The organism is Pseudomonas sp. 8BK, assembly GCF_902506475.1.
GTDB lineage: Bacteria > Pseudomonadota > Gammaproteobacteria > Pseudomonadales > Pseudomonadaceae > Aquipseudomonas > Aquipseudomonas anguilliseptica.
Genome location: NZ_LR733252.1, coordinates 3,695,699 through 3,749,952, shown reverse-complemented (window position 1 = coordinate 3,749,952; position 54,254 = coordinate 3,695,699). Strand labels below are relative to the sequence as shown.

53 protein-coding genes, 1 tRNA gene and 1 pseudogene (2 of these 55 running past the window's edge) are annotated in these 54,254 nt (G+C 59.7%); 28 read left to right on the top strand and 27 right to left on the bottom strand.

What is annotated here, in order from left to right; genetic code table 11:
- From ACIN8IBEIGE_RS17510 to ACIN8IBEIGE_RS17495, 4 genes are all read left to right on the top strand, one after another.
- Positions 1-782, top strand: the 3' portion of a protein-coding gene (locus ACIN8IBEIGE_RS17510) for an HDOD domain-containing protein (protein ID WP_160015772.1). The gene continues 343 nt to the left of window position 1, outside the view; 782 of the gene's 1,125 nt are visible here — the last part of the coding sequence; its start codon lies beyond the left edge, outside the window; its stop codon occupies positions 780-782.
- A 60-nt stretch (positions 783-842) separates the two neighbouring features.
- The gene (locus tag ACIN8IBEIGE_RS17505; protein WP_306109731.1) at positions 843-2,576 is read left to right on the top strand and encodes a bifunctional diguanylate cyclase/phosphodiesterase; all 1,734 of its coding nucleotides are present in this window, start codon (positions 843-845) and stop codon (positions 2,574-2,576) included.
- Positions 2,577-2,702: 126 nt separating this feature from the next.
- On the top strand, positions 2,703-7,211 hold the full coding sequence (locus ACIN8IBEIGE_RS17500; RefSeq protein WP_160015771.1) for a CHASE domain-containing protein: 4,509 nt from the start codon (positions 2,703-2,705) through the stop codon (positions 7,209-7,211).
- 10 nt (positions 7,212-7,221) lie between these two features.
- Positions 7,222-8,160, top strand: coding sequence for a diguanylate cyclase (locus tag ACIN8IBEIGE_RS17495; protein WP_160015770.1), 939 nt, complete (start codon positions 7,222-7,224; stop codon positions 8,158-8,160).
- Positions 8,161-8,263: 103 nt separating this feature from the next.
- Here ACIN8IBEIGE_RS17495 and ACIN8IBEIGE_RS17490 read toward each other — a convergent pair whose 3' ends face one another.
- The gene (locus tag ACIN8IBEIGE_RS17490) at positions 8,264-8,479 is read right to left on the bottom strand and encodes a hypothetical protein (RefSeq protein ID WP_160015769.1); all 216 of its coding nucleotides are present in this window, start codon (positions 8,477-8,479) and stop codon (positions 8,264-8,266) included.
- Positions 8,480-8,499: 20 nt separating this feature from the next.
- Positions 8,500-10,983 carry a glycerol-3-phosphate 1-O-acyltransferase PlsB gene (gene plsB / locus ACIN8IBEIGE_RS17485; protein WP_160015768.1) on the bottom strand — a complete coding sequence of 828 codons (2,484 nt, stop codon included), beginning with the start codon at positions 10,981-10,983 and terminating at the stop codon, positions 8,500-8,502.
- 249 nt (positions 10,984-11,232) lie between these two features.
- Between plsB and ACIN8IBEIGE_RS17480 the strand changes: the two genes are divergently transcribed.
- The 8 genes from ACIN8IBEIGE_RS17480 (at position 11,233) to ACIN8IBEIGE_RS17445 (ending at position 18,324) form a co-directional block, all read left to right on the top strand.
- Positions 11,233-11,529, top strand: coding sequence for a hypothetical protein (locus tag ACIN8IBEIGE_RS17480; RefSeq protein WP_090375470.1), 297 nt, complete (start codon positions 11,233-11,235; stop codon positions 11,527-11,529).
- A gap of 20 nt (positions 11,530-11,549) precedes the next feature.
- Positions 11,550-12,392 (top strand): DUF692 domain-containing protein, encoded by an 843-nt coding sequence (locus ACIN8IBEIGE_RS17475; RefSeq protein ID WP_160015767.1) that lies wholly within the window; start codon positions 11,550-11,552, stop codon positions 12,390-12,392.
- Entirely contained in the window at positions 12,389-13,096 is a 708-nt protein-coding gene (locus tag ACIN8IBEIGE_RS17470; protein ID WP_160015766.1) for a DUF2063 domain-containing protein, read from the top strand. The genes ACIN8IBEIGE_RS17475 and ACIN8IBEIGE_RS17470 overlap by 4 nt, the downstream gene beginning before the upstream one ends.
- A 45-nt stretch (positions 13,097-13,141) precedes the next feature.
- Positions 13,142-13,741 (top strand): DoxX family protein, encoded by a 600-nt coding sequence (locus tag ACIN8IBEIGE_RS17465; RefSeq protein ID WP_160015765.1) that lies wholly within the window; start codon positions 13,142-13,144, stop codon positions 13,739-13,741.
- Positions 13,742-13,969: 228 nt separating this feature from the next.
- Positions 13,970-15,304: an OprO/OprP family phosphate-selective porin gene (locus ACIN8IBEIGE_RS17460; RefSeq protein WP_160015764.1), complete on the top strand. Its 1,335-nt coding sequence runs from the start codon at positions 13,970-13,972 to the stop codon at positions 15,302-15,304.
- A gap of 85 nt (positions 15,305-15,389) precedes the next feature.
- Positions 15,390-16,307 (top strand): ParB/Srx family N-terminal domain-containing protein, encoded by a 918-nt coding sequence (locus tag ACIN8IBEIGE_RS17455; protein ID WP_160015763.1) that lies wholly within the window; start codon positions 15,390-15,392, stop codon positions 16,305-16,307.
- A gap of 82 nt (positions 16,308-16,389) precedes the next feature.
- Positions 16,390-17,511: a GNAT family N-acetyltransferase gene (locus ACIN8IBEIGE_RS17450; protein WP_160015762.1), complete on the top strand. Its 1,122-nt coding sequence runs from the start codon at positions 16,390-16,392 to the stop codon at positions 17,509-17,511.
- A gap of 72 nt (positions 17,512-17,583) precedes the next feature.
- Positions 17,584-18,324, top strand: coding sequence for an MgtC/SapB family protein (locus tag ACIN8IBEIGE_RS17445; RefSeq protein ID WP_218579710.1), 741 nt, complete (start codon positions 17,584-17,586; stop codon positions 18,322-18,324).
- A 158-nt stretch (positions 18,325-18,482) separates the two neighbouring features.
- Here the strand turns inward: ACIN8IBEIGE_RS17445 and ACIN8IBEIGE_RS17440 are convergent, their stop codons facing one another.
- From ACIN8IBEIGE_RS17440 to ACIN8IBEIGE_RS17425, 4 genes are all read right to left on the bottom strand, one after another.
- The gene (locus tag ACIN8IBEIGE_RS17440) at positions 18,483-20,315 is read right to left on the bottom strand and encodes an ABC transporter ATP-binding protein (protein ID WP_160015761.1); all 1,833 of its coding nucleotides are present in this window, start codon (positions 20,313-20,315) and stop codon (positions 18,483-18,485) included.
- A 123-nt stretch (positions 20,316-20,438) separates the two neighbouring features.
- On the bottom strand, positions 20,439-20,993 hold the full coding sequence (locus tag ACIN8IBEIGE_RS17435; protein ID WP_160015760.1) for a peptidylprolyl isomerase: 555 nt from the start codon (positions 20,991-20,993) through the stop codon (positions 20,439-20,441).
- An 11-nt stretch (positions 20,994-21,004) separates the two neighbouring features.
- A complete protein-coding gene (locus tag ACIN8IBEIGE_RS17430; protein ID WP_160015759.1) occupies positions 21,005-21,817 on the bottom strand; it encodes an alpha/beta fold hydrolase in 813 nt (270 codons plus the stop codon).
- Positions 21,818-21,847: 30 nt separating this feature from the next.
- A complete protein-coding gene (locus ACIN8IBEIGE_RS17425; RefSeq protein WP_160015758.1) occupies positions 21,848-22,774 on the bottom strand; it encodes a LysR family transcriptional regulator in 927 nt (308 codons plus the stop codon).
- A 77-nt stretch (positions 22,775-22,851) separates the two neighbouring features.
- Here ACIN8IBEIGE_RS17425 and ACIN8IBEIGE_RS17420 point away from each other — a divergent pair, with 77 nt between their 5' ends.
- The 3 genes from ACIN8IBEIGE_RS17420 to rarD all read left to right on the top strand — a co-directional run bounded on the left by ACIN8IBEIGE_RS17420 (position 22,852) and on the right by rarD (position 25,246).
- On the top strand, positions 22,852-23,166 hold the full coding sequence (locus ACIN8IBEIGE_RS17420) for a 3-phosphoglycerate kinase (protein WP_160015757.1): 315 nt from the start codon (positions 22,852-22,854) through the stop codon (positions 23,164-23,166).
- Between the two features lie 383 nt (positions 23,167-23,549).
- A complete protein-coding gene (locus ACIN8IBEIGE_RS17415; protein ID WP_160015756.1) occupies positions 23,550-24,149 on the top strand; it encodes an FMN-dependent NADH-azoreductase in 600 nt (199 codons plus the stop codon).
- 200 nt (positions 24,150-24,349) lie between these two features.
- Positions 24,350-25,246, top strand: a complete 897-nt coding sequence (gene rarD / locus ACIN8IBEIGE_RS17410) for an EamA family transporter RarD (protein WP_160016421.1) — start codon at positions 24,350-24,352, stop codon at positions 25,244-25,246.
- 159 nt (positions 25,247-25,405) lie between these two features.
- On the opposite strand, the gene ACIN8IBEIGE_RS17405 is transcribed toward rarD, so the two are convergent.
- Together ACIN8IBEIGE_RS17405 and ACIN8IBEIGE_RS17400 are read right to left on the bottom strand one after the other, a co-directional pair.
- Positions 25,406-25,810 (bottom strand): anti-virulence regulator CigR family protein, encoded by a 405-nt coding sequence (locus ACIN8IBEIGE_RS17405; RefSeq protein WP_160015755.1) that lies wholly within the window; start codon positions 25,808-25,810, stop codon positions 25,406-25,408.
- Between the two features lie 59 nt (positions 25,811-25,869).
- Positions 25,870-26,553, bottom strand: coding sequence for a 7-cyano-7-deazaguanine/7-aminomethyl-7-deazaguanine transporter (locus tag ACIN8IBEIGE_RS17400; protein ID WP_160015754.1), 684 nt, complete (start codon positions 26,551-26,553; stop codon positions 25,870-25,872).
- Positions 26,554-26,805: 252 nt separating this feature from the next.
- Between ACIN8IBEIGE_RS17400 and ACIN8IBEIGE_RS17395 the strand changes: the two genes are divergently transcribed.
- A complete protein-coding gene (locus ACIN8IBEIGE_RS17395) occupies positions 26,806-28,155 on the top strand; it encodes a DEAD/DEAH box helicase (RefSeq protein WP_160015753.1) in 1,350 nt (449 codons plus the stop codon).
- A gap of 256 nt (positions 28,156-28,411) precedes the next feature.
- Positions 28,412-28,681, top strand: a pseudogene (locus ACIN8IBEIGE_RS17390) (DUF1294 domain-containing protein); the annotation flags it as partial.
- A 35-nt stretch (positions 28,682-28,716) separates the two neighbouring features.
- Here ACIN8IBEIGE_RS17390 and ACIN8IBEIGE_RS17385 read toward each other — a convergent pair.
- Positions 28,717-29,697 (bottom strand): zinc-dependent alcohol dehydrogenase family protein, encoded by a 981-nt coding sequence (locus ACIN8IBEIGE_RS17385; RefSeq protein ID WP_160015752.1) that lies wholly within the window; start codon positions 29,695-29,697, stop codon positions 28,717-28,719.
- 586 nt (positions 29,698-30,283) lie between these two features.
- Here ACIN8IBEIGE_RS17385 and ACIN8IBEIGE_RS17380 point away from each other — a divergent pair.
- Positions 30,284-31,063, top strand: coding sequence for an ABC transporter substrate-binding protein (locus ACIN8IBEIGE_RS17380; protein WP_256665217.1), 780 nt, complete (start codon positions 30,284-30,286; stop codon positions 31,061-31,063).
- Between the two features lie 26 nt (positions 31,064-31,089).
- Here the strand turns inward: ACIN8IBEIGE_RS17380 and ACIN8IBEIGE_RS17375 are convergent, their stop codons facing one another.
- The gene (locus ACIN8IBEIGE_RS17375) at positions 31,090-33,315 is read right to left on the bottom strand and encodes an LTA synthase family protein (protein WP_256665216.1); all 2,226 of its coding nucleotides are present in this window, start codon (positions 33,313-33,315) and stop codon (positions 31,090-31,092) included.
- Between the two features lie 228 nt (positions 33,316-33,543).
- Positions 33,544-33,732 carry a hypothetical protein gene (locus ACIN8IBEIGE_RS17370; RefSeq protein WP_169852821.1) on the bottom strand — a complete coding sequence of 63 codons (189 nt, stop codon included), beginning with the start codon at positions 33,730-33,732 and terminating at the stop codon, positions 33,544-33,546.
- Between the two features lie 313 nt (positions 33,733-34,045).
- Between ACIN8IBEIGE_RS17370 and ACIN8IBEIGE_RS17365 the strand changes: the two genes are divergently transcribed.
- Positions 34,046-34,888, top strand: coding sequence for a S1 RNA-binding domain-containing protein (locus tag ACIN8IBEIGE_RS17365; protein WP_160015750.1), 843 nt, complete (start codon positions 34,046-34,048; stop codon positions 34,886-34,888).
- 133 nt (positions 34,889-35,021) lie between these two features.
- Positions 35,022-35,097: transfer RNA gene (locus tag ACIN8IBEIGE_RS17360), tRNA-Thr, on the top strand.
- Positions 35,098-35,111: 14 nt separating this feature from the next.
- On the opposite strand, the gene ACIN8IBEIGE_RS17355 is transcribed toward ACIN8IBEIGE_RS17360, so the two are convergent.
- Positions 35,112-35,570 carry a thermonuclease family protein gene (locus ACIN8IBEIGE_RS17355; RefSeq protein ID WP_256665215.1) on the bottom strand — a complete coding sequence of 153 codons (459 nt, stop codon included), beginning with the start codon at positions 35,568-35,570 and terminating at the stop codon, positions 35,112-35,114.
- A gap of 364 nt (positions 35,571-35,934) precedes the next feature.
- Between ACIN8IBEIGE_RS17355 and ACIN8IBEIGE_RS17350 the strand changes: the two genes are divergently transcribed.
- Complete coding sequence (locus tag ACIN8IBEIGE_RS17350; RefSeq protein WP_256665214.1) at positions 35,935-36,270, top strand: hypothetical protein; 336 nt, start codon at positions 35,935-35,937, stop codon at positions 36,268-36,270.
- A gap of 1 nt (position 36,271) precedes the next feature.
- Here ACIN8IBEIGE_RS17350 and ACIN8IBEIGE_RS17345 read toward each other — a convergent pair whose 3' ends face one another.
- The 5 genes from ACIN8IBEIGE_RS17345 to ACIN8IBEIGE_RS17325 all read right to left on the bottom strand — a co-directional run bounded on the left by ACIN8IBEIGE_RS17345 (position 36,272) and on the right by ACIN8IBEIGE_RS17325 (position 39,714).
- Entirely contained in the window at positions 36,272-36,709 is a 438-nt protein-coding gene (locus ACIN8IBEIGE_RS17345; RefSeq protein WP_160015749.1) for an ABA4-like family protein, read from the bottom strand.
- Between the two features lie 101 nt (positions 36,710-36,810).
- Complete coding sequence (gene msrA, locus ACIN8IBEIGE_RS17340; protein WP_090387952.1) at positions 36,811-37,473, bottom strand: peptide-methionine (S)-S-oxide reductase MsrA; 663 nt, start codon at positions 37,471-37,473, stop codon at positions 36,811-36,813.
- A 2-nt stretch (positions 37,474-37,475) separates the two neighbouring features.
- On the bottom strand, positions 37,476-37,991 hold the full coding sequence (msrB, locus tag ACIN8IBEIGE_RS17335; RefSeq protein ID WP_160015748.1) for a peptide-methionine (R)-S-oxide reductase MsrB: 516 nt from the start codon (positions 37,989-37,991) through the stop codon (positions 37,476-37,478).
- A 120-nt stretch (positions 37,992-38,111) separates the two neighbouring features.
- Positions 38,112-39,149, bottom strand: a complete 1,038-nt coding sequence (locus ACIN8IBEIGE_RS17330) for a GGDEF domain-containing protein (protein WP_160015747.1) — start codon at positions 39,147-39,149, stop codon at positions 38,112-38,114.
- Positions 39,150-39,279: 130 nt separating this feature from the next.
- Positions 39,280-39,714 (bottom strand): GNAT family N-acetyltransferase, encoded by a 435-nt coding sequence (locus tag ACIN8IBEIGE_RS17325; protein ID WP_160015746.1) that lies wholly within the window; start codon positions 39,712-39,714, stop codon positions 39,280-39,282.
- 219 nt (positions 39,715-39,933) lie between these two features.
- On the opposite strand from ACIN8IBEIGE_RS17325, the gene ACIN8IBEIGE_RS17320 reads away from it, so the two are divergent.
- The 4 genes from ACIN8IBEIGE_RS17320 to ACIN8IBEIGE_RS17305 all read left to right on the top strand — a co-directional run bounded on the left by ACIN8IBEIGE_RS17320 (position 39,934) and on the right by ACIN8IBEIGE_RS17305 (position 44,667).
- Complete coding sequence (locus ACIN8IBEIGE_RS17320) at positions 39,934-40,707, top strand: PP2C family serine/threonine-protein phosphatase (protein ID WP_160015745.1); 774 nt, start codon at positions 39,934-39,936, stop codon at positions 40,705-40,707.
- A 23-nt stretch (positions 40,708-40,730) separates the two neighbouring features.
- A complete protein-coding gene (locus tag ACIN8IBEIGE_RS17315) occupies positions 40,731-42,221 on the top strand; it encodes a serine/threonine-protein kinase (RefSeq protein ID WP_160015744.1) in 1,491 nt (496 codons plus the stop codon).
- A 134-nt stretch (positions 42,222-42,355) separates the two neighbouring features.
- Positions 42,356-43,216 carry an FHA domain-containing protein gene (locus ACIN8IBEIGE_RS17310; RefSeq protein WP_160015743.1) on the top strand — a complete coding sequence of 287 codons (861 nt, stop codon included), beginning with the start codon at positions 42,356-42,358 and terminating at the stop codon, positions 43,214-43,216.
- 128 nt (positions 43,217-43,344) lie between these two features.
- Positions 43,345-44,667: a phospholipase gene (locus ACIN8IBEIGE_RS17305; protein ID WP_160015742.1), complete on the top strand. Its 1,323-nt coding sequence runs from the start codon at positions 43,345-43,347 to the stop codon at positions 44,665-44,667.
- Here ACIN8IBEIGE_RS17305 and ACIN8IBEIGE_RS17300 read toward each other — a convergent pair.
- The 5 genes from ACIN8IBEIGE_RS17300 to ACIN8IBEIGE_RS17280 all read right to left on the bottom strand — a co-directional run bounded on the left by ACIN8IBEIGE_RS17300 (position 44,645) and on the right by ACIN8IBEIGE_RS17280 (position 49,552).
- Entirely contained in the window at positions 44,645-45,532 is an 888-nt protein-coding gene (locus tag ACIN8IBEIGE_RS17300; RefSeq protein ID WP_218579709.1) for a transporter substrate-binding domain-containing protein, read from the bottom strand. The two genes, ACIN8IBEIGE_RS17305 and ACIN8IBEIGE_RS17300, sit on opposite strands and share 23 nt — an antisense overlap.
- Positions 45,533-45,648: 116 nt before the next feature.
- Complete coding sequence (locus ACIN8IBEIGE_RS17295) at positions 45,649-47,391, bottom strand: amidohydrolase family protein (protein WP_160015741.1); 1,743 nt, start codon at positions 47,389-47,391, stop codon at positions 45,649-45,651.
- Between the two features lie 124 nt (positions 47,392-47,515).
- Positions 47,516-47,842, bottom strand: coding sequence for a DUF2025 family protein (locus ACIN8IBEIGE_RS17290; protein WP_090387988.1), 327 nt, complete (start codon positions 47,840-47,842; stop codon positions 47,516-47,518).
- A 203-nt stretch (positions 47,843-48,045) separates the two neighbouring features.
- Positions 48,046-48,660 (bottom strand): hypothetical protein, encoded by a 615-nt coding sequence (locus ACIN8IBEIGE_RS17285; RefSeq protein ID WP_244161307.1) that lies wholly within the window; start codon positions 48,658-48,660, stop codon positions 48,046-48,048.
- A gap of 190 nt (positions 48,661-48,850) precedes the next feature.
- A complete protein-coding gene (locus tag ACIN8IBEIGE_RS17280) occupies positions 48,851-49,552 on the bottom strand; it encodes a YebC/PmpR family DNA-binding transcriptional regulator (protein WP_160015740.1) in 702 nt (233 codons plus the stop codon).
- 272 nt (positions 49,553-49,824) lie between these two features.
- Here ACIN8IBEIGE_RS17280 and ACIN8IBEIGE_RS17275 point away from each other — a divergent pair, with 272 nt between their 5' ends.
- On the top strand, positions 49,825-50,709 hold the full coding sequence (locus ACIN8IBEIGE_RS17275) for an EamA family transporter (RefSeq protein WP_160015739.1): 885 nt from the start codon (positions 49,825-49,827) through the stop codon (positions 50,707-50,709).
- Here ACIN8IBEIGE_RS17275 and ACIN8IBEIGE_RS17270 read toward each other — a convergent pair.
- Complete coding sequence (locus ACIN8IBEIGE_RS17270) at positions 50,706-50,957, bottom strand: hypothetical protein (protein WP_160015738.1); 252 nt, start codon at positions 50,955-50,957, stop codon at positions 50,706-50,708. The two genes, ACIN8IBEIGE_RS17275 and ACIN8IBEIGE_RS17270, sit on opposite strands and share 4 nt — an antisense overlap.
- 153 nt (positions 50,958-51,110) lie before the next feature.
- Complete coding sequence (locus ACIN8IBEIGE_RS17265; RefSeq protein ID WP_090248458.1) at positions 51,111-51,392, bottom strand: peptidylprolyl isomerase; 282 nt, start codon at positions 51,390-51,392, stop codon at positions 51,111-51,113.
- On the opposite strand from ACIN8IBEIGE_RS17265, the gene ACIN8IBEIGE_RS17260 reads away from it, so the two are divergent.
- Positions 51,391-51,594 carry a hypothetical protein gene (locus ACIN8IBEIGE_RS17260; RefSeq protein ID WP_160015737.1) on the top strand — a complete coding sequence of 68 codons (204 nt, stop codon included), beginning with the start codon at positions 51,391-51,393 and terminating at the stop codon, positions 51,592-51,594. The genes ACIN8IBEIGE_RS17265 and ACIN8IBEIGE_RS17260 overlap by 2 nt on opposite strands.
- Here the strand turns inward: ACIN8IBEIGE_RS17260 and sstT are convergent.
- The gene (gene sstT, locus ACIN8IBEIGE_RS17255; RefSeq protein ID WP_160015736.1) at positions 51,591-52,811 is read right to left on the bottom strand and encodes a serine/threonine transporter SstT; all 1,221 of its coding nucleotides are present in this window, start codon (positions 52,809-52,811) and stop codon (positions 51,591-51,593) included. The two genes, ACIN8IBEIGE_RS17260 and sstT, sit on opposite strands and share 4 nt — an antisense overlap.
- 273 nt (positions 52,812-53,084) lie before the next feature.
- Here sstT and ACIN8IBEIGE_RS17250 point away from each other — a divergent pair, with 273 nt between their 5' ends.
- Entirely contained in the window at positions 53,085-53,744 is a 660-nt protein-coding gene (locus ACIN8IBEIGE_RS17250; RefSeq protein ID WP_160015735.1) for a YceH family protein, read from the top strand.
- A 51-nt stretch (positions 53,745-53,795) separates the two neighbouring features.
- Here the strand turns inward: ACIN8IBEIGE_RS17250 and ACIN8IBEIGE_RS21265 are convergent, their stop codons facing one another.
- Both ACIN8IBEIGE_RS21265 and ACIN8IBEIGE_RS17245 read right to left on the bottom strand, forming a co-directional pair.
- Positions 53,796-53,981, bottom strand: coding sequence for a hypothetical protein (locus tag ACIN8IBEIGE_RS21265; RefSeq protein WP_372239997.1), 186 nt, complete (start codon positions 53,979-53,981; stop codon positions 53,796-53,798).
- Positions 53,960-54,254 carry the 3' portion of a hypothetical protein gene (locus ACIN8IBEIGE_RS17245; protein WP_372239996.1) on the bottom strand. It continues 14 nt past the right edge of the window, so only the last 295 of its 309 coding nucleotides appear in the window; the start codon falls outside the window, past its right edge; the stop codon is at positions 53,960-53,962. Before ACIN8IBEIGE_RS17245 ends, ACIN8IBEIGE_RS21265 begins: the two co-directional genes overlap by 22 nt.

Here is a 54,254-nt window from a genome sequence, read left to right as displayed (position 1 = left end):
AGGAACTCCTTCCACTGCAGGACTTTGTCCCTACTGCCCCCAGTATTCAGGAAGCATTTATTGCTTACTTAAGCGGCCTGGCCGCAGAGGACCTGGATTTGCCGATGCTTGAGAAGGTTAAAGAGCAGCTTCAGCTGGGTTATCGCGGGGAGTCGCTTGATCTGCGTGAGTTGGCGAGTAGCTGGCAAGGCGATCCGTCACTGTGTATGCACCTTATTGCTGCGTCCAACAGCGCTGCCTATATCGGCTTTGGTGCGCAGTGCACCAGCTTAAGCGATGCACTCAGGCGGCTTGGGCCCCGTACCAGTGTGAATCTGGCGATGGGCTTTGCCTTAAAGCAGATCAGCATGCAGGGCAACTTAGTCTTGTCAGTGCTGATGAAAGAATATTTGGACAGTGCCCTCTCTCTGGCTGAGCGCGTGGTAGCGCTGGCTAAGCAGTGCGGCGTGGAGCCAGCACCACTGCAGACTGCCGCCTTGTTACATCGTATTGGTGAACTGTGTGTGATCTACCAAGCCTACAAGTGGGAAGGCCAGGGCAATAGGTTGGATGAGAGCCTGCTTATGCAAGCAGTCAACGACTTTTCCGCACCGCTTGCCATCAAATTGAAAGCCCAGTGGAGCGTACCCATGGTCTTGCGTGAAATGATCGGGGCCGTTTATGCGTTGCCACAGGCGCAAATTCGACGTGAGCAGGTGTTGATGCGTCTGGCAGCGGCCATAAACAACAGTGAACCACCTGCCACCGTTGATCGGTTGATGAGGCTAGCGGGCTTGGCGTGACGTTTAGATATTCGTCCGGTGCGCTACCTGTCAGCTCAAAGCGAGCTAGGCTGAGCAAGTATGGAGTTGCAACGCAAGGATCTGGAGCTGCGGATGCGTACCAGTAAAGGAATTGATGTCGAGTCGGTCATTCTGATCGTCGAAGACCAGACCACGGATGCGCTCGCTTTGCGTGAAACGGTGCGCGACCTCGGGGACGTTCACGTGGCTAGTGATGGTCCTTCAGCCTTAGCGCTGGCCAGGCAGTGCAAGCCGGATCTTGTGCTCCTGGATATCGAAATGTCTGGCATGAGTGGTTTTGCCGTATGCAAGGCGTTCAAGGCCGATCCGAAACTCTGCGATGCCGCCATTATCTTTGTTACCTCCCATGTTCAGACGGAGAACGAACTGCGTGCGTTGGAATATGGCGGAATTGATTTTATCCACAAACCGCTGAACGCACCGGTGGCCAGGGCCCATATCAAAGCCCACCTGGCGTTGCGTAATGAGGCGAAGAAACTCGCCAACCATGATGCGCTGACCGGCTTACCAAACCGCACGTTATTGCAAGACCGTACCGAGCAAGCCTTGCAAAAGGCTCGTCGCAGTCAAGTGCGCGTGGCCATGTTGTTGCTGGATCTGGATAACTTCAAAGGCATTAATGACTCGCAGGGGCATTCCATTGGTGATGCCCTACTCAAGGAAGTCGCAGCCCGTTTATCGCTGGCATCCAGGGCTTTGGATACGGTCAGTCGACAGGGTGGGGACGAGTTCATCATTTTATTGCCAGAAGTCAGTGGCTTTGATGTAGTCGGCGATTTTGCCGAGCGACTACTAACCACCATCAGCACACCCTTCATGATTCAAGGTAGTCGCTATGACCTGAGCGCGAGTATCGGCATCAGCCTGTTTCCTGACGACAGCGAGGACACCGAGTCGCTCTACCGTCATGCGGATTCGGCTATGTATCAAGCCAAACTCGATGGGCGTAATCGATGTCGCTTCTTTTCCCTCGATATCGAGCGCAGCACCCGTGGTCGACATCTGTTGGAACAACATATGCGCACTGCGCTGGAAAATGGCGTATTTGAAGTTTTCTATCAGGCCAAGGTTTTGGTCGCCGGAAATGAAATGGTCGGGATGGAGGCACTCGTACGCTGGCGGAGTAAAGAGGGCACCCTTATTTCGCCAGCTGATTTCATTCCGTTGGCGGAAGAAACCGGGCTGATCATTCCGATTGGTAAGTTCGTGCTACAGCAGGCCTGTGAGGATGCTCAGGTGCTTGTCGCACAAGGCATGCACACTGTGGTTAGCGTGAATATTTCGGCAGTGCAGTTTCGTGAAGAGTCATTTCTCCAGATGGTGCAAGACACGTTGCTTACGTCGAAACTCGCGCCAGAGTTTCTTGAGTTGGAGATCACCGAAGGCGTATTGGCCAAGGATGTCGCTAACACGCAGCATGTACTGTCATCCTTGCGCAGCATGGGGGTACGGATTGCGCTTGATGATTTTGGTACGGGTTACTCAAGCCTTACCTACCTCAAACGCTTTCCGGTCGATGTGTTGAAAATTGACCAGAGCTTCGTGCGTGACATGCTGGTTGATAAGAGTGATGCCGCGATTATTGAGGCGATTGTCAAGTTGGCTCAGGCGCTTGGTCTTGAACTAGTGGCTGAAGGCGTGGAGTCTCAGGAGCAAGCCGCCGCCTTGCAAGCTATTGGCTGCCAAATCATGCAGGGTTACTTGTACTCTCGGCCGGTACCGTTCAACCAATTCTGTGCATTGCTGGACTCTGGCAATCTAAGAGTTCGATAACAAATAAGAACAGTCATCCGGTACGTTTTGTTGATTCACCAATCATCACCTCACGCGCGAGCTACCCCAGTTTTGCTGCGGGTAAGCATCACGCGATCAGCGCTCTGAAATTGTTGCTGGGATGCTATGTCGATAAAGAAGAATTACGCCATCGTTGCCGTCAATAAATGGACCATTCTCAGCCTGCTTGCCGGCTTGGCTATCAGCGTCGCTGCAGCTGTGGGAGTCGCCCGGTTTAATCAGCAGCAGGCTGGTGAGGCCGTTAATACTGCAGCGCAGCAGTCTGCCGATGCAGTGGTCAATCGAATCAAGCTTTATCAGTACGGTTTGCGAGGCGCTCGTGGCTCGATCCAAACAATGGGCGAGCACGCCATCACCCGTGAAGGTTTTGACCGCTACAGCAAGACGCGCAACGTTAAAGTGGAGTTCCCGGGCGCGCGTGGGTTTGGCTTTATTCGCCGCATTGCCCCGCAGAATGAAACAGCGTTTTTGGCCCAGGCGCGTGCTGATGGCTGGCCAGACTTTGCCATCCGCCAGCTTGCGCCCCATGACGCCGAGCGTTATGTCATCCAATACATCAACCCGGTCGAGCCCAATAGGGTGGCCATTGGCCTGGACATCGCCTCCGAGGCTAATCGACGGCAGGCTGCACATTCCGCCATGCTGAGTGGTGAAGTGCGCCTTTCAGGCCCCATTACGCTGGTGCAGGGCCTTGGTCAGCCGCAGCAATCTTTTCTGATTTTGATGCCTATTTATCGAAATGGGGTTGATCCAGGCACTGTTGAGGCGCGTGAAGCGCAAGCATTTGGCTGGAGCTATGCGCCGTTAAGTATGGGTGCCGTACTCAGCGGGGTGCGACCCCCGGAGCAGGCCTTTAGCCTTGAGTTACGTGACATTACCGAACCCACACAAAGTGTCGTTTTTTATAAGTCTGAGGATGAGTCTACTCAGGAAGTTGTGCTTTCAAAAACTGTCGAGCGTGATGTGTATGGCCGGCGCTGGCAGTTGCAGTTCGGCGTGCATCCATTGTTTATCAGCCAACTTCGTCAGCTTTCCCCGTTGTTGGTATTGAGTCTTGGGCTGATTGGTTCTGTGTTGTTTGCCGCCTTGATCGGTGTGTTAAGCGTTAGTCGTACACGTCAACTGCAGTTCATTGCAGAGCAGGCCAAATTGGCCGCTATTGTTGAAAGTTCGGCTGATGGCATCATTGGGAAAACTCTTGATGGCACGGTGACCAGCTGGAATAAAGGAGCCGAGAGGCTATTTGGGTTTAGTGCGCAGGAGGCGATAGGGCGACGCCTTACTGAACTGGTTGTCCCAGAGGCACTAAAAAATGAGGAGGAAGAGATTCTTGCCACGGTTAAAGCGGGTACGCACGTGCCCAGCTTTAACACCCTGCGCCAAGATAAATACGGCAAGTTGATTCCCGTTTCCGTTGCCGTTTCGCCTATTCGTAACTCCGCTGGCGTAGTTGTTGGAGCGTCGAAAACCGTCCGGGATAACACTGAGCAATTGGCCGCTGAGGCGAAGATTCATGAGCTCAACAGCAGCCTTGAAGCTCAGGTCGTTCAGCGTACAGCGGAGCTGCGTGAGAGCAACCTGTTGTTGAATAATGTGCTGCGCTCGGCCTCGGAAGTGGCAATTATTGCGACTGACCGGGAGGGCATCATTCGCTTATTCAATGCCGGTGCCGAGAGGATGTTGGGTTATACGGCGGCAGAGCTGATCGATAAGAGTACCCCGGCCAGCTTCCATCTGGAGCATGAGGTGGCGGCGCGCTCACTCGAATTGACTACGCAATACGGGCTGACGATAGAAGGGTTCCAGGTATTTGTGTACAAGGCTGAGCTGGAAGGGGCGGAGACACGTGAGTGGACCTACGTGCGTAAGGACGGCTCGCATTTACCGGTTTCTCTGGTTGTTACGGCCATACGGGATGAGGATGGCGAGATCAACGGCTATCTGGGTATGGCAGTGGATTTGACGGCTACCAAGGATTCTGAAGCGGCCGTTGCTGCAGCGCGTGATCAGTTGTTGATGGCAGCAGATGTGGCTGAGTTGGGTATCTGGTCCTGGACCCTGGCTGACAACGCGTTGAGTTGGAACGATCGTATGTTCGAGCTATATGGTCAGCCGCAGAGCTTGCGTGAGACAGGCTTGAACTACGAGCACTGGCATTCACGCGTACACCCGGACGATGTGGAAATGGCGGCGAGCAAGCTGAGTATGGCGGTCGAGGGACGAGGCCTGTACGACCCGATCTTCCGTGTTGTAAGGCCTGATGGTCAGGTTCGCATTGTTCAGGCAGGAGCCCAAGTTGAGAGGGATGTCAGGGGTGTTGCAGTCCGGGTTACGGGCATCAATCGCGACATAACGGAGCAACGTGAACTCGAATCACGTTTGCTGGATGCCAAGGAACAAGCGGATGCTGCCAGCGCTGCCAAGTCATCATTCCTGGCCAATATGAGTCACGAAATTCGCACGCCGATGAATGCGGTATTGGGCATGCTGCATTTGGTGCAGAACACCGAGTTGAATACGCGCCAGCTGGATTACATCAGCAAAGCTGAAACGGCCGCCAAGTCGTTGCTGGGGTTACTCAACGACATCCTCGACTATTCCAAGATTGAAGCGGGCAAGTTGCTGCTTGATGCACACTCTTTTGAGCTAGAGCCCTTGATGCGCGACTTGGCCACTGTTTTGTCTGGAAACCAGGGCGGCAAGGATGTTGAAGTCATGTTTGACCTCGACCCTGAACTACCCAGCATATTATTTGGCGATAGCCTGCGTTTGCAGCAGGTGTTGATCAACCTGGCAGGGAATGCGCTCAAGTTCACCCAGCAAGGACAGGTCGTTGTCAGGTTTGAGCAATTGCAGCGCCGGGGTGATGAGGTGCGTGTTCGCATCGAGGTCACTGACACCGGAATCGGCATAAATCCTGAGCAGTTGAAGCGCATCTTTGATGGTTTCACCCAGGCTGAAGCCTCCACCTCGAGGCGTTTTGGTGGAACAGGACTGGGTTTGGTGATCTCCAAACGCTTGATCAACCTCATGGGCGGTGAACTGCAGGTTAGCAGTGAGGTGGGGGCGGGCAGCCGCTTTTGGTTTGATGTCGATTTAGGGATATTTCAGGCCGTGCCGTTGCGCGAGTTTTGCCCTGGTGCTGACCAGCCAATACGCTTGTTGGTGGTCGACGATAATGAAGTGGCCGGCTATCTGCTGCTGCGTACAGCCGAGGCTCTGGGTTGGCAGGCTGATCTGGTGCACGATGGCTTCGAAGCCGTGGAGCGGGTGCAACAGATGCAGCACGCGGGCAATGGCTATGACGTGATTCTAATGGACTGGCGCATGCCTTCCATGGACGGTTTGAGCGCCGCGCGCCTGATTCGCCAGCAAAGCCAGGGGCAGCATACACCTGTGATCGTCATGCTCACGGCCTATGGTCGTGAGGTGTTGTCTGATGCGCAGCAGGGAGGGGATGCACCGTTTGCTGCGTTCCTCAGCAAGCCGGTAACCCCTCAACAGCTGGCCGATACGATCAAGCGTGTATTAACAGGCGTGGAAGCGCCTCAACCGACGGTCGCAGCGCTGCGTGCCGCACAGCCAAAGCGCTTGGCTGGACTGCGTTTGTTAGTCGTCGAAGACAATATGCTTAACCGCCAAGTGGCGTTCGAGTTGCTAAAAGGAGAGGGCGCTGAGGTGGCTCTTGCCGAGGGTGGCCTTGAGGGCGTGCAGATGATCATCGAGGGTGCGGAGGCCTTCGATGCCGTGTTGATGGATGTCCAGATGCCAGATATCGACGGCCTGGAGGCGACAAGGCGGGTCCGTGCCGATGCTCGGTGTGGCGCCGTAAAGATCATTGCCATGACGGCCAATGCGTCCTTATCCGATGAGCAAGAATGCCGAGCGGCGGGGATGAATGATCACCTCGGCAAGCCAATAGATCTGGAAAAAATGGTCGCCACGCTGTTGCTTCATACTGGCCGCGAAGGCGTTGCATCATCAGCCCAGGTGCAAGCAGATCCAAACGACTCTGTGGTGGAGTCTGCCACTTCGATCGGGCAACGCTTTGGCGGTAATCTGCAGTTGATTCGCACGGTGTTGAGCAGTTTCGCACCAGAGCAAACCAAGCAGCTCGTTCGGCTGCAGGAGCAGGTTGAGCAGCGTAATGCTGCCGGTGCTGCCGCTGTTCTACACGCCATTAAAGGCAGTAGCGGCACCATGGGGGCGTGGGCCCTGTCGCAACTGGCGGGTGAGCTGGAGCAGCAGTTACTGCATGCCGATGAAGCCACCAAGGCGCAGATGTTAGCCGATGGAAGCTTCGTTGAGACACTGCATGAGTTGTTACGCAGCAGTGATCAGGCGCTGAAGGTTATGTTTGAGCTGCCCACTGAGTTGCCCCCTGCAGCTATCGAGTCTGTTGGTTTACCGCTGGAGCAGTGGCGTGAGGCCTTGCAGGATATTCTGCAGTTGTTAGAGGCGGGCAATATGCAGGCAATTGCCCAAAGTGAGGCATTGTTGGCGCAGACCCCGCACGAATTGCGGCCAAAATTTGGCAAGCTTTTAGATTTGGTGCAATCCTTAGACTTTGCCGCATCTTTATTGGCTGGGCATGAACTGCTGAATTCGGTCTGAGGATTTACTGATGCAAACGTGGCACAAGGCCTCACTGCAGAAGCCTAAGCTGCTTCTGGTTGATGATCAGCGTGTCAATATCCTGGTGCTGCATGAGCTGTTTCGTGATGAGTGCGAAATTTTTATGGCCATGGACGGTGAGCAGGCTTTGCAGAGTTGCCGCACGATATTGCCGGATTTAGTACTGCTTGATGTGCATATGGATGGGCTGGATGGCCACGAGGTATGCCGTCGTCTTAAAGGTGATCCGGAAACGCGCGACATCCCGATTATCTTTGTTACCGCTCAGGGCGCAGAGCAGGATGAGGTGCGCGGTTTTGAGCTTGGCGCAGTGGATTTCATCGTTAAGCCAATCAACCCTGTGATTGTAAAAGCGCGGGTGAAAACCCACCTGACGCTTAAGCATCAAAGCGACATCTTGCGCTCCATTGCATTGTTGGATGGACTAACAGGTGTTGCCAATCGACGTAAGTTCGATTGCGAACTTGATCGTGACTGGCGGCAATGTCTGCGGGAGCAGGTCGCGTTGTCCGTGATCTTGATTGATGTTGATCACTTCAAACGCTACAACGACCGTTACGGGCACTTGAAAGGAGACAGCGCTTTGCAGGCTGTTGCCAAAGCGCTGAGTAGTGTTCTCAAACGGCCATACGATTTATTAGCGCGGTATGGCGGCGAAGAGTTTGCCTGTGTGCTACCCAATACCGATCTGACTGATGCCGTAAAGATTGCTGAGCGGATGCAAGAAGCCGTGCGCTCGCTCAAGCTTGAGCATCTGGACTCCGCAGTCGGTCAGATACTGACCGTTTCGCTTGGGGCGGCGACTATTGTACCTAGTGCCGTGGCGACATCCGAAACGGTTGTAGCGGAAGCTGATCGGCAGCTCTATCAGGCCAAGCAAGCGGGGCGCGCTCGCGTCAGTTCGTGCTCGCTGGCTGAGGTTCGGTAAGGCGCGATATTGCGCATATCTTTTTACAGGCGCCGGATCTGCCGACTCAGCAGGGTTGGAGCATAAGCTCTAATTGCCCCGTTTGGCCTATCTGGCGATGGCGCTAGCGGCTCAGACGTTGCAACTCACGCCGCACCATCTGCGCATAAGCTGCCGGTGTGAGGGCATACAGCTCTGCTGCTACCCAACTCAACCAAGCTCCACCCCGTTCAGTCTTAGCGGCCAGCAGGCGCTGAGCTTCAGCTTCGGCGCGAGCCTGGTTGGCTTGGTGAAACGCCGCACGGGAGGGACGTGCGGCGTTATCGTCGGTTTCGCTCATAACGCTGCGGCCAGGCCGGTTTACACCGGCTCGGCGACATCCTCGTTGCGATCCATGGCCACCTGGCGGATCGACAGGCGAATCTCCGCCGGCAGTACGCGCTTGGCCGCGCCTTCGGCCAGCTCGCTGAGCAGCGGGTGGTGGCTGAGCTTGCCGGCTTCGTCCTGACGCAGCACGCCATGCTCCAGCAGGCTCTGGATAAAGTGGCGGAACAGGCTCTTGTCGAAGAACTCCGGGGCGTTGAGGCCATGCAGGATCGACAGGCGCTGGGCCATCACGGTGCAGAGGTCTTCCAGTTCCTCGGCGCTGATGGCGTTCTGCCCGGCATTCAGCAGCAGGGCAGTGGCCATGTAGAAGCGCTGCAGGGTCTGCACGATGGCGCGGGCCAGCAGTGTGAGCAGGACAAATTCGCGCGAGCTGGGCGCCGGGCGCACGTACATATCGCCATCGAGCTTGAGCAGGCCCTGTTCAACGAAGGCGGCCAGCCACTGATCGACCACACCGTCCAGCTCATCCAGGTTCCAGCGGATAAACAGTTCGGCTTGCAGGTAGGGGTAGAGCGCGCGGGTAAAGCGCAGGATCTGCTCGCGGCTCATCCGCGCGCTGCTCTGGAAGAAGCTCGCCAGCAGCGCCGGCAGGGCGAAGATATGCAGCACGTTGTTGCGGTAGTAGGTCATCAGAACGGCGTTCTGCTCGTCCAGATAGAGAATCTTGCCGAGGGCGTCCTTCTGTTCGGCGAGTAGGTCCATCTTCTGCACGTATTCGATCAGCGCCTGGCCGTTGCCGTCCGGCAGGGTGGTGTGCGGCGAGTAGGGCACGCTGCGCAGCAGGGCCAGATAGAGGTCGAGCACCCGCGACAGGGCGCGTTCGTCCAGGGCCAGCTTGCTGGTGGAGAGCAGCGCCAGGGCCACCAGGTTGACCGGGTTGATCGCCGCCGCCTCGTTGAGGTGCTGGGCTACGCGGTCGCCGAGGTTGTTGGTGGCTTCATTGAGCCAGGCCGGGCGGTATTGGGTGCCGTAATCCTGCTCGCGCCAGTCGGGCTGCTCGCTGTCGAGGAATTCCGCCAGCTTGATCGGCTCACCGAAGTTGACCCAGACATGGCCAAAGCGCTGCTTGAGCGCGCCGATGACCTTGAAGATGTCGAAGATCGATTCCTTCTTCTTGCTCGCGCCGCGCAGCTCGCCCAGGTAGGTGCGGCCTTCCAGCACGCGCTCGTAGCCGATGTACACCGGCACGAACACCACCGGTAGGCGGTTGCTGCGCAGGAAGCTGCGCATGGTGATGGCCAGCATGCCGGTTTTCGGTTGCAGCATGCGCCCGGTGCGCGAGCGCCCGCCCTCGACGAAGTACTCGACCGGGAAGCCCTTGCTGAACAGGGTGTGCAGGTATTCGTTGAACACGGCGGTATAGAGCGGGTTGCCCTTGAAGGTGCGGCGCATAAAGAACGCGCCACCACGGCGCAGCAGGCCGCCGATCACCGGCATATTCAGGTTGATGCCGGCGGCGATATGCGGCGGCGTCAGGCCATTGCGGAACAGCAGGTAGGAGAGCAGCAGGTAGTCGATATGGCTGCGGTGGCAGGGCACATAGATCACCTCATGGCCCTGGGCGACTTCCTGCACGCCTTCGATATGGTTGACCTTGATGCCGTCGTAGATCTTGTTCCAAAACCAGCTCAGCACCAGTTCGAGGAAGCGAATAGCAGTGTAGGTGTAGTCCGAGGCGATCTCGTTGCCATAGCGCAATGCCTGGCTTTCGGCCTTCTCCAGGCTGATGTTCTCGCGTTCGGCTTCTTCTATGATCGCCTGACGCACCTGCGGGCCATGCACCAGGCCCTTGACCAGGTTACGCCGGTGCGACACATCCGGGCCGATGACCGCGGCCTTCTGGTTGCGGAAGTGCACGCGCAGGATGCGCTGAACCATGCGCAGGGTGCGCTCGTGGCCTTTGTCCTGCTCGACCAGCTCACGCAGATGAATCGGCGTGGAGAATTGCACGCGGGTCTTGCGGCCCAGGATCAGAATGCTCACCAGCCGGCGCAGTCGCCCGGTGACCGCCCAGCTGTCGGCGAACAGCAGCTTCCACGGGCTGGTTTCACGGTCTGGCGACTGGCCCCAGAACACGCTGACCGGAATGATCTGCGCATCGTCCACCGCATGCTGGCTCAATGCGCTGACCAGGCGTTGCAGGGTCGGCGAGATGCCGCGTTTGTCCTGCCGGCCGAGCCAGTCGGGCTCAGGCGTCAGGTAGAAGAAGGCGGCAGGCTCCAGCAGCTCACCCACGGCCACCGGCAGCACCGGGCGCGGCAGGCCGGCCTTGCGGCACTCCGTATCGACCACCGCCAGGTCACTCAGCGACGGTTGCTGCAGTACGTAGAACACCGGCTTGCTGCGGTCGAGCTTGAGGGTAAAGGCGGACTGGTTGATGGTTTCCGAGCGCACCCAGAGGTACAGCACGCGGCGCAGGGTGCCAAAAACGAGACGGCGGAGCGGAGATCGGGTCATACGGAGTCTGCAGGCTTGAAAACGAGCATTTGCTCGGGGGGGCGTAGTGTGCCGGATCAGTTGGCCGGCGGCAAAAATCTTCGCGTGGTTAACAACGTATATCGGCATACGGACTGCAACGTCTTCGAGCGTGGGCTGCAGCTGTCCATAAAATATTTTCCATGAGGTGTAACAGTTGCTAATCGACTCCGTCTATTGGGCCGAGGTAGCCAATCGGCTACCACTGTTAACGATTATTGGAGCGTTGTCATGAACCATCTGAACACTGTTGTTGCATCCCTGGGCGCGGTACTGCTGAGCAGCGCTGCATTGAGCGTGCAGGCTGCGAGCAACCCGTTTGCCGCGCAGGAACTGAGCAGCGGCTACAGCCTGGCTGCGGTTGAGAAAACCGCCGAAGGCAGCTGCGGTGAAGGCAAATGCGGTGGCGAAATGAAGAAAGCCGAAGGCGAAGGCAAGTGTGGCGAGGGTAAATGCGGTGGCGAAGCCAAGGCTGATGGCGAAGGTAAGTGCGGTGAAGGCAAGTGCGGCGCTGACAAAGCCGAATAACTGAGAATCAGGGGCAGGATATGCAGGTAGATTTCGTTAACGGTGCCGGGCTGGGTTTGCGTCGCGGCCTGCTTGGCGCGCTGCAGGACTGCAGCGCAGGCGAGGTGGATTTCCTCGAAGTGGCACCGGAGAACTGGATCGGCGTGGGCGGGCGCCTGGGCAAGCAGTTGCGTGCCCTGAGCGAGCGCCTGCCGCTGCTCTGCCATGGCCTGTCCCTCAATCTTGGTGGCTTTGCGCCGCTGGATATCGAACTGCTCAAGGCCATCAAGGGCTTTCTCGACCTGCATGCGGTGCGCGGTTACAGCGAGCATCTGTCGGCCTGCGCTGACCATGGCCAGTTATATGACCTGATGCCGCTGCCGTTTTCCGAGGAATCGGTGCTGCGCATTGCCGAGCGGGTGCGCATCGTGCAGGACGTGCTGGAGCGGCCGTTGATCATCGAGAATGTGTCGGCTTATGCACAGCTGCCGGGCGAGCTGGATGAAGCGGCGTTTGTCTGCGCGGTGTTGGAGCGAGCTGACTGCCAGCTGTTGCTGGACGTGAACAACGTCTTCGTCAACAGCATCAATTTCAACTTCGATGCGCCGGCGTATATCGCCAGCCTACCCAGCGAGCGCATCGCCTATCTGCATGTGGCCGGGCATTACGATGAGGCCAGTGATCTGAAAATCGACACCCACGGTGCACCGGTGATCGACCCGGTCTGGGCCTTGCTTGCGCAGGCCTACGCCGTGCATGGCGTGCGCCCGACCCTGCTGGAGCGCGATTTCAACTTCCCGCCGATTGCCGTGTTGTACGCCGAGGTGGCGCAGATTCGTCAGCTGCAAACTGCAGCGGCTCCTGTGCGGAGTTACGGCACATGAGCGGCGTTGACGCACAACGCGCGTTTGCCGCGCGTATTCGCCAACCGGGAGAGCCGCCGCTGCTTGAGGGCGTTACGGCCGAGCGGATGGCGATCTACGAAGCGTTGTTCTTCAACAATATCGAAGGCTTTATCAGTGGCGCCTTTCCGGTGCTGCACCGGCTGATCGAGACCAGTCGTTGGCAGCGCTTGTTGCGCAGCTTTATTGCCGAGCATCAGGCGCGCACGCCGTATTTCTTGCAGATCAGCCAGGAGTTTATCGCCTGGTTGCAGCAGGGCTATGTCGCCGAGGCTGGCGATCCGCCGTTTATCCTCGAACTGGCGCATTACGAATGGGTTGAGCTGGCGCTGGATGTCAGCGAGGCTGAGCTGCCTGCGCAGGGCTGGTCGCCACTGGCCTGGCCGCTGGCATATCAGTGGCCGGTGCAGCGCATTGGTGCTGATTTTCAACCTGCCACGCCGCCTGGTGAGCCAACCTGCCTGTTGGTCTGGCGAGATGTGCAGGACAAGGTGCGCTTTATGCAACTCAGCCCCTTTGCCTATCAGTTGGCGGCGCGCCTGCAAGCAGGAGCAGAAGCCAATTCGGCCCTGTACGACCTGGCTCAGAGCCAGGGCTTAGCCGCGGACAAACACTACTTCAGCAATGCCCAGAGCCTGCTGGCGGACTGGCAGCGCCAAGGTATCTGGCAACCCCCAAGCGATTAATTAACTGACCCCGGCACCGACAGTGCCGACCTGTGGAGATATCCCATGCTGAGCTTTTTCAATCGTCTCCAGGATGCTCTGGATGCTACCCGTCGCCTGGATTTTCTCGGGCCGTTATTGCTGCGTCTGTACCTGGTGCCCGTGTTCTGGATGGCCGGCATGCACAAGCTGGCGGACATCGACGCCACCGCCGCCTGGTTCGGCAATCCGGATTGGGGCCTGGGCCTGCCATTCCCCGAGCTGCTGGCCTGGGCGGCGGCGCTGACCGAGGCGGGCGGGGCGCTGCTGCTGCTGTTTGGCCTGGCGGTGCGCTGGGTCAGTATTCCGTTGATTGTCACCATGCTGGTGGCGATCTTCGCCGTACACCTGCCCTACGGTTGGCAGGCGATTGCCGATGCCAGCGCGCCGTTTGCCAATGAACGGGTCATGGACTCGGTGGAGAAAATTGCGCGGGCCCGTGAGCTGCTCAAGGAGCATGGCAATTACGACTGGCTGACCAGCAGCGGCAAGCTGGTGGTGCTGAACAACGGCATCGAGTTTGCCGCCACCTACCTGGTAATGCTGGTGGCGCTGTTTTTCAGCGGCGCCGGGCGTTGGCTAAGCCTGGATTACTGGCTGGGCAAGGCATTACGCAAACAATCTTGAGTTAAACCTGGCCCGCCGCTGCAAGGGCGTGCGGGCCGTTGGCAAAGGCCGGTCTAGAGCAGTTCTCACTGCTTATAGGCAAAGGAAGTAAAAAGTTCCTCTGTAATCAAATATTTATATATCAGCAACTGCCGTGAAATATCCCGCCGCCAAGATTCCCTCCAGCACGAACGAGCCCCAGCGCTCGGGTGTTTTCAACACTTAAAAGTCCATTTAGAGGAATCTTCGATGATCCGTAAGCACAGCTTTCGTGGAGTAATGGCCGGCTTCGCTACCAGCGCTCTGGCCCTGGCCGTTTCCGCCCAGGCTTTCGCCGGTACCGTCACCACTGACGGCGCCGATCTCGTGATCAAGACCAAGGGTGGCCTGGAAGTCGCCACCACCGACAAAGAATTCAGCTTCAAACTGGGCGGTAAGCTGCAGTGGGATGCCACCAACTTTGATGGCCTGCAGGCAGCCGATCAGAACAACCCGTTCGATGACACCTTCAACACCTACATCCGTCGCGGTGAAATCAGCCTGGAAGGTGTTGCTTACAAGGATTGGGGTTGGGGCGTGCGCCTGTCCTATGACGGCTTTGAAAACGGCACCGATGTTGACCGTGCCTATATCACCTACAGCGGTTTTGATGTTGTCGATGTAACCGTGGGCCGTTTTGGTGTGGACTACGGTCTGGAAGGCACCACCAGTTCGTCCTGGATCACGGCCATCGAGCGTCCATTTATGTACGACTTCCTGCATGGTGATGAAGACGCGCAGTTCGGTGTGAACGTCAAACACTCTGGCGACAACTACGGTCTGATGGCTCAGGTTGCTACTTACGATGTAAGCGACAACAACAACAACTACGAGTCCGATGATAACGACGAGCTGTTCGGCTACACCCTGCGTGCTCACTGGGCGCCCTACCTGAACGGCACTGACGTTGTTCACTTGGCTGCCAACTACCACGACAGCAGCTCGGACGATGACCGCGCTCGTGCCCGTACTCGCCTGGGTATTCGCAGCGACGACGATCTGCGTCTGACCTTTGCAGATGTAGCTGTCGCGGATAAAGACAGTGAGTGGTTGCTGGAGTCCGGTGTTCAGTTCGGTGGCCTGCGTGGTCAGGCTGAATACTTCCAGCGCAGCATTAGCGGTGAGACTGCAGGCGGGTTGGATTCCGATTCCGACATGAGCGGTTACACCGCGCAGGTTTCCTACATGTTCGGCGCAGCCCGTGGCTACAAAGGCAGCGATGGCAAGTGGGACAAGCCGACAGATATGAAGGGCACCTGGGAAGTCTTCGCTCGCTATGAAAGCACCGAGATTGACTCCGATGCGACCGCCATTCCTGGCAACCTGGGCCTGGCCGGTATCGTGGCTGCGGATGCCGGCGATGAGTTCGAAGCCAGCGCCGTGGTGGTGGGTGTCAACTACTTCGCCACTCCAGCTGTACGTATGAGCCTGAACTACGTTGACTACGAAGTCGACAACGTCAACACCACTGCTGTTGCTGGCGGCGACAACAAGAATGTTGATGACGGTAAAGCCATCATCGGCCGTCTGCAGTACGTGTTCTAAGTAACACCGCTTAACTGCTGCTCCTATCTTTAAGCCCCGCCTAGTGCGGGGCTTTTTTTCGCAATTTTTATCTGGGGAAGGACCGATGCGCGTCTGTGCTGTGTTGTTACTGATGGTGGGTTTGAGCGCTGCGGCCGTGGCTGAGGATTACCGCGCGGCCAAGCCTGGCGAGTTGTTGCAGGTACGTCTTGAGCAGTTGCACCCGACCCAGGCGGTGGTGGGGTATGACCAGATCTATTACAAGCTCGGGCGTTTTGCCAAAGAGCCGAACAAGCTCTTCGATGAGTACTGCGAGGCCAATGGTCAGGGCGAAAGCAGCAAGGTGCCAAAGGCCGCCAACCTGCATCAGCCGGACAGCTTTAGCTGTCAGGGCGCAGTGGCTTCACGCAGCAGTGAAATGAAAACCGTGGTGGTCGGCCCTGAAGGCCGGCTGTATCTGACCGATGGACACCACACCTTTACCACGCTGTGGGAGCAGCCCGAAGGTGGCGCCAAGCTGCCGATGTGGGTCAAGGTCACCGACAACTTCAGCGACAGCGCGGATCTGGTCAGTTTCTGGCAGCGCATGCAGGTTGCACGCAAGGTCTGGCTCAAGGATGGCCAAGGTCAGGTGATTATCCCGGAGCAGATTCCAGCGCAACTTGGCCTGGGCAGCCTGGCAGATGATCCCTACCGCGCGTTGGTGTATTTCACCCGTGAGGTGGCCTATGACAAACCCCGTTCGGGCGAAGTGGCCCCGGAGTTTCTTGAGTTTTACTGGGGCAACTGGCTGCGTGGTCAGCTCGATCTAAGTGACTACGATCTGCACGACAAGGGTGACTACCGCAATGCGATTGCTGCCGCGGCCAAGCTGATGGTCGCCCTGAAGGCCAACAGCACAGTGGGTGACAGCGGCTTCACGGCGGCTGAGCTGGGCGGCTATTCCTCTGTCGACCGTAAGGAAATGGGCAAGATGGCCAGCAAGAAGCTGCCGTATATGGTTGCCTACAAGGCCATGCGCTGAAACTGCCATGGCGCGTCAGGCAAGGTGTCTGGCGCTGGGCTTGGCGCTATAGTGCAGCCTTGCCCGAATCGCCGAGCTGTCGATGTTGCCTACCTGCCTTAACTCCATTCATGAAATTGCCGCCAGTCAGTGGGATGCGCTGCTGACTGATGCGCAGCCTTTCTTGCGCCACGCCTTTCTCTCGGCACTGGAAGACAGCGGCAGTGTGGGCGGGCGCAGTGGCTGGCAGCCGGCTCATACAGTTCTACTCGGCGAACAAGGCCAACTGCTGGCGGCCATGCCGGGCTATGTGAAAAGCCATTCCTATGGCGAGTACGTGTTCGATCATGGCTGGGCGGATGCCTGCCACCGTGCTGGCATCGACTACTACCCCAAGCTGCTCGGTGCGATTCCCTTCTCGCCTGTGACGGGCCAGCGTGTGCTGGGCGCACCGCAGGCGGCCGGGCAATTGCTTGATCAGCTAAGCGCCAGCCTGGAGCAGGAGGGGCTATCGAGCCTGCATATCAACTTCACCACCGAGGCCGAAAACACCCTGCTGCAGGATCGTGATGGCTGGTTGCAACGTCTGGGTTGTCAGTTTCACTGGCGCAATCGCGGCTACCGGGATTTTCAGGATTTTCTCGATGCACTTAGCTCACGCAAGCGCAAACAGATGCGCAAGGAGCGTGAGCAGGTGGCGGGGCAGGGCATCGCGTTTGACTGGCGTGAGGGCCACCAGCTCAGTGATCTGGAGTGGGATTTCGTCTACCTGTGTTACGCCAACACCTACCGTGTGCGCGGCCAGTCACCCTATCTGACGCGCGCTTTCTTCAGCCTGTTGGCCGAGCGCATGCCGGAGATGATCCGCGTGGTGCTCGCCCATCAGGCCGGTAGACCAGTGGCCATGGCCTTTAGCCTGGTCGGCGGCGACAGCCTGTATGGCCGCTACTGGGGTTGTCTGGCGGAGTTTGACCGGTTGCATTTCGAAACCTGTTTCTACCAAGGCATGGACTTTGCCATCGCCAATGGCCTGCAACGCTTCGACGCCGGCGCCCAGGGCGAGCACAAACTGATTCGCGGCTTTGAGCCGGTCATTACCTACTCCTGGCACTACCTCTGTCATCCCGGCCTGCGTGCGGCCGTGGCGAACTTTCTCGCCGAAGAACAGCACGGCGTGTGTGGCTACGCCGAACAGGCACGCGAGCTGCTGCCGTACCGCCAATAGCGTGCCCGCTCGCGCAGTTTAGCGGGGCGGCAACTACGCTCAGAGCATGTTCGCTGCTGTGCGAGGTGTGTTGTGAGTACATTTGCCCTGGTCGATCAGTTCTGGCTGCTGCCGGGCGTGGCGGTCAATCTTACCCTGTTTCTGAATATGCTCGGCGCGCTGCTGCTTGGCCTGCTGGTCGGTTATGAGCGCTCCTACCATGGCCGCGCGGCGGGCATGCGTACCTATGGCATGGTCTGTATGGCCTCCTGTGCGCTGACGGTGTTGTGCGTGTACCCGCAGCACTGGCTGGGCGATCACTCACTCTCCAGTGTCGACCCGACACGGGTGATTCAGGGGGTGGTCACCGGCATCGGTTTTCTTGGCGCCGGGCTGATCATGAAGGACGGCATGAGCATCAGCGGCCTGACCACGGCGGCGTCGATCTGGGCGTCTTCGGCGATTGGCGTGCTGGTGGGCGTCGGCTTCTATGGCGCGGCGGTGCTGCTTAGCCTGATTTCTGCCGGGCTGATGATGTGGGGCGCAAAGCTGGAGGCGCGGCTGCCATCGCGTCCGGCGCTGGCCATTGTGCTGCGTTTCGCCCCCGGATTTGTCCGCCCGCATGAGGCGCGTTTGCGGGAGATCGCCCGCGAGCGTGGCTATGTGATTGCCGGCGGCTCGTTCACCGTGAGTTTTGAGCAGGGCCAGCTGGAGTGGCGCTTTGTCGCCGTGGCGGTGGACGGGCAGAAGAGTGCGCGGATCAGCGATATGGCCGATGAGCTGGCCAGACTGGAAGGCGTGGCGAAGTTTCAGATGGCCCATGCGCGCAACTGAGCTTCGCCAATCCGTTCTTAAAGCCTATTCACGATCTCGCGAGCTAGAGTCCTGCAAGGCAAAAACAGGCGAGGAAGCGGAGTGTACTTTTGTACATGAGCATTCCGAGCCTGTTTTTAACGCCGCAGGGGCGACGCGAAGCAGATCGTGAACAGGTTTTAACCGACGCCGACAAAACCTCCGGTCTGATGCTGCCAAAGCCGCGCATAGAGGCCACCGGCGGCGATCAGCTCACTGTGGCTGCCGGTTTCGACGATGCGCCCTTGGTCGATCACCACCAGGCGGTCCATGCGTGCAATGGTCGACAGGCGATGGGCGATGGCGATCACCGTTTTGCCCTGCATCAGGGTATCCAGGCTTTCCTGAATGGCCGCTTCGATTTCCGAATCCAGCGCCGAGGTGGCTTCGTCCAGCACCAGAATCGGTGCGTCCTTGAGCAGCACGCGGGCGATGGCGATGCGCTGGCGCTGGCCGCCGGAGAGTTTGACCCCGCGTTCGCCAATCTGCGCGTCGAATCCATGGCCGCCCATGCCGTCGTCCAGTAGCGGGATAAAGCTGTCGGCGCGGGCCTTGCGTACGGCGTCGAGCAGCTCGTCTTCACTGGCCTCGGGTTTGCCGTAGAGCAGGTTGTCGCGGATCGATCGGTGCAGCAACGAGGTGTCCTGGGTGACCATGCCGATCTGCGCGCGCAGGCTTTCCTGGGCCACCTCGGCGATGTTCTGACCGTCGATCAGGATCTGCCCGCTCTCAAGGTCGTAGAGGCGTAGCAGCAGATTTGCCAGGGTTGATTTGCCCGCGCCGGAAGGGCCGATCAGGCCGATTTTTTCGCCGGGTGCCACGGCCAGGCTGAGGCCAGCGATCACCCCGTTGCGCTTACCGTAGTGAAAATGGATGTTGTCGAACTGCACGGCGCCCTGGCTGACTTGCAGGGGGTTGGCCGCGGTCTGGTCGAGCACCTGGCGCGGCTGGACAATGGTTTTCATGCCGTCCTGCACGGTGCCGACGTTTTCGAAGATGCCGTTGACCACCCACATGATCCATTCGGCCATGCCGTTGATGCGAATCACCAGGCCCAGCGCCAGAGCGATGTCGCCGGTGCTGATCAGTTGCTGATCCCACAGCCACAGCGCCAGCGCGCCGGTGCCGACGATCAGCATGCCGTTAAGGCAGGTGATCAGGAAATCCAGGGTGGTGATGATGCGCGACTGCAAACGCACCTTGCCGAGCAGTTCTTGTATAGCTTCGCGGGCGTAGTGTTCCTCGACCTGGGTGTGGGCGAACAGCTTGAGGGTGGTGACGTTGCTGTAGCCGTCGACCACCCGCCCCATGACTTTCGAGCGCGCCGCCGAGGCCGCCGCAGAGCGCTGCTTGATGCGCGGTACGAAGTACCAGAGCGCCGCGCAGTAACTGACTATCCACAGCAGCAGCGGGGCAATCAGGCGCAGGTCGGCGGCGGCAAACAGGTACAGCGCGCTGGCGGCGTACACCAGCACATGCCAGAGCGCATCGACCACCTGCATCGCTGAATCACGCAGCGAGGGACCCGTCTGCATGATGCGTTGGGCGATGCGCCCGGCGAAATCGTTCTGGAAGAAGCTCAGGCTCTGCTTGAGTACATAACGGTGGTTCTGCCAGCGGATCAGGTTGGTCAGACCTGGGTTTATGGTCTGATGCGTCAGCAGGTTGTGCAGGCCGAACACCAGCGGACGGATGACCAGCGCCACCAGCAGCATCCACAGCAGCGTGTGTTGGTGCTGCTCGAAGAACTCGCCACTTGAGGTGGTCTGCGTCATATCGATCAGCTGACCGAGGAAGCTGAACAGCGCGACTTCGATCAAGGCCGCAACAAAACCGACTACCAGCACGGCGATCATCAACGGCCAGACCTGGCGCAAATAGTAGGCATAAAACGCCAGCATACCGGCCGGTGGCTCGACATCCGGGCTGGCTTTAAAGACATCGATCAGGTGTTCGAAGCGGCGGAACAGCATGTCAGGCATCCTGCCTAGATCAGGGAATAGCGCCCGATTCTAACGAGTTTGCCGGGGTGGGTGTTGCGGCAGAAAAAGAGGGTAAAGCGCGCGGGGTGAGCAGGCCCACCCCGCGAGGTGCAATCAGAGACGCTTGGCTTCGGTGATCAGCACCGGCTCACGCGGCACGTTCTGATGACCGCCACGGTTGGCGGTCGGCACCTGGGCAATCTTGTCGACCACGTCCATGCCCTTCACCACCTTACCGAATACGGCGTAACCGAAGTCACGCGAGCCGTGGTCGAGGAAGGCGTTGTCCTTGTGGTTGATAAAGAACTGGCTGGTGGCGGAGTCGCGTACCTGGGTACGAGCCATGGCCAGGGTGCCGCGCACGTTGTGCAGACCGTTGTCGGCTTCGTTCTTGATCGGCGCCTGGGTGTCCTTCTGCTGCATGTCGGCATCGAAGCCGCCGCCCTGCACCATAAAGCCTGGAATCACCCGGTGGAACTGGGTGCCGGCGTAGTAGCCGCTGTCGACGTAGGCGAGGAAGTTGGCGGTGCTGATCGGCGCTTTTTCGGCATTCAGCTCGATCTCGATGTCGCCAAGGCTGGTAGTCAGCAGCACTTTCGGGTTTTCTGCGGCCAGCAGGTTGCCGGCAAACAGGATGGAGCAGGCGGCGAGGGTGAGGGTCTTGAACATGCGGGTAGTCCTTATTGTTGCTTGGCAGTGGGAGCGGCCTGTTCGACTTCGGCAAGGAAGGCTAGCAGGCTACTGTTGAATTGTTCGGGTTGATCCAGCGGTGTGGCGTGACGCGAATCTTCGATCACCAGCAGGCGTGCGTTGGGCAGTTCATCGACATACGCCTGCTTCTGCGCCACCGGGGTGTAATCGCGGTCGGCCGTGACCACCAGGGTCGGACAGCCGATCCGGCTCAGGCGTTCCCGTACCCCCCAGCCGATAATCGCATCCAGGCTGGCAAGGTAAGCACGCTTGTCGTTCTGCGGCCAGCGTTGCAGGATTTTCTGTCGCAGCTCTTCCTGCTCCGGTTTGGGGAACAGCAGTTTGCCCAGGGCCTTGGCAATGGTATCGAGGCTGAGCAGGCGCGACAGGCTCCAGCGTTTGGCGATCTCGATATAGTCGCGCGGGCTTTTCGCCTTCACTTCCGGGCCACTGTTGACGATGCACAGGCTTCTCAGCAATTCGGGGCGATCCACGCCCAGTTGGAAGCCGATCATGCCCCCCATGGATATGCCCACCAGATGCACCTGTGGCAGTTGCAGGTGCTCGATCAGCGCCGCCACATCCTCGGCAAAACCCTGGATGCTGTAACGCTCGCGGGGTTTGTCCGAGCGGCCGTGGCCGCGCACATCGAGGGCAATTACCCGGTAGTGACGAGCCAGTTCGGGGATCTGGTATTCCCAGTCACGAGTACTCGAACCGAGGCCGTGGACCAGCAGCACGGGCGCGCCGTGACCGTATTCCTCGTAGTGCAGCTGGCAGTCGTCGTTATCAAAAAATGACATCTACAGGTTCCTCTCAGGCCCATGTTCTTCTCAGGCGTTGGGCAGGGGCGCAGCAAAGGCTGCATTCAAAGGGGCGGCATCGAAGCGCTGGATCAGCTCGACGAGAATCTGCGTGGCCGGGCCCAGGGGCTTGTCTTTGTTTGAATAGAGGAAGAACAGCGGGTTGCGGCTGCCACCTTGATCTAGCGGCAGGGGCTTGAGCAGGCCGTCCTTGAGCTCGCGTTCGATCAGGTGGCGCGGCAACCAGGCAAAGCCCAGACCGTTGCTGACAAAGGTGGCAGCGGTGGCCAGGCTGCCGACCGTCCAGCGCTGTTCGGCGCCGAGCCAGCCAACGTCGCGCGGCTGCTGACGCCCGGAATCGCGGATCACCACCTGCATCTGGGCTTCCAGGTCCTGGAAGGTTACGACCCGCTGCAGGCGGTGCAGCGGGTGATCGGGGTGGGCCACGGCGACAAACTCCACCGTGCTCATTTCCGCACCGAGAAAACCGGGAATGTTCAGCGCGCTGATGGCGAGGTCAGCCATGCCATCCTTGAGCACTTCTTCCACGCCGGACAGCACTTCCTCGCGCAGACGTACCCGACAGCCACGGCTTTGCGGCATAAAGGCGGTCAGCGCGCGCACCAGGCGGGCATTGGGGTAGGCAGCATCGACCACCAGGCGCACTTCGGCCTCCCAGCCCTGTTCCATATGGTGGGCCAGGTCCTCCAGTTGACTGGCCTGTTTGACCAGTTGCCGCGAGCGGCGCAGTAGCACGTCACCGGCTTCGGTGAGCACCGCCTTGCGTCCATCGATACGCAGCAGCGGTACGCCCAGCTGCTCCTGCATACGCGCCACGGTGTAGCTGACAGAGGATTGTGAGCGGTGCAGCACCTCGGCGGCCTGAGCAAAGCCGCCATGGTCGACCACTGCCTGCAGGGTGCGCCATTGGTCGAGGGTTACGCGGGGAGCTTTCATAATCGATTCCCGTACTTAGGGTGCAAATACCCACTCAATCAACCTAAACTGGCCGTCTTTTGCCGGAGACTGCCCTGATGAAAAAGCTCTGTTGCGCACTGCTGGCCTGCCTGCCGCTGACTGTAATGGCCTACCCGATCGAGGTGGAGAAACAGCTCAATGGCGCTGAAGTCTCGGCCACCACCCAGGAAATCGACCACAACATGGGCGGCTTGCAGCTGTACAACTATGGCCGCAGCGATGCCAAGTGCACGGCGGTATTTCGCAACGGCCCAGAAGCGCCGCGCAGCCGCAAGGTCAGCCTGGCTGCCGGTGAAAGCAACAGCCTGGCGGTGAAGTTCAGCCGCAGCATTATCAAGCTGCGGGTCAAACTGACCTGCGAGCTGTCTTAAACTTTCCAGCCTGCTGCGTTAGAAACAGGCTCGGCAAGCCGCTTGCGGCTAACACGCTTTAGCGCGGCCCGAAGGGCGAGTGAAACGAGTAATGCTCATGTACAAAAGTACACTCCGCTTGATTCGCTGCGCTCACCCTGCGGGCCAGCCGTTGGCTGTTACTCCGCTGCGCTACGTTTCTCGCCTGTTTCTGCCTTGCATGGTTCTAGCTCGCGAGGCTTTTGATAGGTGCTAGCCACACGACTGCTCAGAGACTAAGCGCGGGTTGGCTATAAATCAAATTATTAGATGGTTTTGCGCAGTTGTTTGCGCTTTTTAATCGGATTTCGCGCTCCTATTCTTTGCCCATCGATGTTCAACAACCCTTCGATGGAGCAGACAAGATGGCAAACGTCCTGGTAATTGAAAGCAGCGCCCGTCAGCAAGGTTCGGTTTCTCGTCAGCTGACAGCACAATTTATTGCCGACTGGTCGGCTGCCAACCCGGCCGACCAAATCAAGGTGCGTGACCTCGCGGTTGATCAGGTGCCGCATCTCGACGCCAACCTGCTGGGCGGCTGGATGACCCCGGTCGGGCAGCAGAGTGAAGCCGAGCAGGCTGCGCTGGCGCTGTCCAACCTGCTGACCGACGAGCTGCTGGCCGCCGATGTGCTGGTGCTGGCCGCGCCCATGTACAACTTCGCCATCCCCAGCACCCTGAAGGCCTGGCTCGACCATGTGCTGCGTGCGGGTGTGACCTTCAAATACAGCGAAACCGGCCCGCAAGGCCTGCTCAGTGGCAAGCGCGCCTTTGTCCTGACCGCCCGCGGCGGCATCTACGCCGGCGGTACCCAGGATCATCAGGAACCCTACCTGCGTCAGGCGCTGGCCTTTGTCGGCATTCACGATGTCAGCTTTATCCACGCCGAAGGCCTCAACCTGGGCGGCGAGTTTCTCGAGAAAGGCCTGAACCAGGCCAAGGCGCAACTGGCCCAGGCCATCTGATTCTCCCACCGCATCCTGCTCTCCTGGTGTCCGGTGCTCCTGGACGTCTCTGCCCGCTCTGCTGATGCAGTGCGGGCTTTTTTATGCGCTGCATTTTTTCGCTGTACGGCTGTTTAAGTACCTGGCTGTGTCGCTTTGTGGCTGTGGTCTTAACTACAAGCCAGGCAAGATGTCGGGGTTTGATTGAGCAGGGTGATGTGATGCAGCTGTCTGGGCGCGGTGTGGCGCTGTCGATTATTGCCTCGGTGTTGTTTGCCGTGGTGCCCGGCTATGTGCGGCTGTTGGCACCGCTCGATGGTTTGCAGGTATTTGCCCAGCGGGTGCTCTGGTCGATGCCGGCCGTGTTGCTGCTGATTACCCTGTCGCGGCAATGGCCGGTGCTGCTCGCCGCCTGCGCTCGTGTGCGGCGTGAGCCGTTACTGTTGGCCAGCTTGCCGCTGGCAGCGCTGCTGATGGGTATTCAGTGGGCGCTGTTTGTCTGGGCGCCACTGGCCGGGCGCATGCTGGAAGTGTCGCTGGGCTACTTCCTGCTGCCGTTGGCGATGGTGCTGGCCGGACGGGTGTTCTATGGCGAGCGACTGCGGCCGTTGCAGCGCCTGGCAGTGTTCTGCGCCTTGCTCGGCGTGACCCATGAGTTGTGGCTGACCCAGGCGTTTTCCTGGGTGGTGATGGTCACGGTGTTGGGTTATCCGCCGTACTTCATGCTGCGCCGCTGGATGCGCCTGGATGCCTTGTCTGGTTTTGCCTTCGAGATGCTGTTTATGGCACCGGTGGCGATCTGGCTGGTGCTGCAATGGAGCCCGCCGCAGCTGTTTGCCCAGGCGCCGCAGCTGTGGTGGCTGCTGCCGGGGCTGGCGGTCATCAGCTCGCTGGCGTTTGCCGCGATGATGGCCGCCAGTCGCCTGCTGCCAATGGGCCTGTTCGGCATTCTCAGTTATGTCGAGCCGGTGCTGCTGTTTCTGGTGGCGCTGCTGTTTCTCGGCGAACAGTTCAACAGCGCGCAATGGCTGACCTATCTGCCGATCTGGCTGGCGGTGCTGCTGGTCGGCTGGGACAGTGCGCGGCTGTTGATCAAGCAGGCGCGGCAAGGTTTATAGCAAGACATCCGCCAGGCTTTCCGGTAGGAGCTGACTGCGAGAGAACATCGCAATACCGTCCCCAACAGATAGGGCGCAAGGCCGATCCCCCGCTTGTCGAGCCGGCCAGCGAGCCGCCCGCCCGAGGGACGCAGAGAGGGAAAAGTTTTCTGACGAGCTTCAGTCCAGCACGTTCTGCAGAATCTCGTAGATCAGTCCCGTAGCCAGGGTGACGAGCACCACGTCGGTGCCGACTTGCTGCCATTCGTAGCCTTCGTAGCGCGGCAGTTGGCCGAGCAGGCGATTGTCGAAGCGCTTGGCAATGCCTGGTGGCAGCGGCTTACCGCGCGCCAGGTTCTTGCGGATGCCCGGCGGCAGAGATTGGGCTGGGCCGATCAGGTCGCGATTGTCACCAAGAATGATGCGCACTCGGCCGATATCGATGCTCGGGCCGCGCAGATCAACCTGTATACCGCCATCGTCACCGTGCTTGTCATGCTTGTCGTGTTTTGGGGCGGCGCTGGCACTGTTCAAGGCAACTGCCAGGGCCAAGCTGGTGACGGTTAGCAACAAGGAACGGTACATGGCGGTACTCCATTAGAGGGAGGGTTAAACAACTCGCGCAGCTATTGGCTGCGCGCTCTTCAGTGTGGCCCAGAATTGGCCGGTGTGGCGGGTGGAGTACTGTCATCGCGTCCAGCCAATATGCGCAGAATGGCGTTGAGCAACATGCCGTAGAGCGGCACGAACAGCAGCAGGCTGACGACCAGTTTGACCCCGTAATCGACCGTGGCGATTTCCACCCAGTGCTCGGCCATAAACGGGTTGCTGCTGTTCCAGAATGCCACCGAGAAGAACGCGTAGGTATCCAGCAGGTTGCCAAGGACGGTCGAGGCTGTTGGCGCTACCCACCATAGCGACAGCTGGCGCAGGCGGTCGAATACTTGAATATCGAGGAACTGCCCGAGCACATAGGCCAGGAAGCTGGCGATGGAAATGCGCAGGACGAACTCGTTGAACTCCAGCAAGGCGCCGAAGCCGCGAAAGCTTGCTTCCTGAAACAGCACCGAAACGATGTAGGAAATCAGTAGCGCCGGCAGCATTACCCGGGCAATCACCCGGCGCGCCGCCTGTTTGCCGAGCAGGCGTACGGTCAGGTCGGTGGCCAGGAAGATAAACGGGAAGCTGAATGCGCCCCAGGTGGTGTGCCAGCCGAGCAGGGTGATCGGCAGCTGCACCAGGTAGTTACTGGCGATGATGATCAGGATATGAAACAGCACCAGTGCAATAAGCGCATTGCGTAGGCGCTGAGGGGCGGTAATAAGCATGACGGGACCTTTTTGCTGGATGGGGTTAGGGAACCCATGCCACCCGGAATTGAATGGCGGCGCGCATTCTACCGGCGCGACGCCGCGCTTGCGTAGTGGCCTGACAGGAGGCCGCAATCTGCACCGTTTCAGCGTCCTGTTGCAGGGCGCCAACTAGGCTACAGGCGCCGTTGGCCAGGCCGTTCGGGCTTTTAGCCGGCAGAACCGGTAATCTATGCCGCTGTATTGCTGATTTTTTGTCGAGGTATACCCGTGTTTTCCCAATTCGCCCTGCATGAACGCCTGCTCAAAGCCGTGGCCGAGCTTAACTTTGTCGAGCCCACCCCGGTGCAGATGGCGGCCATTCCGCTGGCGCTGCAAGGAAAAGACTTGCGGGTTATTGCGCAAACCGGCAGCGGCAAGACCGCAGCCTTTGTGCTGCCAATGCTCAATCGTTTGCTCGGCGATGGTGCTTCTCAGCCACGCATGAGCGTTCGCGCGATGATCCTGCTGCCGACCCGTGAGCTGGCCCAGCAGACCCTGAAAGAAGTCGAGCGTTTTGCCCAGTTCACCTTCCTCAAGGGCGGGCTGATCACCGGTGGGGAAGACTTCAAGGTGCAGGCCGCCATGCTGCGCAAGGTCGACATCCTGATCGGCACGCCAGGCCGGCTGATCGAACATGCCAACGCCGGCAACCTGCTGCTTGATGAAGTCGAAGTGCTGGTGCTCGATGAAGCAGACCGCATGCTCGACATGGGCTTTGCCGAGGACGTGCAACGCCTGGGTGAACTGTGCAATGCCGAGCGCCAGACCTTGCTGTTCTCCGCCACCAGTGGCGGCGCCGCTCTGCGTGAAGTGGTCGGCAAGGTGCTGAAAGAGCCTGAGCACCTGCAGCTCAACCGCGTCAGCCAGCTCAACGAAGGCACGCGCCAGCAGATCATCACCGCTGACCATAACCACCATAAAGAGCGTCTGGTCGAGTGGTTGCTGAAGAACGAGACCTACGATAAGGCGATCATCTTCACCAATACCCGCGTTCAGGCCGACCGCCTGTACGGCAAGTTGGTTGCCCACGACTTCAAGACCTTTGTGTTGCACGGTGAGAAGGACCAGAAGGATCGCAAGCTGGCCATCGACCGTCTCAAGCAAGGCGCGGTGAAGATTCTGGTGGCCACTGATGTGGCGGCCCGTGGCCTGGATGTCGATGGCCTGGACCTGGTGATCAACTTCGATATGCCGCGCTCTGGCGACGAATATGTACACCGTATCGGTCGTACCGGCCGTGCTGGCGCCGAAGGTCTGGCGATCTCGCTGATCTGCCACAACGACTGGGCGCTGATGTCGAGTATCGAGCGCTACCTTAAGCAGCGTTTCGAGCGCCGCAATATCAAGGATCTCAAAGGCATCTACCAGGGCCCGAAAAACCTCAAGGCGTCCGGTAAAGCGGTTGGCCCGAAGAAGAAAAAGATCGACCCGAAAACCGGCAAGAAGCTCGCCACGAAAAAGCCTGCCGCCAAGGCGCCGAAGCGCAACACCATCAACCGGCCGAAACCTGATGCGTCGGTATTGGTCAGCCAGGATGGCCTGGCCCCGCTGAAGCGCCGTACACCAGCTGCCGAGTAACGTCGTGGGCCGTTGGGTCTGCTGGGTTGTTGCGTGGTTAATCGTCGCGCAGGCCCAGAGCGCGGTGCACAAATGCGTGCAGCCTGACGGTGTGCTGCTCTACAGCGATCAGCCCTGCAGCATCGCCCATAGCAATCTGGCCTTGAGTGTCAGCAATTACGCCAACTACCCGCCGCTGCTGCAGGGTGTGGCGCAGCTCTGGCACGAACGGATTCAGCCGCTGCTGGTCGGGGTCGATGTTCTGTCTGTGCTAGCGCTGGCTTACGGGCTGATGAGCCTGATCTGCTTTATCGCCTACTACCGCGACAAACAGTTCGCCATCAAGGGCCAGCAGCGCACGCCCGAGGCGCGCCTGCATCTGTATGAGTTGTTGGGCGGCTGGCCCGGCGGGTTGCTGGCGCAGCGGCTGATTCGGCACAAGAACCGCAAGCTGAGTTATCAGCTGCTGTTCTGGTTGATCGTCCTGCTGCATCTGTCTCTGGTGGGGCTGGTGCTATGGCTGAGCAATACATCTGCAGGCGGCTGAAGACGGCGGGCTCTCCACCGTCTGCCGCTTAATCCTTACTTCGGTACGATCAAGATCTTGCCGTCGCGCTCGCCACTGGCGGCGGCCGCCACGGCCTGCTTGATCTCGCTGACGTCATAGGTGGCTGCGACCCGAGTATGTAGCTTGCCGCTGGCGATCAGCTGCACCAGCTCGCCAAACACCTTCATCTGCTCGGCCTGGCTGGCGTTCTGGAACCATTTGGCCAACCAGAAGCCGCGCAGGCTGACATCGCGAAACACAAAGGACGCTGGCGATACCTGACACGGCTGGCGGCTCATCATGCCGTAGTTAACCAGCACACCGCCTTCGCACAGGCTGGCGGCCAGGTGGTCGGTAGACTCGCCGCCTACGGCATCGATACCCAGGCGCACGTTTGCACCGCCAGTGGCTGCGCGCACTCGCTTGGCAAGGTCCGGGCCATCGACCAGTACCACGTCACCGCCTTCTGCCTCAACGCCGGCCACTGCTGACTCACGGCGTACCACGTTGATGGTTTTGAAGCCGCGCAGCTTGGCCAGCTGGATCAGGTAGCTGCCGACGCCGGAGTTGGCGGCGTTCTGGATCACCCAATCGCCGGGCTTGAGGTCGACGAATTGACTGAGCATCAGAGAGGCGGTCGGCGGGTTGACCGTGAGCATGGCCAGTTGCTGCGGATCGGCTTCCGGCAGGGGAATCAGTTTATTGGCTGGCGCATTCAAATGGCTGACCCAGGTGCCGCAGCCCACCGGCAACAGCACCATCTGGCCGATCTTCACGTTGCTGACTTCGGCGCCCAGCGCTTCCACCCGGCCAACCCCTTCGTTACCGCCAATCGCTGGCAACGGCGGCAGCATGCCGTATTCGCCGGTCAGGGTAAGCACATCGGATGGGTTGATCGGCGCAGCCAGTACCTTGATACGCACTTGGCCGGCGCCAGGCTCAGGTAGCTGCAGCGCAACGGCGGCAATTACTTCCTGAGGAGCGGGCCCGCGGGTTTGATACTCGGCTTTAAGCATGGGAATTCTCCGGTAGAGGCTGAACAGAGTGGCTGAAGTCTAGACCGGAGTGGCCAAGGTGCGACGAATCCTCTGTTATCGATCCGGGTGATGGGCAGCGACCGAGTAAACCGGGTGATTGCTAGTTTTACTGGTCTTGCATCTCACCTCCGCCTGGTTCCGGCTCCTGAAGCGCTGGTCGTCACCTGCGCAAGCGTTTTCCAACAGGTCAGAGGAGGTCTCGGGTGAGATTTCCTTCAGTTCTGCGCGTAGCTGATCCGCACGGGCAGGATTTTTTGGTTGATCTCTGCGGCTTTGGCTACGAGTTGCCCGGCTTGGCTATCGCCTCTTCGTAACTACAGGAGGCGTAGGCCGTGCGCTGCGCAGATAGAACGAAGGCAGCGCAAAAGCTCAAGCGTTTTACTGGGCCGATTATCTTCATGGCGATGTCCTTGCGGGCGAACAGGCTGGCGTGTTCGCTGAGTAGGTTTGACCGGCGAAAGTTCAGGTCGAACCTAAGCGGACCTGGGCGGGTCGGAAATTAGGAGGGCGACGTGCAATAACGCCTGAGAGCTAACTCCGATTAATCGATCTCAGCGATAGGGCAATGCAGAATCAGCTCATAGCCGGCTATGCTGGGCACTGGTTTAACTCGGGTATCGCCATGAAGTGGTTGTGGGTCTGTTGTTTGCTGTCGTGTAGCCTGAACGTCTCGGCGCAAGCCTTGCGCGTCGGCTTTGGTACGCACAAACCACCTTATATCTTCGAGAGTGAGGCTCGTGGCCTGGAGTACGACATCGTGATGACTGCCGCGCAGCGCGGAGGGCTGGAACCGGTGGCGTACTACGCGCCGATGGAGCGCTTGAATCTGATGCTGAGCAAGGGCCAGATCGACGTTATTGCGACCACCAATGAGCGCAGCGGCGGTTCTATTTTTTATTCGGAACCCTATATCCGCTACCAGAATGTCGCGGTGGCCCTGCGCTCGCGAAACCTGGATATTCAGCGCATCAGCGACCTGGTGGGTTACTCGGTCAATGCCTTTCAGCGCGCGCGCTTTCTCCTCGGTAGTGAGTACCAGGCGATGGCCGAAAACAATCCGCGCTACCGTGAGGAGGCGTTTCAGATTGCCCGCAATCGCATGCTCTACAGCGGCCGGGTGGATGTGGTAGTTACGGATATGCGTATCCTGCGTTACTTCAACCGCGAGGTGTACACCCAGGTCGATGTGACCCAGCCACTGACCCTGTATCCGATTTTTGCGGCCACCGACTACAAGCTAGGTTGCCGGCAGCAGGCCCATTGCGAACGCTTTAATCAGGGCTTGGCAGCGATTCGGGAAAGTGGCGAGTACACGGCTATTGAGCATCGCTACGCCATGCACTGACGACAATTGGCGCTGTCCCCGGCGGCTTATTGCGTGGGTGCGGCCTTGTCGAGGCCCTCTTGCGCAGCCAGCAGTTCTTCCTCGGTCTGCAGCGGTGTGCTACTGACGCTGAAGTCGACAATCTCGATGGATCCCTGACCCTGACCCAGCAGGTGGAAGGAGAACGCCTTGCGCGCTTGCGGGTTGTCGAAGGTAAAGCTGACTTCGACGGGCTTGTTACGCGTTAGCAGCGGCAGTTGCGGGATCGCCAGATCGACGTTGCGGTCGTATTCCTTGGTTTTCAATTGCAGCGTGGCGCCCTGTTTACCCAAGCGCAGCGCGCGGATTTTCAGGGTCACGGTGGTTTGGGTATTCGCCCCCAGAGTCAGGTACTGCGCACCCACCAGATTGTCTGCCCAGTCATCACTGACACTGGGTTTGAGTTTGATGGGTTGCAGGTTGGCGAACTGGTAGCGTTGCTCGGCCTGGCCGCCGTTGCTTAGTGACTGGTCAAGCAGGGCTGCTTGCTGGCTGATCAATCGCGCCTGTTTGCCGCTGAAACGGCCCAGGTAATGCGCGTTGTCGGCAATAAAGCCAGGGCTGGTGTAGCGCCGGCAGACATTCTGGAAATCACACTCGGTCAGCGTGCCGTTGCCGTCATGCTGGCGCAGCAGGCCGTTGGTGTAGGAGATGATCTTGCGGCCCGTGGCGTAATCGCGCAGCAATGAACGGCCGGCGATATTGCTCGGTACAGGGAAGGCAAAGTAGTCGAGCACTGAGGCGGTCAGGTCGACATGGCCATACACGCCTTGCTTGGTGGCGGGCAGTTGCGCCTGCTCGGGAGCCAGCAGCAGGTTGAAGCCCCAGGCCGAAGCCAGGCGAACGTTCTCCAGGCCATGAGATTCATCCGAAGTGACGATCACCAGGGTGTCTTTCATCACGCCCTGTTTTTTCAACGCGTCGAGGAAGTCGGCAACGGCATCGTCCAGATAGGCAATCGCCGCCAGTTTGGCGTTGGGATGGCGGTCCAGGTAGTCCTGTGGGGCGGAGTAGGGCTGGTGAGTGCCCACGGTCAGCAGGGTGAGCATCCAGGGCTGACGCTTTTTGCGCAACTGTTGCACGTAACCCAGCGCGCCCTCGAAGTAGGCTTTGTCGTCCATGCCCCAGGGGAACTCGATATAGGGCTTGTTCTTGAACCAGTCGCGGCCCAGGGTCTGGTCGAAGCCCATCTGCGGCATGATCTGGTCTTTGGCCATAAAGCGCAGCCCAGCCCCTTGCAGGAAGTGCGTGCTAAGGCCGCGCTCGCGCAGCTGTGCCGGCAGGCATTGCTCGCTGCGCGCTGGGTTGTTGAGTAGTTCGACGCCCTTCGGGGTGCCGGAGTCGAGTTTGTTGTAATCGCCGCAGAGCATCGCATAGAGGCCGCGGATGGTCTGATGACCGTGCAACACGTAATCGGTCGTGAGCATGCCGCGCTCGGCCCACTGGCTCAGGCGGGGCATCGGGTCTTGCGCGTAACTGCTGCCAATGGCCTGGCGACTGGCTTGCAGGTAGGCGCCGGTCACGCCTTCCAGAGTAATGATCAGTACGTTGCGGGCGCTGCCGGCTTGCTTGAGCATCGGCGTACCGTGCAGGTCGAGCTGATTCAGGCCGCTGATGTCGGGTGGGCTGCTCGGTTCATCACCCGCCAGCCAGTCGGCCAGGTTTTGCTGAGCGCCATTGGTACTTTCCGCCAGCAGCTTGTGCGGCAGGTTGAACTGCAACCACTGGTCAGCTTCGCTGGGTTTGAATTGCTGGCCGGCTGTGTGCAGGGCAAACAGTGCCAGCGGTAGCAGCAGCCAGGCGCGTGCAAGCGGCGCGGCGCGGCGCGGTGTTTGTACGCTGCGCAGGCCCAGGTATAGCGCCATCAGCACGGCCATGGCCAACGCCAGTAGTGGTTGGCTCAAGCCGCTGCCCTGGGTCGAATGGCTGACGAACTGCGCATCGCCCAGGTATTGCAGGTCGGCCGGCTCTGGCATGCGCCCCACCGCATTGACCAGCTCGGCGGTGCTCAGGGTAAAGATGCACCAGGTCAGCAGCAGGGCAATGTTCAGCAGCCAGGAGCGCTGGTGCAGAACTACCAGCAGTAAGCTGCCGATCGCCAGGTCAGACAGATAGCCATAGGCATGCGACCAGCCCAGCGTGTAGCGGCTAAGTAACGGCAGGGCGAGTAATAACAAACCGAGGGTAAGCAGGGTGCTGGAAGGCTGTCGCAGCCAATTGCAGGTAACGCGCACGGGTACTCCTGGGGCGATTGCCATCGTTCAGCAGTGGCAATGCCGAAACAGCCGCAAAATGCGGGCTGACATGATTCTGAAACAAGGTTGTGTTAAGCGCCAGTGGGCAGGGCGCAAAAGGGCAAAACAACTGATGTTGTGCTGAGGAAGGAAGCGAGGGACTGGGTGGGGTTATGCACTGGCCAGCGCTTTGTCATTGCGAGCAAAGCGCTGCATGGCCAGAAAGCGTTACTTTTTACCGATGGTGATCTGCTTGGTGGTGCCGTACACCTGGCCGCTGACGCCTTTGGCAATTTGCTGAATTTCCCCGCCGGATTTCAGGAAGGCTTCGATCTGTGCGTCGATCGAAGCGCTGGTTTCCACGGCTGGAGCCGGCTTGGGTTTGCTGTTGGATGCTTTTACACGCATGACGGCCATTAACCTATTTAAAAATTAATTTGGCCGCGCATGATACTCGAAATACTTGACAATTGCTTGGTAAATAAAGATCGGATGTAGCGATGTGCCGTGAAATTATTCTGCGAATAGTTCGAATAATTAGCGAATATGTCAGTAAGTGATTGTTTTAATAAGAATAGATATTTCTTGCTGAAACCGTGCCTTGCGGTTTGCTCCATCGGTCGGATTGCCCTGCACGGCCATCAGGCTGGTGCAGGGCGATGGCCGGTAGGCCGAGAAATTACCAGGCGAGTCGGCTAGAATGCCGGCCTGGTAATGAGGGTAGGGCATCATGGCGGTAATTGGACGAATGAATAGTTTGCAGGTCGTGAAGCACACCGACTTCGGCCTGTATCTGGATGGCGGCGCGGATGGCGAAATTCTATTGCCCAAACGCTATATCCCAAGCGATACCCCAAGTGAAGTGGAAGACTGGTTGAACGTCTTTATTTACTTGGACAGTGAAGACAAATTGATTGCCACCACGGAAAAACCAAAAGTTCAGGTGGGCGAATTTGCCAGTTTGAAAGTTGTGGATATAAATCGTGTGGGCCTATTCCTTAATTGGGGTTTGCCAAAAGATTTGTTGCTGCCGCACTCCGAAGAAAAACGCCCATTGCAGATCGGTGATTACTGCGTGGTGCATGTATTCCTCGATAAACGCAGCAAGCGCATCACCGCCACTGCACGCCTGGATCGTTACCTGGATAACGTGCCGGCCAACTACACGACGGGCGAGGAAGTCGACCTGTTGGTCGCCGAGTCCACTGATATGGGCTTCAAGGCCATTATCAATGGCAAGCACTGGGGCCTGATCCACAAGAACGAACTGTTCAAGTTTGTGCGCAGTGGCATGCAGGAAAAAGGCTTTATCAAGGAAGTGCGCGCCGACGGCAAAATCAGCCTGAGCCTGCAGCCAGTAGGTCAGGAAGCTGCCAGCAGCCTTGGTGAACAGATTCTGGCCAAACTGCGCGAGCACGATGGTGTACTCAAGGTGAATGACAAAAGTTCGCCTGAAGAAATTGCCGGGCTGTTTCGGGTCAGCAAGGGCAACTTCAAGAAAGCCATCGGTGGTTTGTACAAGCAGGGTCGCATCGTGATCCACGAAGACCGTATCGAACTGCCGAGCAAATAAGCAGCACTCCGCGTTTACGACTCACGGCATTGCACCAGTAGTGAGTCGTACGTTCTGTAGTTGGCTTGCTAGGCTTGAGATGTCAGCTTGAGTCGCGTTGCAGGTGGCGTATTACGCGACTCAATGAGCATTTGCCGGTGTAGCTCAGTTGGTAGAGCAGCGCACTCGTAACGCGAAGGTCGCAGGTTCGATTCCTGTCTCCGGCACCATCCTCATCAATCTGTTAGCCGTCACCGAACTGGGAGAACGATGCCGTTCGACTGGGTTTGGTTTTTTGCGACGCGGCAATTCTGCCGGCATAGCGCCAATCCCAGGGTGCGACGATGTCTTCGGCGGGAAGCTGCCAGAGGCCTTTGCCCATGTTTCTGGCCAAAGTCTCGGCATCCTTGAGGCGGTGGTCCTTCAGCTGTTTGGTGTAGGCCCAGGCTGCGCCCTGTGCGACCAGGGTGTAATTCACGTCTAGGCCGCCGATGAAAGCACGCGCCAGCGTTCTGCCGTAGCGGTCGACCTCTTGCACATGCAGCATCACCTGCTTTTCCAACACCAGATCAGACAGGGCCTGCTTGGCTTCGGCGCCATAGGGCTGTTTTCTTTCCGGTGCGTCGATTTCCGCAAGGCGCACCCGCAGCCGTTTGTTCTCGGTGGTCAGGCAGTTAAAGGTGTCGCCTTCGCTGATGGTCATCACCCGACAGATGAATTGCTCAGCAAGCGCTAGGCCGGGCAGGCAGGCGAGAAGGAGTAGAGCGATACGGATAGTCATCTGATTGGCAATGCTCAGGCGAATGCATGGCCAGTGATAGTAATAAATGCTCCGCAGATTAAGCGGGACGGGTATCGCGAAACAGCGCTGCCGGTTGTGCGCAGTGCTTATCCGGCGTTGAACGCCGGGGTTGCTTGTGCTTTCCAGCAAACCGAGGATGATTGCTCGTTATTTGAGCGATTAAGCAGTATGCGGATGCGCTGTCTGGATCAATGGTCGGAACCGCAGGCGTGCTGATGTTGCCAAACCTTCAGGTTCGTTTCGCGCTCATGGCGCAGAGGTTGTAATGACGATGTGCAGATATGTGCTCAGTTTGGTGGGGTTGCTGCTGGTGACTCCGCTGTATGCCGAGCAGCAGGCGCCGCAGACGCTGCGGGTCATTCCGAAGACCTATATCAGCCCCGGTGCCAGCGGCAGTATTGGCAGCTCACAGACCATCGAAAGCCATAACCTTTATGGTGGGCAGCGCCTACCCGATGGCCTGCAGCGCCATGAGCAGCGCTACGGCAGTCAGTCGATAGAAAGCCGCGGTACGATCAAGCAAACGATCGAGTACCCCAATGGCTATAGGGTGCAGCAGTATCCTGGGCAGAGCACTGAATACTACGAACGCAGCCGCTAACTCAGGCCGCCATCACCAAGCCCCAGCGCAAGCCTAGAAACGCCAGCAGGCCCAGTGGGCCGAACATTAGCGTCAGCACATAGCAGGGCAGCAGTGCCCAGTGGCTGATGCCGGCAATGGCGCCTTCGTGGCGGATATACAGCCCGACCATCAGATCGAACGCCAGGATATGTACCCAGGCTGCCAGCGCAGCCGTGGGTTGGCGCAGCAGTGAGAGCACTCCGCCGAGGCTGAAGAAGCCCGGCCTGCCGCTACCCGGTTCGGGTCGTTGGCGCATTGCGACAAACAGCAGCCAGCTGTAGACGATAGCCAGCAGAACCACGCTTAGGACCAGCACCAACTTATCGGTATAGGGCCAGAACGGCAGGCAAACCAGCATTAGCCAACCGCCCAGGGCGATCAGCGAGGTGAGTTTGAACAGGGTTTTCAACGGGGCCATGGTGTGCTCACTGGGCAAGGTGTGAGCTCAACCATAGCGGATGCGGCGATTGCCGCCTCTAGGTATCAGCGGCTGAATACAGCGTCATCAGCTGGCACGGTTTACTGCTTCTTGCCCCAGAGTTTTTCCAGGCGTTGATCACGACCGCAGCCGTTGCGGTAGTAGTTGTAGCGCAGAGGATTACGTTGGTAGTAGTCCTGGTGATAGTCCTCGGCCGGGTAGAAGGTGCTGGCGGCGAGGATTTCCGTGACCACCGGGGCCGGTAGGCGCCCGGACTTCTCCAGGGCGGCCTTGGAGGCTTCGGCCAGTTGCTGTTCTTCGGCGCTGCTGTAGAAGATCGCGCTGCGGTACTGCGGGCCACGGTCGCAGAACTGAGCATTGGCAGTGATTGGGTCAATGGTGGGCCAGAAGGCTTCCAGCAGCTTGGCGTAGCTGGTCTTGCTCGGGTCGAAGCGCACCTGCACCGCTTCGATATGCCCACTGGTGCCGGCAGAGACTTGCTCGTAGGTGGGGTTGTCGACATGTCCGCCGATATAGCCGGAGGTGGTTTCAATCACTCCGGGCACTTTGTCGAAATCTGATTCGGTGCACCAGAAGCAGCCACCGGCAAAGATCGCCACGCCAGGGTTTTCCACCGTTGACGCACCGACTTGTGGCTGCGGCGCCTGTGCCGCGGTGGGTTCACAGGCAGCCAGCAGGCCGCCCAGAGCGAGGATGCTGCTGGCCAGCAAACGGCTGCGCCAGGTAGAGGGGATGGCAGTCATGTTCAGCTCCGCAGCTCAGGTAAGGCTTCGCCTTCGGGGATAAAACGCAAGGCCACGCCGTTGTTACACCAGCGTTCGCCGCGTGGTTTCGGGCCGTCGTCGAAGACATGACCCTGATGGCCGCCGCAGCGTGCACAGTGATATTCGGTGCGCGGGAAGAACAGCTTGAAGTCGCGCTTGGTGCCCATATGGCCGGCAATCGGCTGGGTAAAGCTGGGCCAGCCAGTGCCGCTTTCATATTTGTCCTGGCTGGCGAACAGCGGCAGGTAGCAGGCGGCACAAATGTAGGTGCCGTCGCGCTTCTCCTGATTCAGCGGGCTGCTTCCGGGGGCTTCGGTGTCTTCTTCGAAGAGCACGGCATAGGCTTCGGGCGTCAGCAGATCACGCCAGTCACTGTGGGGTTTATTCAGCGGCGTCACGCTGCTGGCGATGGTTTGCGCCAGGCTAAGCGGAACGTGACCGAGCAGGGGCAGGGTTGGCAACAGGGCCATTCCCTTGAGCAAGGAGCGTCTTTTCATGGCAGTGCTCTGTATGAGGTGTGGCCAATAGACAGAGGCAACGCCGAGTTGTTACAGGCGTGCCGGCTGCGCGCGCGAATTTCCTCGCGGTAAGTTGTAAGCAAAGATAAACCGCACGGCTCAGGCGACAGGTAGGCTGCTGGTGGTATCGACACCGTCATCAATGATGATGCAGTTACGCCCGGCATTCTTGGCGCGATACAGGCGTTCGTCGGCACGCTGCAGCATGCTTTCCCAGTGCTCATCGCGGCGCAGGATGGCACCGCCGATCGACATGGTTACCACCCCGCCAGGCCCGTGCAGATGCTGCGCCACTTGCTGCTGCAAATGTTGTGCGGCTGCCAGCAGGCCGGCGCGCTCGGTGTTGGGCAGCAGGAGGAGGAACTCCTCGCCGCCGAAGCGGAACAGCCGGTCTTCCTTGCGCGAGGAGCTTTTGATCAGTTTCACGAAGTCCACCAGCACTTGGTCGCCGGCCTGATGGCCATGGTTGTCGTTGATCCGTTTGAAATGATCCAGGTCCATCACCAGCACGCCGTAACTGTTGCCGTGGCGGCGGTAGATGGAGGCAGCGATCTTAAGCTCTTCATTCATCGCCCGGCGGTTACGCGCGCCGGTCAGCGGGTCGTGGATGGCCAGTTGTTGCAGCTGGTCGCGCTGGCTGCTTGTGCGGTAGGCAAAAACGAAGCTGAGAATGCTGGCCATCATGCTGGTGACCAGGAATGAAACCATCTGGTAGTCGCTTTCGAACACTGCGCCAGGGTTCAGCTGGCCGTAACCAACCAGGGTTGTGAGCACCAGAATGGTGGCAATCAAGGCCTTGGTGGGCGACACCATAAAAAAGTTGAAGAGGATCAGCGGGTAGATCCAGAACAGGCCGTTGACGCCCAGATTGATGGCGATCAGGGTCGAGCCGAAAGAGAAGATGCTGGCCAGATAGATGCCGGGCTTGATGGTGTCACCAGTGCGCCAGGCATAGAGCACCGCGAGCACGGTGGAAACCACAATTACGGTGTCGGCGGAGCCTACCAGGTAGTTACCGGTTGCTAGCCGGTAAACGGCATAAGGGGTAATACCAATTACGCCAAACAGGCCCATCAAGGTAATGATGGACAGCTGGAAGTCGTTACGCAGGCGCCTGAGCAGCCGCGATATGCGCATAGGTAAAGGCCATTGTTGTCATTGTTATGAGCTAAGCATGCAGAGCTTGCCCTGGCGATGGCAATAGTAAAATTCAGCAACGTGCCAGCATGGGCCACTATCTGCCGAATGGAACCCTAATTATCTGGTATTAGGGTTTCAGCCCTTGTGCCGCAAGGCTTGGGCAAGGCGCGCAGAAGAATGCCAGCAGGCTTTTGCTGCGCTGATAGCGGGCCAGGCGTTCAGCTAACGGCTGAGGCAGCTCGGGGCAGGGGGCAAAGCCCTGGCGCAGATAGAAGTCGCTGAGCTGCGGATGGCAGAACAGCCAGACCGGTGTGGTGCAGTCGGCCAGCGCGGTTGCGATCAACTGGCGTGCCACGCCTTGCCCGCGCCAGCGTGTATCGACCAGCAGGCTGGTTAACCAATGTCCGTGTGCGACCTGCTGTAGGCAGAGCGAGGCGACGATTTCCCGATCTTCTGCCACCCACAGCTGAGCGCCGGTAGTGGCACGCATGGCTGAGCGTTGGCTGCGGTAGAACTTGTCGGCCAGTGGTTTGAGCGGGGCGGGGAGTAGGCGGTAGTGCATTGCAGATTGTCGTTGCGCGGATGATTGAACGCCTGAGCAGGCGCTTGGCGGGTGCGACGAGTCTACGCCCTTGCGGATCTGGGTTCGACTGGTTAACAGTTCACCGGCAAAGTCGCTGGCTGGCGGTGACAGCCTGAGCGTGCCGCCGCATCATGGGCGCATTACGCCGCGTACAGCCTGCTTGCTGTGCGACTGTTGACCCCCTGAGTCGAGACGTTGATGGAACAAGCGCTGATTTATGCCGGCCAGAGCGTGCCTGGGCGGGTGCGTGGGCACAATGAAGATGCTCTGTTGTGTTGCCCGCAGCTGAATTTGTGGGCGATTGCCGACGGCATGGGCGGCCATCAATGCGGCGAAGTGGCCAGCGCCTTGGCGTTGCAAGCGCTGCAGACTGCCTGCGCCGAAGGCCAGGAACTGCTCGACGCGGTGCATGCGGCCAATCGGGCGATTCTCAGCGTGGCGTGCGCCGATGAGCAGCGTGGTATGGGCACGACCCTGGTGGCGGCACGCTTTGCTGGCGCCGCGTTCAGCATCGCCTGGGTCGGCGACAGCCGCGCCTATCGGGTCAGCGCCGGGCATATCGAGCGCCTGACCCACGACCACAGCTGGGTACAGACAATGATCGATGCCGGGCAGATGAGCGTCGAGGCGGCGCGTAGCCATCCGCAGCGTAATGTCATTCTGCAGTGTCTGGGTCGAGATGATCAGCCGCTGCAGGTTGGCATGTTGCAAGGCTCGCTCGGTGAGCATGAGTTGCTGCTGCTGTGTAGCGACGGACTGACTGGTGAGCTGGAAGATGCGCAAATCCAGCAGCTGTGCAGCAACGCCCAGACCCTCGATGAGCTGGTGAAGCAGCTGCTGGCGCAGGCCAACGCAATGGGTGGCAAGGACAACATCTCCTGTATCGTGCTCGGCCTTGATGCAGCTGCGGCCAGTGTTGAGGCCAAACCGCGTGGTTTGCTCAGCCGTCTGTTTACCTCTCGCAAGTCCTAACCTGCCGGTGTGCACTGACTCCCATGACTGAACAATTGCTCGAAATCCCCGGTTATCAGGTGCATGGCCGCCTGGGTAAAGGCGGCATGGCCGAGGTGTACCTGGCCACCCAGGCGTCGCTGCAGCGCAAGGTGGCGATCAAGGTACTGCTGAGCGCGGATGATCAGGCGTTCAGTCAGCGCTTTCTCAAGGAAGGCCATATCGTGGCGTCCCTGCATCACCCCTCGATCATCACCATCTATGACATCGACCAGCTCGCCGATGGGCGCCACTACCTGACCATGGAGTTCGTCCCGGGTGGTGATCTGGCGCAGCACAAGGGCGAGGTGTTCGACCTGCCGCGCGCGCTGCGTATCGTTCAGCAGGTGGCTAGCGGCCTGGCCGTGGTGCATGACAAAGGCCTGGTACACCGCGATATCAAACCGGCCAATATCCTCTTTCGCAGCGACGGCACGGCGGTAATCACCGATTTCGGTGTGGCCAAGGAAGTCGAACTGGACCATGACCTGACCCAGTTTGGCATCGCCGTTGGCAGTCCGTCCTACAGCAGCCCTGAGCAGGCTCAGTGCCAGGCCCTGGATGCGCGCAGTGATATCTACAGCCTGGGGGTGATCCTGCTGGAGATGCTCACTGGCAGTAATCCCTATCGCGCCGCCAACTACACCCAGACCGTGATGAACCACCTGCAGATGGACGTGCCGCAACTGCCGGCGCATTTGCAGAACTACCAGTGGCTGCTCGAGCGCATGCTGGCGAAAGAACCGGATGAGCGCTTTGCCGACTGCAAGGTGTTGCTGGCCAGCCTCGATGAACTCACCCGCGATGACCCGGACAGCACGCGCATCGCCCCCGCGCTCAGCCTGGGCAAACCGGCCAGAGGCAAAACTGCGCGCAGTACGCTGTGGGTCTCGCTGCTGGCCGGCATCGTGTTGCTGGCTGGCGCGGCCGGTGGCGGTTATTACCTGTATCAGCAGAAGCAGATCAGCGACTACCTGGCGCGTGCTGAGCTGCGCCTGCAAAACGGTAACCTGCTGGAGCCGCCGCAGGACAATGCCGATTACCTGTTCCGCCAGGTGCTGGCGTTGGATGCGGATAACCCTGCGGCTCTGGATGGCCTGGCGCGGGTGCTGCAGGCGCGGATCAATCAGTACCTGCAACTTGCCGAACAGCGCCTGGCCGATCAGCAATTGCTGCTACCGGAAGATGACAGCGCCACTCACTACTTTCGCCAGGTGCTGGCCTGGGAGCCGGACAACCTGCTGGCTCTGGCCGGGATCAACCGGGTGGCGCAGCGCTATATCGAGCAAAGTGAAGACGCCTACAAGCGCCGCGAGTTTGCCCTGGCCTTGGCGCTGGTGCAGCAGGGCCTGGAAGTTGAGCCGGCCAACGAGCAGTTGTTGCAGCTGCTGGATGGCCACGAACAACGTGTGCGCTTGGCCCAGACGCCTCGGCGGCGGCCAGCGGCGGCAACGGTTAACCCGGTCAAGCGGCTATGGAACAACTTATTTGATTGAGTCGTCATGCTGGCGTATTGCTACCGGGCTAATTGGCAGGCAGCATGCGCGCCTCGCTCGTAGCGCCGGCAGTTGATGCCGAGTTGTGGCGAGTCCTTGGTGGTGGGCTAACTGATTTTTGCCGGAGTACGCAGATGCTCAGAATTCACTTCAGTGATAATCGTCAGGCGCCAATTTGGCTGGTCGACGAGCGTTTCACCATTGGCCAGGACAGCCGCAACAGCCTGGTGTTGGTGGACCCGAGTATTGCTCCATTTCATGCGGAAATCCGCCAGGACCATGGCTTCTACTACCTGACTGATGTCGGCAGCCCGAGCGGCTCCTTCGTCAATGACGAACGGATCAAAACGCGCTTTCAGCTGCGCGCCGACGACCGCGTGCGCTTGGGCTTGGTAGAGCTGCTGCTGGTCGACCCGGCGCGCAGCAAGACCAAGGCCGAGCAGGCCGCACGCTGGTATCTGCAGGTGATTCAGGGCGAGCACGAAGGCAAGAAATTCCATATCAACGGCTCCATGACCTTTGGCCGCTCGGTGAAGTGCGAGCTGTGCTTCAGTGATCAGGAGTTGTCGCGTCGGCACTGCGAGTTCTACCTCAAGGATGACGTGCTTGAGGTCAAGGATCTGGCCTCGGCCAATGGCCTGCTGGTCAACCAGCAGAAGGTTGCGACGGCGGTATTGCAACCTGGCGACCAGCTGAAGATGGGCTCGGTCAGCCTGCTGGTGATCGGCCCGAAAAGCACCGTGGCGCCGAGCGAGGATGAAGATGCCACGCTGTTTATGCGTGCGGTGGATCTGCCCAAACCACTCAAGTCGGCGGCCCTGTCCAGCTCGCCGAGCAGCCAGACCAATCCGCTGCGTACGGCCGCCCTGGCCAACCCCATACGTGCTGCGGCGGCGCCCGTCAGTGCGCCCAGCGGCCTGAACAAACCTCTGCAGGCTCTGGCGTTGTTGCTGGTGATTGGGCTGCTGGTGGCGGCTGCGGTGTTTGCGCTTTAGCCCGCTCTGGTTGGGCAGGCAGCGTGCTGCTCGATTAGTGAATGGACTGACTTGATACGACAGTGCCAGATGGTCGCTTTGGCGTTAGGCTACGCCTCTTTGCACTGCCATCTGTTGTCGGAGTCTCCGTGAAGCCATTGCTCCTGTTGCTATCTGCCTGTTGTCTGGTGTGCCAGCCGTTGAGCGTGCTGGCCTGGTCGAATCATTCGCTGGGCAGTCAGTTGGCGTTGCAGGCCGTGCCGGAGCTACAGCGCACCTTGCGCTACGAGCCGCTGGAGGCTTTTCTCGACGCACAGGCGCCGGTTATCGAGCAGTTGCTGGATCAGCAGGAAGCCTTTGCCCGCGCGCATTTTCCGGACTATCCGGCGCGTCCGGATGCCTTGCGTTTTAGCGCTGCGAGCGCAACTGCGGCTGACAGGCGCAGTGCGTTTCAGCAGGCGCTACGGGTCAATCCGCAGATTCGCCTGGCCGGTTTCGTTCAGCAGTTGCCAGGGCAGGCCGATGACGGTCGGCCGCGTTTGGCTGCCGAGCAAGTGCTGGTGTTTCGCAAAATCGGCCCCTGGAGCCACTGGCGCTACCTGGCCTTGCAGCCGGGTGATGACGTGAGCGCCGTGCAGGTGCTGAGCAGTGCCGCCGATGAGCCGGACTATGGCCACGACATCAACCTGTTCAGCGACAACCCGGGCGACGTCGGCGCGCACTACAACTTCGGCGTGCAGCCCTTTGGCGATGCGCGCTTCGAGTATTCTTCCCAGGCACCATTCCATATCGGCTATTTCCACGAGCCGGAGCTGGTGTTGCAGGCTGCGCCTTATCTGCGCCGTACCCTGCCGCATTGGCGCATCTACCAGTACACCGGTCTGGCACGGCTGGCCCTGGAAAGCGGGCATGATTACTGGGGGTACCGTTTTCTCGGCTGGGCGCTGCACTACATGCAGGATCTGACCCAGCCTTACCACGCCAAGACCGTACCGGGCTTTGCCACGGCAGAGCTGATGCTGATCGCCCTTAAAGGTGCAGCTGGTTATCCCGAAGATCGTTTGGCGGCGATTGCCCGCGTGGCGGATCGGCATACGGCGATCGAGGAATATCAGCTCGAGCGTATGCAGCATCTGATGGACGAGCAGGCGGCCTCGCCCCTGTTGCAGGCCTATACGCAGAACCCACAGGACAGCTATCCAGCCTATTCGGTGGACTACGCGCAGCAGGTGGTGGCGGCCGAGTCCTATGCCAGTGCCGATGCCTTTGACGAGTTGATTGGCCAGTGGATGGCGCGCAAGCCGGCGGCAGCTCCGGGTTTCAGCGGTGGTAATCAGTTGGCTCAGGCGCAAGCCGATCCGCTGCTGGAGCAGTTTCTGGTGGAGCTGTTCAAGCGCTTCGGTGCGCACACTCGCAATGTGGTGCAAACCACCCTGGCGCAGCCTGCGCCTAGCGTACCGGTGGGGCCGTGAACCACAGCTCGCGCCGCTGCAAGGGCGTGGCGTTGGGTAGCAGTGGATTATGCAGTTCGATCAGCTGACGCTGGTCGAGCCGCGCGCGTTGCAGGCTGGCGGCAAAGTGCTGCTGGAACAGCCGCTCGAAGGAGCCATCGGCAATCGCTTTCTCCATGCCGATGCGCACGGTTTCCGCCAGTTCCGGACGTTTGCGCGAGAAGAAGAAATACATCGCCGTGGGGTAGTGCAGCAGCACATGCGGATCGACGGCCAGTTGTTTCGCGCGTGGGTGCTCCAACTCATCCCAGACCTCGATGACCGAGCGCGGAAAGTAGTCGAAGCGCTGCGCCTGCAGCATGCGAAACAGGCTGCCGTAACTGGATGAAACCCTGACCGGCAAACCATAGTCGCGGAGGATTTCGCTGTCCGGCCAGTCGTGGCCCTGGCCGGCAGAGAACTGGCGTAGCTGTTCAAGGTTGCGCACATCTTTCAGCAGCTGGGCACGGTCTTTGGGCAGCAGGGCGATGCGCCAGCCGAACAGGCCCTTGTCCAGCGGAATGCGTACTGGCAGCAGGCGCTGCTCGCGCTCGACGCTGGTCATGCTCCAGGCCACGTCAAGGCGGTCGTTGTGCTCCAGGTTAACCAGCGCGCGTTCCTGCTCCATGCTGTAGTGCGAAGGCTCCAGCCGCAGTGAGCTGCCGGCTTTATCCAGCGCCAGTTGCAGCTGCGCCAGGGCATAGAGGGAGCGAAACTCATCGCCATCGGCCCTGCGTGGGTAGCGCAGGGTGCCGCTGTCATCGGCCTGCAGTGGTGGGGTTAGCAGGCTGGCCAGCAGCAGGCCGCAAAGCCAGCGCCAGGCCGCCTGCGAAAGCGTGCGGGGCATTTCGGTTAGAGTCCTTTCAATACCGGCCCGGGGGTACGTGACCGGGCTGTGCGGCGCGCATTATGCCAGCCTGGCGCGCCGCCGTTATGCCGTAGGTCGCATGCCCTGAAACCAGGCTAGGCGTTGCTGCGCAGAAACTGTCCGTAGCCGCGTACACATCCCAGGTCGCTGGCGAATTTGCCCTGTTGAAAGGCAATGCGCCCATTGATCAGCACGGCATCCACCGCAGCGCCGCGGTTGACCATGCGCTGCAGGCCGCCGAAGGCCTCCATTGGTGCTTCCTGGTAGCTGGCCAGGGATTCATTCAGCGCGCTGGGGTCGATGATTACCAGATCGGCACGAGCGCCTTCGTAGAGCCTGCCGGCGTCAATGTCGAACCATTCGCCCAATTCGCCGGTCAGGCGCCAGATCGCGGTTTCAATCGGCATTACCGCTTGGCCGCGCAGCTCGGCATCGCGCACCAGCTTGAGCAGGCGCAGGCCGAAGTTGTAGAAGGCCATATTGCGGATGTGCGCGCCGGAGTCGGCAAAACCGATCAGGGTGCTGGGCTCGCACACCAGTTTTTCCACCACCTCGGGGCGATGGTTGGCGATCAGCGTGCGCCAACGCAGGCGCGGGCCGTGGGCCACCAGCAGGTCGAGGAACAGATCGGCGGGGTGTGTGTCGCGGGCCTTGGCCAGTTCGCCGACGCTTTTGCCGACTACACTGGCGTCCGGGCAATCGACAATCCAGGCGTCGTCGAAGTCGCGGTGCCAGACCCGTGGGCCGAATTTCTTTTCCACGTCCTGGCGGAAGCGCAGGCGGTAGGCCGGGTCCTGGAACAGTTGGCTGCGCATGTCATGGCTGGCCAGGTGTAGAGCGGCCTGGCCGGCGGGGAATTCCTCGAAGACCACGAACTCCATGCCGTCGGCATAGGTTTCGAATGGCACCGGCAGGGTTTGCCAACGGAAGTCGGCGTGGGTCAGGCGATTGATCCAGCGCGTCAGTGGGCCGAGAATCGGCGCCAGCCACGGGTCGGCTTTGACATCCATGAGGGTGATCAGGGTGGTCTTCAGCGGCTTGCGCCACCAGCCGCCGATGCTGTCCCAGAGAAAGGCCAGCACATTGAGCTTGGTCACCAGGTTCGGCGCGCCCTGATGGATGCGTCCGCGTCGGCGCAGGATCTTGTTCAGCCGTGCGTACTCGGCCCAGGGCGCATACACCGAGGGCAGGGATTTCGAGCGCTGGCGGTCGCCATCGAGTTTGTCCCAGGGGTTGGTCATGCTCGACAGGCCGAGCAGGCCGGCATCCAGTGCGTCTTCGAGCAGGCGTTCCATCTGCTGCAGTTCGTTTTCGCTGGGGCGCACCTGGGCATCGACCGCGCGCGCAAGGCCGAGCACCGCGACGCGCAGGTCGGAGTGGCCGAGGAAGGAGCAGACATTCGGCCCCAGCGGATGCTGATCGAGAAAGGCGGCGAACTCGCCGGCGCTGTTCCAGGTCTTGCGTGCCTGCAGCAGCGGCAACACATGCTCGCGCGGCACTGATTCGACGCGGGTGAACAGATCCGAGCAGTCTTCCGGGCTGGACAGCACCATGCTGATCGAGCAACTGCCGATCATCACCGTGGTCACACCATGGCGCACCGATTCCTTGAGTGCCGGGGCGGCCACCAGTTCGGCGTCATAATGGGTGTGCATGTCGATAAAGCCGGGCGTTACCCAGCGGTTTTGCGCATCGATAACTTGGCTACAGCCGCTTTCATCCAGGGCGCTGGTGCTGATGCAGGCCAGCTTGCCATCGGCGATGCCCAGGTGACGCAGCCCCCCAGGCGCGCCGCTGCCATCGAAAAACAGCGCGTTTTTGATCAGCACATCGAACATCAGCAGGCTCCTGGGCGAATGCAATCGGCCAGTCGAGCTTAGTCTGCTGCGCGCGGCGGCTGTGAAGGCGTAAGTGAACAAGCTGGGGTCTATTCGGCCATGCGCGCGTAAACCCGCTAACCACTCAGGCGTTAAGGCGACGACGCTCGGCGCTGATCTCCGGCATATCGGTGCGCCGCACATAGACCCGCAGCGGTTCGCTGATAGCCAGGCGGTCATCGATGTTCTGTGCCAGCAGCAGTTGCAGGCGGGTGCGGTCGAGGTTCATCAGCTCGCCGTCAAAGGCGCGCCAGACGAATTCGCAGGTAGGGGTGATGCTTTGTTCGAGTACGTCGAGGCCGAAGGAGTCTTCGGAAAAACGCACGATATAGCGCCCGGTCTTGGCATTGAAACCAACAAAACCCTGCAGTTGGTCGGCAGCCGCGCAAATACTGGCAGAGGTGATGCTCATGGAAGCCTCGTCGATGGCAGTGGAAGTCATCGGCATAGGCTAAAGCGCTCTGGGCAGAGGATCTTGCGATGGATCAATAAGTGCGCGGGAGGGCTGTTTGGAACCACGAGCATTGTGGCCGTGGTTCCGGGGGTTGCACGGCAATAGGCCACCTCAGGCAGCACGCAGGTGCTGTCTGGGGTAACGGGGAAGCGGGTATTGGTTTAACGGGTGCTGGAAAATGCGCTGATCTTGCCGAACGGCGAGCTGTGCATATCAACCTTGACCGCCATCAGCGGCGAGTTGTTGACCCAGACATCGTCGATCACGATGGTTTCACCGATATCGTCGTTATCGGCGGCCACCAGTAGGTAGTAGGTACCGTCTTCGGCGGCTTCACCATCCCAGCTCAGGCTGATCTGCCCGACCACGGCTTCGGCGTGCGAGGGCTTGTCGGCAATCACCGCGCCGTAGGCATCCAGCAGCATGGCACGCGGCTTCAGGGCATATTTGCTGACGCCCATGCACGGCTCGTTGCACAGCGAATGCACATTGAGGGTGTAGCGCTCGCCCTTTTTCAGCTGCAGGGAAAAGATCCGGTAGTTGGAGATCGAGCTGCCGAAGTCCAGCCGCGGTTCATCGGCGCTGATCGGCCATTGCGGGGCCAGCAGGCCAGGGTTGAGCGGCAGCGGAATGGCCTGGGTGTTGTGGATGGCTTCCAGGGCGCTCTTGGCCATCGGGCTTTTGCCCGCCATGACCTCTTGCTGGTAGGTCGTCTGCGGGTTGCTGGCGCAGGCGCCAAGCAGCAGGCAGACGGCCAGAATCAGAAACTTGTGCACGGTAAAAACTCCTGTGTGACAACGTCCTTGTGTACACGCCGAGCGCTGGTGGCGCGGCGGGCGCATATTCTACTCGCTTTGTGCGATGCGCGGAGTGGTCAATCTGCCAGTACGACGAACTGCGCACGCTGAAGGGTGCCGTTCGTAGACCCGCCACGCTTCCTGCGCGGCGGATCTGGTCAGTCTTTGTTTAACCAGAAAGCCCAACATAGACGTTCTGCACGTCATCGTGTGCGTCGAGCGCTTCGAGGAAGGCTTCGACCTCTTCCAGTTGTTCAGCGGTCAGGCTGCTCACCGGGTTTTTCGGGATATAGCCGATCTTAGCCGAGTTGACGCTGAAACCATGTTCTGGCAACGCGCGGCACACGGCGTCGAGGTCGGTTGGTTCGGTGATAAACAGGGTGTTGCCTTCATCCGCCGGCTCGAAATCCTGAGCGCCGGCTTCGATGGCGGCCATTTCCGGGTCGGCATCGCTCTCAGTGCTGGCTTCGATCATGCCCACATGGTTGAAATCCCAGGTCACCGAGCCGGAAGCGCCCATCTGGCCCTTGCGGAACAGCACACGGACTTCTGCCACAGTGCGGTTGATGTTGTCGGTCAGGCACTCGATGATCACTGGCACCTGATGAGGGGCGAAACCCTCGTAGGTGGCGGAGTGGAAGGTTACGGTGTCGCCCAACAGGCCTGCGCCTTTCTTGATTGCTCGCTCGAGGGTTTCCTTGGGCATCGAGGCTTTTTTCGCCTGATGGATGGCCAGACGTAGCTTGGGGTTCAGGTCCGGGTCGGCGCCGTTGCGGGCGGCGATCATGATTTCCTTGACCAGGCGGCCGAAGATTTTGCCTCTGGCGTTGGCCGCGGCTTCTTTAGGTTTGGCTTTCCACTGAGCGCCCATGGGTTATCTCGTCGTTGCGGGTTGATGGGTGGATCTCGGGTCTGCTACGCGTCGGCGATACGGCGTTTAAAATGGCCTCGCTCGAGCTGCGCAAGATCCGAAACAAATTCTAAGGGCTGCGATTCTAGCCCTTCGAGGCGCTGGCGGCACCTGTGGCGCTGCAATCTGCCGATCAGTATTGTGCTGTACGGCTTATTTGCCGGGTCTCTGTATGGGCGCTATGGCGCTGCTGGCCGCTTTAATAAGCGCTGATTGATTAGTCCGGAGCGCCCATGCAACCCAAGGATTTACTGCTGGCCCTGGTGGTGGTCATCGTCTGGGGCATGAATTTTGTGGTGATCAAGATCGGCCTGCACGAGATGCCGCCGATGCTGCTGGGTGCGTTACGTTTTCTGCTGGCGGCCTTTCCTGCCGTGCTGTTTATCAAGCGTCCGCAGATTCCGCTGCGCTGGCTGCTGGCCTATGGCGTGACCATCTCGCTAGGGCAGTTCGCCTTTCTCTTCTCGGCCATGTCCGTTGGTATGCCGGCCGGTCTGGCATCGCTGGTGCTGCAGTCACAGGCGATGTTTACCCTGCTATTTGCCGTGCTGTTGCTGGGGGAGCGCTTTCGCCTGGCCAACCTATTTGGGTTGCTGGTGGCGGCCGGCGGTTTGCTGCTGATTGGCTCGCAGGGCAATGGCCTGATGACCTTGGCCGGCTTTCTGCTGACGCTTTGCGCGGCTGCCATGTGGGCGCTGGGCAATATCGTTACGCGCAAGCTGGGTAAGGTGAATCTGGTGGGTTTGGTGGTGTGGGGCAGCCTGGTGCCGCCGCTGCCGTTTTTTGCGCTGTCCTGGCTGCTGGAAGGCCCCGAGGTGATCGAGTCAGCGCTGCGCGGATTCAGCCTGGATACCTTGCTGGTGCTGATTTACCTGGCGTTCGGCGCGACCATTCTCGGCTATGGCCTGTGGAGCCGCTTGCTGTCGCGTTATCCGGCCAGCCAGGTGGCGCCGTTTTCGTTGCTGGTGCCGGTGGTCGGGCTGACGTCTTCGGCATTGCTGCTCGATGAACGCCTGAGCAGCTTGCAGCTAGTCGGTGCGCTGCTGGTGATGCTTGGCTTGCTGCTGAATTTTTGTGGTGGCTGGTTACAGGAGCGTTTGCGCGCGCGTTGGGCTTAACGTTTACCCATGGCACGGCGGGTACCACTTGGCGCTGGGCCAATCTTCTTTTCGTGGCTCGACTTGTTGCCTTTCTGGTGCCAGGGCTGGTCGTCATGTTTGCCGGAGGCAGCTTTGGCGGCGCCGAATAGCGAGGCAAAGCCGGCGGCTTTAGGCCGACTGACAGGCGTAGCCTGGTCAGTGAGTGGCGCGGCGCTGTCGGCAGACTGAACGGCGAGGGTGGGTTCAGCTGCTGGAGTCTGGGTCATGACGAGGTCCGCGGGTGCGAGAAGAAAAGGCCGGCGAGTATACCTGGCTATTGCCCGAGGCTCTGGACTATGGGGCTGTGGCGTGGTGCCTGATGGGCGCTGCGCGAAAAAAACAGGATTCGCCGGGCCGGGCGGCCCAGCGAACAGGCAGGATCAGTCCTGGCGGCTGGTTACTTCCAGCAGGTGATAGCCGAACTGGGTCTTCACCGGGCCTTGCACCACGTTGATCGGTGCGCTGAATACCACGGTGTCGAATTCCTTGACCATCTGGCCTGGGCCGAACGAGCCAAGGTCACCGCCGCTGCGGCTGGATGGGCAGCTGGAGTTGTCTTTGGCGACTTGGGCGAAGTCGGCACCGCCTTCGATCGCGGCTTTCAGTTCGTTGCACTTGTCTTCGCTGGCAACCAGGATGTGACGGGCAGTGGCGCGGGCCATGAGAATTACTCCTTATAAAGAAGCGGCAAAGCCTACCGCAATCGTTGGGCTATTCAAACGCCGTGCATGTGACGTTTATCGATTGAGTCATAAAAATCTGCCTGGAGCGCTGATTCACGCCGCGTTGCGTTGCGACCTGAATGGCATGCATAAAAAAGGCTTACCCATGGGTAAGCCTTTTGTTGGTTCGGCAAGCGTTTAGCTGTGTTTTTGCTCAGCCTGGCAAGCGGCGGCGGTGAACAGCACGTCGGTGGAGGAGTTCAGCGCGGTTTCCGCCGAGTCCTGCACGATGCCGATGATAAAGCCGACGGCGACCACCTGCATGGCTACCTCATTGGGGATGCCGAACAGGCTGCAAGCCAGCGGGATCAGCAGCAGCGAGCCACCGGCCACGCCCGACGCGCCGCAGGCGCTGATCGAGGCAAGCAGGCTGAGCAGCAAGGCGGTTGGCAGGTCGACGGCGATGCCCAGGGTGTGCACGGCTGCCATGGTCAGTACGGTGATGGTGATCGCCGCGCCGGCCATGTTGATGGTCGCGCCCAGTGGGATCGATACCGAGTAGGTTTCCTCGTGCAGCCCCAGACGCTGGCAGAGCTGCAGGTTGACCGGGATATTGGCCGCCGAACTACGGGTAAAGAACGCCGTCAGACCGCTTTCGCGCAGGCAAGTCAGCACCAGCGGGTAGGGGTTGCGACGGGTCTTGAAATAGACAATTGCCGGGTTGGTCACCAGGGCGACAAACAGCATGCAGCCTACCAGTACCAGCAGCAGGTGCAGGTAATCGAGTAGGGCCGACATGCCTGACTCGGCCAGGGTGGCGGCAACCAGGCCGAAAACCCCCAGTGGTGCCAGGCGAATCACCAGCTTGACGATGCTGGTAACTGCCCCGGAAAGATCGGCGAGCATCTGCTTGCTGCTCGGGCTGGCGTGACGGAAGGCAAAACCCAGGGCAATGGCCCAGGCCAGGATGCCGATAAAGTTGCCTTTGAGCAGGGCGTTGACCGGGTTATCCACCACATTCAGCAGCAGGGTTTTCAGCACTTCGCTGATGCCGCCGGGTGGCGACAACTCGGCGCTGTTGCTCACCAGAGTCAGGCTGGACGGGAACGCAAAGCTGGCGGCTACTGCAATCAGCGCGGCGCTGAAGGTGCCGATCAGGTACAGCAGCAGAATCGGTTTGATATGGGTCTGCTGGCCTTGCTGATGGTTGGCAACGGACGCCGCCACCAGTACGAATACCAGCACCGGAGCCACGGCCTTCAGCGCTGAAACAAACACCGTACCGAGGAAGCTGACGCTTGCCGCGGCTTCAGGCAGAAACAGCGCCAGGGCGATACCAGCCACCAGGCCGATGGCGATTTGCAGCACCAGGCTGGTGCGGTTGAGCAGTTGGACAAGCGGGTGTTGGGCAGTGGTCATGACATGCATCTCTACTTGGCGGGCAGGCCTGCGATCTCTTCCTATTGCCTGTCGGGCTCGAGGCGCCGGGGCTGGATGCATGGCTGCAGTGCGCGTTATGAGGCTTTTCGCGGGGGATGAAACAAGGCCACGCTGAAAAATAGCGCGCGACTCTACCACAGTGATCCGCTTTTACGCGCCGTCGAAGTGTCAGCCCCGCCCAGCGGTGGTTATACCTATCAACCGGTCGGCAGGCGGGCTAGGCTAGGGCCTTTGTGAGGTCATGAGGTTGTTATGTCCAACGAAGATGCGAACTCTATGGCGGTTGAAGCCCTGACGATCGTCGAAGCGCGGGTGCTGGGCTGTCTGATTGAAAAGCAGCTGACCACTCCCGAAGCCTACCCCCTAACGCTGAACGCCCTGGTATTGGCCTGCAATCAGAAAACCAGCCGTGAGCCGGTGCTCAACCTTACCGCCGGCCAAGTCGGGCAGGCTCTGCGTAGCCTGGAAGGGCGCGAAATGGCGCGTCTGGTGATGGGCAGTCGAGCGGATCGTTGGGAGCACCGTGCCGACAAAGCGCTGGAGCTGGTCGCGGCGCAAGTGGTGTTGCTCGGTTTATTGCTGCTGCGTGGCCCGCAGACCCTCAACGAACTGCTGGCACGCAGCAGTCGCATGCATGATTTCGATGATGCCGAGCAGGTTCAGCATCACCTTGAGCGCCTGATCAGTCGCGAACTGGCCTGCCTGCTGCCTCGTCAGTCGGGGCAACGTGAAGACCGTTATATGCACGCTCTGGGTGACCCGGCGGATTTGCAGGCGGCATTGTCGGCCAGGGCCAGTGAGCCGCAGCGCGCTGTGGCGGGCGGTCAGCAGGATGAGCGCCTGGAGGCTCTGGAGGCGCGTATTGCGGCGCTGGAGGAGCGTTTGGCGCAGTTGGAGTCGGCTGCGCAGTAAACAAAAAAGGTGCTCGATTGAGCACCTTTTTGTGTTGCCTATTAATTGTGATCAGCTAAAACGCAGGCCAGGTGTACGTTCGGCACCACCTTCTGCAACGCGGTTTGCGCCAGTATGGTCAGCACCGTCTTCGGCGACACGCAGATGCTCTTGCAAACGGTCGGCGCCACCTTCGGCGACACGGTTAGCGCCAGTACGATCGGCACCGCCTTCAGCTACACGCAGGCGCTCTTGCAATCGATCAGCGCGCCTTCGGCGACACGGTTTGCGCCGCTACGGTCGGCACCGTCTTCGGCGACGCGCAGGCGCTCTTGCAAGCGATCAGCGCCACCTTCTGCGACACGGTTTACACCAGTGCGCTCAGCGCCGCCTTCAGTTTGCAGGTTGCTACCAAAACCCATCAGGGTTTTTACGCTGCTGTCCTGCATTTCACCCAGCAGTGGCTGCGGGTTGTTCTGAGGCAGGGCAAAGGCGCTGATGGACAGGCTGCTCAAGATCACGGCGGTGAGA

Bases quoted from the DNA above. Each gene is read 5' to 3' on its own strand.
- ACIN8IBEIGE_RS17365 (WP_160015750.1), top strand. From the start codon at position 34,046: ATGGCGGTAATTGGACGAATGAATAGTTTGCAGGTCGTGAAGCACACC.
- sstT (WP_160015736.1), bottom strand. From the start codon at position 52,811: ATGACCACTGCCCAACACCCGCTTGTCCAACTGCTCAACCGCACCAGC.
- plsB (WP_160015768.1), bottom strand. From the start codon at position 10,983: ATGACCCGATCTCCGCTCCGCCGTCTCGTTTTTGGCACCCTGCGCCGC.
- ACIN8IBEIGE_RS17315 (WP_160015744.1), top strand. From the start codon at position 40,731: ATGACTGAACAATTGCTCGAAATCCCCGGTTATCAGGTGCATGGCCGC.
- ACIN8IBEIGE_RS17380 (WP_256665217.1), top strand. From the start codon at position 30,284: ATGCAGAATCAGCTCATAGCCGGCTATGCTGGGCACTGGTTTAACTCG.
- ACIN8IBEIGE_RS17320 (WP_160015745.1), top strand. From the start codon at position 39,934: ATGGAACAAGCGCTGATTTATGCCGGCCAGAGCGTGCCTGGGCGGGTG.
- ACIN8IBEIGE_RS17500 (WP_160015771.1), top strand. From the start codon at position 2,703: ATGTCGATAAAGAAGAATTACGCCATCGTTGCCGTCAATAAATGGACC.
- ACIN8IBEIGE_RS17345 (WP_160015749.1), bottom strand. From the start codon at position 36,709: ATGGCCCCGTTGAAAACCCTGTTCAAACTCACCTCGCTGATCGCCCTG.
- ACIN8IBEIGE_RS17295 (WP_160015741.1), bottom strand. From the start codon at position 47,391: ATGTTCGATGTGCTGATCAAAAACGCGCTGTTTTTCGATGGCAGCGGC.
- ACIN8IBEIGE_RS17400 (WP_160015754.1), bottom strand. From the start codon at position 26,553: ATGCTTATTACCGCCCCTCAGCGCCTACGCAATGCGCTTATTGCACTG.
- ACIN8IBEIGE_RS17440 (WP_160015761.1), bottom strand. From the start codon at position 20,315: ATGCTGTTCCGCCGCTTCGAACACCTGATCGATGTCTTTAAAGCCAGC.
- ACIN8IBEIGE_RS17300 (WP_218579709.1), bottom strand. From the start codon at position 45,532: ATGCCCCGCACGCTTTCGCAGGCGGCCTGGCGCTGGCTTTGCGGCCTG.
- ACIN8IBEIGE_RS17465 (WP_160015765.1), top strand. From the start codon at position 13,142: ATGCTGAGCTTTTTCAATCGTCTCCAGGATGCTCTGGATGCTACCCGT.
- ACIN8IBEIGE_RS17350 (WP_256665214.1), top strand. From the start codon at position 35,935: ATGACGATGTGCAGATATGTGCTCAGTTTGGTGGGGTTGCTGCTGGTG.
- ACIN8IBEIGE_RS17280 (WP_160015740.1), bottom strand. From the start codon at position 49,552: ATGGGCGCTCAGTGGAAAGCCAAACCTAAAGAAGCCGCGGCCAACGCC.
- ACIN8IBEIGE_RS17265 (WP_090248458.1), bottom strand. From the start codon at position 51,392: ATGGCCCGCGCCACTGCCCGTCACATCCTGGTTGCCAGCGAAGACAAG.
- ACIN8IBEIGE_RS17470 (WP_160015766.1), top strand. From the start codon at position 12,389: ATGAGCGGCGTTGACGCACAACGCGCGTTTGCCGCGCGTATTCGCCAA.
- ACIN8IBEIGE_RS17460 (WP_160015764.1), top strand. From the start codon at position 13,970: ATGATCCGTAAGCACAGCTTTCGTGGAGTAATGGCCGGCTTCGCTACC.
- ACIN8IBEIGE_RS17290 (WP_090387988.1), bottom strand. From the start codon at position 47,842: ATGAGCATCACCTCTGCCAGTATTTGCGCGGCTGCCGACCAACTGCAG.
- ACIN8IBEIGE_RS17475 (WP_160015767.1), top strand. From the start codon at position 11,550: ATGCAGGTAGATTTCGTTAACGGTGCCGGGCTGGGTTTGCGTCGCGGC.
- ACIN8IBEIGE_RS17455 (WP_160015763.1), top strand. From the start codon at position 15,390: ATGCGCGTCTGTGCTGTGTTGTTACTGATGGTGGGTTTGAGCGCTGCG.
- ACIN8IBEIGE_RS17405 (WP_160015755.1), bottom strand. From the start codon at position 25,810: ATGTACCGTTCCTTGTTGCTAACCGTCACCAGCTTGGCCCTGGCAGTT.
- ACIN8IBEIGE_RS17505 (WP_306109731.1), top strand. From the start codon at position 843: ATGGAGTTGCAACGCAAGGATCTGGAGCTGCGGATGCGTACCAGTAAA.
- ACIN8IBEIGE_RS17495 (WP_160015770.1), top strand. From the start codon at position 7,222: ATGCAAACGTGGCACAAGGCCTCACTGCAGAAGCCTAAGCTGCTTCTG.
- msrA (WP_090387952.1), bottom strand. From the start codon at position 37,473: ATGACTGCCATCCCCTCTACCTGGCGCAGCCGTTTGCTGGCCAGCAGC.
- rarD (WP_160016421.1), top strand. From the start codon at position 24,350: ATGCAGCTGTCTGGGCGCGGTGTGGCGCTGTCGATTATTGCCTCGGTG.
- ACIN8IBEIGE_RS17250 (WP_160015735.1), top strand. From the start codon at position 53,085: ATGTCCAACGAAGATGCGAACTCTATGGCGGTTGAAGCCCTGACGATC.
- ACIN8IBEIGE_RS17275 (WP_160015739.1), top strand. From the start codon at position 49,825: ATGCAACCCAAGGATTTACTGCTGGCCCTGGTGGTGGTCATCGTCTGG.
- ACIN8IBEIGE_RS17420 (WP_160015757.1), top strand. From the start codon at position 22,852: ATGAAAAAGCTCTGTTGCGCACTGCTGGCCTGCCTGCCGCTGACTGTA.
- ACIN8IBEIGE_RS17260 (WP_160015737.1), top strand. From the start codon at position 51,391: ATGAGAATTACTCCTTATAAAGAAGCGGCAAAGCCTACCGCAATCGTT.
- ACIN8IBEIGE_RS17385 (WP_160015752.1), bottom strand. From the start codon at position 29,697: ATGCTTAAAGCCGAGTATCAAACCCGCGGGCCCGCTCCTCAGGAAGTA.
- ACIN8IBEIGE_RS17425 (WP_160015758.1), bottom strand. From the start codon at position 22,774: ATGAAAGCTCCCCGCGTAACCCTCGACCAATGGCGCACCCTGCAGGCA.
- ACIN8IBEIGE_RS17430 (WP_160015759.1), bottom strand. From the start codon at position 21,817: ATGTCATTTTTTGATAACGACGACTGCCAGCTGCACTACGAGGAATAC.
- ACIN8IBEIGE_RS17270 (WP_160015738.1), bottom strand. From the start codon at position 50,957: ATGACCCAGACTCCAGCAGCTGAACCCACCCTCGCCGTTCAGTCTGCC.
- ACIN8IBEIGE_RS17450 (WP_160015762.1), top strand. From the start codon at position 16,390: ATGTTGCCTACCTGCCTTAACTCCATTCATGAAATTGCCGCCAGTCAG.
- msrB (WP_160015748.1), bottom strand. From the start codon at position 37,991: ATGAAAAGACGCTCCTTGCTCAAGGGAATGGCCCTGTTGCCAACCCTG.
- ACIN8IBEIGE_RS17330 (WP_160015747.1), bottom strand. From the start codon at position 39,149: ATGCGCATATCGCGGCTGCTCAGGCGCCTGCGTAACGACTTCCAGCTG.
- ACIN8IBEIGE_RS17310 (WP_160015743.1), top strand. From the start codon at position 42,356: ATGCTCAGAATTCACTTCAGTGATAATCGTCAGGCGCCAATTTGGCTG.
- ACIN8IBEIGE_RS17435 (WP_160015760.1), bottom strand. From the start codon at position 20,993: ATGTTCAAGACCCTCACCCTCGCCGCCTGCTCCATCCTGTTTGCCGGC.
- ACIN8IBEIGE_RS17370 (WP_169852821.1), bottom strand. From the start codon at position 33,732: ATGGCCGTCATGCGTGTAAAAGCATCCAACAGCAAACCCAAGCCGGCT.
- ACIN8IBEIGE_RS17325 (WP_160015746.1), bottom strand. From the start codon at position 39,714: ATGCACTACCGCCTACTCCCCGCCCCGCTCAAACCACTGGCCGACAAG.
- ACIN8IBEIGE_RS17355 (WP_256665215.1), bottom strand. From the start codon at position 35,570: ATGACCATCAGCGAAGGCGACACCTTTAACTGCCTGACCACCGAGAAC.
- ACIN8IBEIGE_RS17480 (WP_090375470.1), top strand. From the start codon at position 11,233: ATGAACCATCTGAACACTGTTGTTGCATCCCTGGGCGCGGTACTGCTG.
- ACIN8IBEIGE_RS17415 (WP_160015756.1), top strand. From the start codon at position 23,550: ATGGCAAACGTCCTGGTAATTGAAAGCAGCGCCCGTCAGCAAGGTTCG.
- ACIN8IBEIGE_RS17490 (WP_160015769.1), bottom strand. From the start codon at position 8,479: ATGAGCGAAACCGACGATAACGCCGCACGTCCCTCCCGTGCGGCGTTT.